The sequence below is a fragment of the Paraburkholderia sp. GAS448 genome (assembly GCF_050435685.1).
GTDB lineage: Bacteria > Pseudomonadota > Gammaproteobacteria > Burkholderiales > Burkholderiaceae > Paraburkholderia.
This window is the reverse complement of sequence record NZ_JBNDKT010000005.1, coordinates 169822-227492: the sequence shown is the minus strand read 5'-3', so window position 1 is coordinate 227492 and position 57671 is coordinate 169822. Positions and strand designations below refer to the sequence as shown.

The window sequence follows — 57671 nt, the reverse complement described above, 5'->3', positions numbered from 1 at the left end:
CATCTGGGTGTGCTGACCGGGATCGACTACGCCGACATCTGAGTCGGATCCCCCAGGACTGCCCGGGACGCAACCGGGCAGTCCTGTCATGTCGACGCCGATTGTCATGCTAGCGCCCATTAAACGCGTTCCTGAAAACCACGCCTGCGAGCGTCTCTGGGGACATTCCCCGGTCGTCGAATCACTCCGCCGCCGGAATCCAACCCGCCGTCGTAGCATCGCTCTCCCGGAAAGCCGGGAATTTCGCGCCGAGTTCAGCGATGGTCCTGATGTTGTTCTTCACGAGATCGCCGCGCGTGATCAGGGCAGGCTTCACGACGATCCTGCGCCCAGGATCCTGCCCGGCCACCAGCAAAGCGGCGGATCGCACGGACACCGCGCCGACGACGGCAGGGTTGGTCGCCGCCGTCGCCACCCACGCACTGTTGGGCGCGCGGATCGCTTCGATGTCGGCCGTCGAGATATCTGCACTATAGATCCGGATCTTCGATGACAGCTTTGCCTCGTCCGCTGCGAGCTTCGCGCCGCGTGCGAACTCGTCGTATGGGGCAAATACCACGCGAATGTCGGGGTGCGCGCGATACGCCGCCGTCGGGTTGATACACACCGCTCAGAATCTTCACGAACGTCGATTTGCCTGCGCCGTTGGCCCCCATCAGCGCATTCAGGAGCGTGGCCGGCCATGGTAGCGTCGCGGTCCGGACCTGCCAACGAAGCGATGTTCATATCGTTAGTTCAGCGCAGATCAAGACCGGCGCGGGCCGCTCCGCCCCCTCGCGGCCGTTCGCTTTTTTTCGCATATCGATCGAAGAAAAATCGCGACGAGCGATGCCCATGAAACGTCACTCCCGTCCTGGGACGCTATAGACGCCATCCGCTCCTCTTCCAACATCACACGCAAAGCAACGTCGCTGCTGCGTCATTTGCAATGCAGGAATGATTCGAACGATCGGGCTGATGGACTGCTTATAGTGATCGCCTAACCATATCCAACAAGGACCAGGGGTCTCCGATGCAATCATTTTTCTCTTCGTTGCGAATGACCGCTGCCGGCATCGCCATCTTCACCATGGTGGCCGGTGTTGCACACGCTGAGTCACGCGAGGTCGTGATCGGCTATCAGGACATGGTGGTGCCGTGGCGATACGCGCAGGTAAGCGGTGCCGTCGAAAAGGCGACCGGCTACAAGGTGACCTACCGCAAGCTTGGGAGCGGTGCCGACGTGGTCCGAGCACTTGCATCGGGCTCGATCCAGCTTGGAGAGGCAGGTTCCAGTCCAATCGCGGCGGGACTGTCGCAAGGCGTAGACATCTCACTGTTCTGGATACTGGACAACATCAACGATGCGGAAGCGCTGGTGGCACGAGACGGCTCGGGCGTAACGAAGCTAACTGACCTCAAGGGTCGGAAGATCGGCCTGCCATTTGTATCGACCTCGCACTTCCACGCGCTCGTCGCGCTGCAGGATGCCGGCGTGGATCCTTCGACAGTGAAGATCCTCAATCTGCGCCCGCCGGAAGTGGCGGCGGCGTGGGAGCGCGGCGACATCGACGCGACATACATCTGGGATCCGGTCCTCGCGAAAGTGAAGAAGAACGGCAAGGTGCTGATCACGTCGGGAGAAGTGGCCAGGGAATCGGGCAAGGCGACCTTCGACGGTTTCGCGGTGAACCGGAAGTTCGCGCAGGACAATGACGCGTTCCTCGTCGGTCTCGTCAAGGTGCTGGCCGACACTGACGCGCAATATCGCGATCACAAATCCGCCTGGACGGCCGGGTCGAAGGAAGTCGAGGGAGTAGCGAAGGAATCGGGTGCGAATGCCGCCGACGTACCCGCAAGCCTCGCACTCTACGCGTTCCCGACGCTTGCGGACCAGGCGTCGCCCACCTGGCTCGGCGGTGGAGCGCAGGGCGGGGCCGCGAAGTCGCTGGCGGCGACGGCGGCATTCCTCAAGTCGCAGGGCACGATTCAGAACGTGCTGCCTGACTACTCGGCGGGTGTCGATCCCCGCTTCGTGCAGCAAGCGGCGAAATGAGCACGCTCGAGATCCGTGGCCTCGGCGTGACCTATGAGGGTGCCTCTATGGCCGCACTTGAAGGCGTCGATCTGCAGATAGAGAGCGGCGAGTTCGTCGTCGCACTTGGCGCTTCGGGATGCGGCAAAACAACACTGCTGAATTGTCTCGCAGGGTTCATCGATCCGACGACGGGTGTCGCACGACTGAATGGCGAGCCGATCACAGGCCCCGGGGCGGAACGCGGTGTCGTCTTCCAGAAGTACGCGCTGATGCCGTGGCTCGACGTGATCGACAACGTCGCGCTCGGACTGCGGTTCCAGGGCGTCGGACGCACTCGCCGACGCGAGATCGCACGCGACATGCTGGCGCTCGTAGGCCTCGACAAACACGCCGATGCACGCGCGTACGCGCTTTCCGGCGGCATGCAGCAGCGTGTGGGCATCGCTCGTGCGCTTGCCAGCGATCCCCAGGTCCTGTTGATGGACGAGCCCATGGGCGCACTCGACGCACTCACCCGCGAATCGATGCAAGAACTCGTGCTCGATGTCTGGGGCCGTACCCGCAAGACCATTTTCTTCATCACTCATAGCGTTGAAGAAGCGTTGTTTCTCGCCACGCGACTGGTCCTCATGACGCCTGGGCCGGGTCGAATCGCCGAGAGTCATGAATTGCCCTTCGCGCGGCAGTTTCTTGCAACACCTGATGCCCGCGCGGTGAAGTCGTCACCCGAATTCATCCAATGGCGCGAGCGCCTCGTGCGACGGCTGCACGGCGAACCGCACGCAGTGCGCGAAGTGGCACTGTCATGAGCTCGATTGATTCGTTGGCGTCTTCCCCCGCCGTGAGGCGTGCGACCCAGCATCGCAAGCCTCGGCGTGGTTTGCCGGGAGAAGGTCCGACATTCGCATTGAGTATCGCGTCTGTCGCCGCCATTGCAACGTTATGGTGGGTCGCCACATTCTTTCGCTGGGTTTCCCCGCTGTTTTTGCCTTCGCCGCAGGCGGTGTGGTCCGCATTTGTCGACGCATGGAACGGACGCATCCAGGGCGGTCTGCCGCTCTCCCAGCACCTGATGTGGAGCGCCATCCGCGTGTTCGGCGCATTTGCGCTCGCGAGCCTGACAGCGGTGACCGTCGGCATCCTGATGGGGGTCAGCCGAATTGCACGGGGCCTGCTTGATCCGCCGCTCGAGTTCTATCGCCCCTTGCCGCCGCTCGCCTACTTGCCGCTGGTCGTCATCTGGTTCGGCATAGATGAAACCGCGAAGCTGATCGTGATCTACCTCGCCTGCTTCGCACCCATCGCGATGGCCTCGCGCGCCGGCGCCCGCAGCGCCACGGCGGAGCAGGTCAACGCCGCGTATTCGCTCGGCGCCAGCTTCGCTCAGGTCGTCCGGCATGTGGTGCTCCCAGCGGCGTTGCCCGAAATTCTGACAGGCTTGCGGATCGCCATCGGCTTCGGCTGGACCACGCTGGTCGCCGCCGAAATGGTGGCGGCGACGGCCGGGCTCGGTCAGATGGTGCTGAACGCATCCAGCTTTCTGCGCACTGATGTCGTCGTGATGGGAATCGTGCTGATCGGACTGATCGCGTGGACCTTCGACCTCGGGATGCGTGCGTTCGAACGACGTCTGGTGCCGTGGCGCGGGAAAGCATGAAGCGCATATCGCTCCGTATGCGGCATAGCTTCGATAGTGCGCTGAGTGCTTACGTTGTGAGCTTTTATTGGTTCACCTGTACCTCTGCGCTGGTTACATTGGCCGGTCATAACCGGACAGTTTCAAGGACCATTCCATGTCATTCTTCCGGGGCATAGCACCGAGTTCATTCGTGAAAAAACCAGGCCGTCTGCCGGTTACGCTGTTCAGCTTATTCGCGACGACAGCGGCGGCTATCGTCGGCCTCGCGTCGGGCGCCGCGCAAGCCGCCCCGCCCGCGGAACTGAAAATCGACTACGCGTACTATTCACCGGAAAGTCTGGTCATCAAGCGCAACGGCTGGCTTGAACAGGAGCTCGCGTCGGACCATACCCAGGTCAAATGGGTGCTGAGTCTCGGCAGCAACCGGGCGCTCGAATATCTGAACAGCGGTGCAATCGATATCGGCTCGACAGCAGGTCTTGCTGCAGTACTGGGTAAGGCGAACGGCAATCCGATTCGCGCTGTCTATATTTTCTCGCGGCCTGAATGGACCGCGCTGGTCGTGCGAAAGGATTCTTCCATCAAATCCCTCGCCGATCTGAAGGGTAAGAAGATTGCCGCCACCAAGGGCACCGATCCGTTTCTCTTTACATTGCGTGCACTGCACACCGCCGGGCTGTCGCGTGACGACGTCGAGATCGTGAACCTGCAGCATCCGGACGGCCGCGTCGCGCTCGCGAACGGTCAGGTCGACGCCTGGGCGGGGCTCGATCCACACATGGCCGCCGCGCAGATCGACGACGGCGCTCGCCTGCTCTACCGCAATGTCGACTTCAACACGTGGGGATTTCTGGACGCACGCGAAGACTTCATCAGCGGACATCCCGACACGCTGGCACACGTCCTGAAAGTGTACGAAAAGGCACGGCTGTGGATCGCTGCACATCCCGACGAAACAGCAAAAATCGTCGCCGAAGAATCAAAGCTCTCTCTTCCAGTCGCCAAACTGCAGCTGAGCCGCAACGATTTCAGTCAACCGCAACCGGGCGCGAGGCAGGTCGCCGCACTTAAGGCCGCAGCGCCACTTCTCACACAAGAGCAGCTGGTCAAACCGGGCACCGATCTGAATCAGGTGATCGACGCGTTGATCGATTCGAATGCCGCACAGGCGGTCATCGCGGCCAACGCTGCCAGATAAGCCGCGCAGTCGATCGATCGCCATGGCTACCGACGATTCCCTCACATTTGGCAACGCTGCATCGGCCGGGCCGGCGGGTCGCACTACGCGAGGACGGCGTGATCCGCTAATGCGCTGGCGTATTGCCGGCCTCGCGCTGCCGCTCGTCTTGCTTGCGCTTGTCGAAGTGCTGGTTCGGCTGTCGGTCTTGCCGGCCCATCTGGTGCCGGAGCCCAGCACAATCGCGCAGACGCTGTGGGAGATGGGTGGGTCACGGCTCGGCCGACATATCGGTGCAAGTTGCATGCGCGTTATCGCCGGTTTCGGTCTGGGTTCTGCGCTCGCGCTGTTGTCAGGCGCCGCAATGGGACTGAGCTGGCGGCTCGATGCGCTACTCGACCCGACCTTTCAGGCGTTACGCGCGATTCCGTCGCTTGCATGGGTACCGATTCTGCTGCTCTGGCTGGGTATCGATGAAGCCCCGAAAATCACGTTGATCGCCATCGGCGCGTTTTTTCCCGTGCAGTTGAGCGTGGTGGCCGGCATTCGCGACGTCGATAGAAAGCTGATCGAACTCGGCGAGATCAACGGACTAAGCCGGCGCGCACTTTTCAGTCGCATCCTGCTGCCCGCATCGCTGCCGCAAATCTTTACCGGATTGCGCACGGGCTTGAGCCTCGCATGGATGTTCATGGTCGCAGCGGAACTGATCGCAGCCACCCGCGGACTTGGCTATCTGCTCAGCGACGGCCGCGAAACCGGGCGCCCGGATCTCGTATTCGGCGCAATCCTGCTGCTCGCGCTGCTCGGAAAAGTCAGCGACAGCATCCTCAAAGCGATCGAAATACGGACGCTTTCGTGGCGCGATGCGGGCGCCACTCAACAGGCTTCGCAAAGCGTATGGTGATCCCATTTGTGCGCCCCGCGTGTTCCTTGCTGGAGGTTCGTGAAGTAGGCAAACGCTACGACGGCCGTACGGTACTCGACGGCGTGACGTTCGCGCTCCAACGCGGCGAAATCGTCAGCCTCGTCGGGCCGAGCGGATGCGGCAAGAGCACGCTGTTGCGCGCGATCGCAGGCCTCGACGGCGACTTCAGCGGCGAGATTTGGCTGGATGGTGTGCCGCAGCGCGGTTCCTCGGCGCGAATTGGTGTGATTTTCCAGGAACCCCGTCTGCTGCCCTGGCTCACCGTCGCCGACAATGTCGCGTTCTCTGCCGGTCCACGGCGCGGCAGTGATCCACGCGTGGACGAACTGCTCGGCGAGGTGGGTCTTGCCGACGCGCGACAGGCCCTGCCAAAACAACTATCCGGCGGCATGGCACAGCGCGTCGCGCTCGCACGCGGGCTATTCCCGAAACCCGATCTGCTTCTGCTTGACGAACCGTTCAGCGCCGTCGATGCGATGACCCGCACTCGTCTTCAGGATCTCCTGCTGTCGCTGACGCTTGCGCACGGCACCGCGGCGCTCCTCGTCACACACGATCTGGACGAAGCGCTCTATCTGTCGGATCGCGTACTATTGCTCGCGCCATCCGGCAGAGCCGGCGCGGGACGTCTTGTGCGGGACATCGCAATCGCCACACCCCGGCCGCGCAGCCGGCGCGACGAATCGTTGGCCGGCCTGCACACCGAATTGTTTGATGGCCTGAACGGAATCGGCGCGCTGCAATCGTAAGCGTTGCATGAGGGCCCTGGTTGGCACGCAATTCCAGTGCGGACATGGGCGCAATGTCGCGGCCTTCGAGAATGACTTGTCCCGACGTTGGCTCAATCAGTCGATTGAGCAGACGGACAAGCGTCGACTTGCCGGAACCGGAGAGACCCATGACAACGAAAATCTCGCCCGCCTTGACGCTGAGACTGACGTCGTTGACTGCCACCATGTTTCCCGTCTGCTCGAAATTTCGTTTCGTCCGAGACCTTGCCTTATCAGCTCGGCAGCGCGCTCGGGCTTCGGCCCGAAGATTTTCGACAGGTTCCTGACCGTAAGAATATCGGTCCCGGAGACGGCGATGGGCTTTGCTACCGCGGAAACATCTTCCGCGCTGATTGCGCCCGGCTGGACTACGCCTTCTGGGGCGAATGTCAGGTTTGGGGTCATTCTGTCATCCCAAAAGGCAAGTACAAAAAATCGAAGTGCTCGACTCGTTATCCTTCACAGCCCCTGCACTCGAAGGCCTCGTTCGCCCTGGCCGCACACCTCAGCCAGTTTCATGACGGAGCTGTCGGCACAAAGTCGGGGGCAAACGTCATGAGACAGCTAAGGCGAACAAGTCACCGTTTATTGCGCGATATGCCGAATATTCGTGCACCGATTTCCGGTACTCGTCGGCGCTTTATGCATGGATTGCAGAGTAGCAAGCCAAATTGAGCCATCCAGCTACATTTTCTGGGCGCTTTCCCATACCTTTGCTAATGCATGGCGCTAGTGCAGTGTTTGCAGAAAAGAGGCTTGAAAAATGGGATGCTCGCGACACCAGCATTGGCGGGGGGTTGCGGTGGAGGGCAACCGCCAGAAGTGGGTTTTGGGGATTTTTAGTTCCACGTCCCTTTACTTCCCGCTTCGCGCGGTACAGCGCTGCATCGGCACGACCGTATGTCACTGATACTCGCCGTCCACCTAACGTCGGACCGCTTACGACCGCCGCGCATATGAGATGGCCGGCGCCGCCAGGAGGGTGGCAGACTTGGGACCTTCCCTATAAGGCAGGCGCGGACTCGCTAACTGCGGCCTGACATGAGTGAGGGTCGCCCTTCCAGTCTGCAGGAAGGGCACCTCCGCGACTGCCGATGTCGGGGTTTCACTGCCAGCGTGGGCAAATTTACGACCGGTTGCTGTCGATCAGTTTGCTTCTGCGAACGTCATCACCGCGCAGTCGATCAGCAGACCTTCGCCAACCGACTGTGAAGGACCTTTCCTGTCCGTGTGCGATCGACTGGCGAATCGATCATAGGCAGACGTCCCGAACGGGGTAACGCAATTGAACTCCCATCAGAGCGTCCGTTGCCGCTTGACGGCTTGCGGCGATTGGGGTTGCCGTTGAACCTGGGTGTTTTCTATAGTGCTATGAGCGGCGGTTACTCCTGGATCACGTGCCCACAATGCACCAGTACCGGACCCGTCCTTGGTGCCCCAGAGGAGGGAGAGAAATGACGGAACGCCCGATGTACATCTACACAAGCGGCTCACCGCTGCAGCATACGCCCATGCACCTCAACGCATCGGAAATGTATGGCTTTTTCATCAAAGGCGACTTGACAAAGTTGCAGGCAACCATCGACGGGACACTGAATCGGGTCGCTGCCAATCAGATGATTTTTCAGGCACTCTCTCCTTACGTAATGCTGACATTCACGCGCGTGAACCATGCCCAATCGAGCTTCCCCGCCGATTACAACAAGGGTTGGGGCAAGGAAACCGACATTGTCACCTGGATCCTGGTTGGGCAAATCAAGGAGAATAACGGCGTCAAAAAATTGCATCGCGTCTTTCTCTACCCGTTTTACATTTGGGTCGACGTGCCAATGGCCGTTTCCATAGGCCGTGAAATCTTTGGCTATCCAAAAAGCATCTGCAAATTCGGCATGCCAGAACCAGGAGAAGATCCGCTGGCATTTAATATTTCCTCCGAAGGCTGGGAACCCTACAGCCCGGAAACACAGCTAAACATCCATCCTCTGATAGAGATCACTGCGACCAATACGGAGAAAGCGCATCGGCCAATGCGTGGTTTTCTCGATGTTATAAGTGAAGGTTTGAAAATTCTGCGCGCGGAGCCGGAACTATTTGCACTTGACGAAGCAGGATTCAAAGATCTGGAATTAATGCTTTTACAATCGCACGTCGATCAAATATTTCTCAAGCAGTTCCCAGACGCCAGTGGTGTCAAGGCGGTGTACCAGGCACTTGTCGTTGCCCCTGCTACAGTCGACGAGGTGCACAGCGCCGAGTTGCTTGGTTATACATATGCGTGCACGTTGCATAAATTTGACACTTTCCGGCTGGATGAGACTCTGGGATTCCAGCTCGGAACGCAGCCTGTATTACTACCTTTCCATATCAATATGGACTTCACCGTCGCAGCCGGCGAAGAATTGCTCCAGGCCACTGCAGCCGGCCCGCAGAAAATCGCAATTCTCGGCGGCGGTCCGGCCGCGATGACTGCCGCGTTTTTTCTTACCGAGCAGCCAGATTGGCGAGACCGTTACGACATAACCGTTTACCAAATGGGGTGGCGCCTGGGTGGGAAATGTGCGAGCGGACGCAACGCTAAATTGGGGCAGCGCATCGAAGAGCACGGCCTGCACATGTGGTTCGGCTTTTATGACAACGGCTTTTCCCTCATGCAAAAGGCCTACGGCGCCCTTAATCGCCCCGCCTCTGCGCCGCTTGCGACCTGGCAGGATGCCTTTAAGCCACAGAATTTCATTGTGCTCACTGAGAGCATCGGGGACAGTTATAAGTTCTGGCCGATCGCAATACCGGAGAAACCGGGCGTCCCCGGGGAACATAACGAGGAAATAACATTTCCGAATATATTGGCAACCCTGACAGCGTGGATTCGGCAATGGTTGGAAGACCTCAGGCAACATTTGCACAACGCCGCCGAAGCGGAACCTGAAGAGGGCGTCAGGGGCTTCGCAGGTATTGGGGAAGGCGTCCTGGCATTCGCGGAGCACCTGTTCGAAGCGTTCCATCTCCGAAGAGAACCGGTTCACGAGCTTCTACTCACCAGGTTGCAGGCAATTCAGGCTTCTCTATTCCAGCATGTCACCCATCGTCTGGACACTGACGACACAGCGCGGCGCCTCTTCATTTCCATTGATCTCGCCGCGGCGAGCCTTATTGGCATGTACGTCGACGGCGTCTTCCTCAATGGCTTCGACGTTATCAACGACATCGAATATCGCGACTGGTTGCGCAAACACGGCGCCAACGAAGCCTACACGATTAATTCTGCGCCGGTCCGGGGTCTCTATGACCTGGTGTTTGCTTATATCGATGGAGACACAAAACGCCCGAACATCGAAGCCGGAACGATGCTGCGAGGCATCTTACGAATCGCCATCGGTTATCACGGCGGCTTCATCTGGAAAATGCAGGCTGGCATGGGTGACACAGTGTTCACGCCTCTGTATCAAGTCTTGAAGCAGCGTGGCGTGAATTTCCAGTTCTTCCACAAAGTCGAGGAGCTGATTCCTGATGCCGATGGCGTGGGTGAAATCTTGATAACCCAACAGGTGTCCCTCGCGAAGGGCGAAACGGAATACGACCCTCTGGTCAATATCGCCGATCTGGAATGTTGGCCGAGCTCCCCGAACTATGAGCAGATCGACGCGGATCAGGCGCGCTTGCTGCAGGACAATGACGTAAACCTGGAATCCCACTGGAGCGATTGGGCGCAAATTTATAATGCGCACTTTGACCAGCCGCTGCCGGTTAAGCAGCTAAAGCGCGGAGTGGATTTCGATAAGGTTATCTTCGGACTGTCGGTCGGCTCCCTGCCGCATGTCTGCCCGAAGCTCCTGGAGAAAAGCGCCGCCCTCAAAGCGGCCAGCGATAACGTCAGGACGGCTGCGACGCGGGCCTATCAAATATGGCTGAACAAGAGTATCCGAGAACTCGGCTGGGCTGTTTTCGGCTCCGGCGGAGAGGAACCGATATTGAGCTCGTTCAGCGAGCCCTTCGACACCTCGACGCCGATGAATCAATTGCTGGCGCGGGAAGCTTGGCCCGCTGATCACGTGCCACAAAACGTTTCTTACTTTTGCAGTCCAATCCCTACTCCTGATTTTCCGCCCCCTACCGATACCGATTTCCTCGCGCGTTGCACGGGAGAAGTAAAACTGAGCGCGCGTGGCCAACTGCAGCAGCAGGCGTTTAACTTATGGCCCGCCGTGGCGACACAGAACTCGTTCGATTGGCATGTGTTGATCGACCCGAGTAACAATAGTGGAGAAGCGCGTTTCGACGCACAGTATTGGCGCGCGAATGTCAGCCCTTCCGAGCTTTACGTGCTGTCGGTAGTGGGTAGCACACGGCACCGACTAACGAGTGAGGAATCCGGCTTCAGCAATCTTTTTCTCGCAGGCGATTGGCTCAAGACGGGCTTGAATGCCGGTTGCGTGGAGGCGGCAGTCATGGGCGGCATGCAGGCTTCGCGTGCGATTTGTGGATATCCGCTCGTAATCAAGGGCGAGAATGACCGCTGAGGCATATCGATTTTTCGATCCCGGATCTTCGGCGGTGTTCTCATGTGTGCGAAAGCGGCGCTCCAATGCGTTCTTGTTGAACACGCGCCTGCTCTAAAAATTCGGTTCGCTCGGAGCTACCGAGCGGACTGTGGTTGCCGAGTTCATACAGTAGCAACGCCTCGTCATAGCCCGCGCCGAGCGCGCGTGCGGCGACGAGGCCCCTATGCCAGCATAGGAGTGCGCAACGTCTATCATGTCGCGCTGCCGCCATTCGGCCCGCAAGCAACGCAGCGCGCGGCGCTGCCACCTTCGTAGCGCGCGCGTATTGCGCAAGAATACGACACGCATGCTGCGCGTCACGCCGGCTAGCCAATCCGCACGCCGACGCATCGATTAGAGTTTGCGCAATACCGGCAATTCCCTCGGTGATGTACCAGGCCACAGGCACGCCCGCCGACAAGTTGTCGAGACCCGCTTGAGCCGACTCGATAGCGCGCGCGCGATCGCCTAGTCGCCAATAGGAGGCCGCGATCAATCCCTGGCAAAATATTCGATCAAACTGCGCTAATTCGCGCGCGCCAATCACCTTGCCCAGACGGGTCACAAGCTCCTGCAATCGCCCTCCTTGCGCCAGGGCGAGGCAGGTATCAAAGCCATGCAGGTAAGCCGCTATTTGTGCCGGCATGTCATGGCGAGCAGGACGCAATTTGTCCAACCATTCCTTTGCATTCGCCAATTGCCCCCGCGCCAGAGCAACGGCGCACAGCCCCCCGATCGATTGTTGCCAGCGCTCGATTGAGCCGAGGCGCGCATAGAGTGATGCCGAGTAAGTCAAACACTCCACGGCCTGGTCCCAGTGGCCGTCGGCCGCCCAGTAGACGCCACTCACTATGTTGGCGTATGCGATGTCTTCGATACCACCCTGTTCCTCGGCCAACGCCAGTGAACGCCGGTTGTAGACCTGTGATAGCCAGCGTTGGTCCGAACTGGCGAAGCCGATCGCCATGGCGGCGAATCCTTTCACCGCCTCACGCACGCTTCCGGAGCGTTCGGCAAGATTGAGGGAAGTCAGCGTCGCATGCAGAAGAGACAGCTTTCCGCTGTTGAAATAAGCGATTTCACTGAGTTTCTCATGAATCTGTGAGATCCAGGGCAGCAGCGGATCTGCGCTCCGGCCGCGCATAAAGCCCGCACGCGCGCTTAATTGTTGGGCTAATTGCAAGGCAACGTCCAGGATCATCAAAATGGCGAAACGCGGCACCGGTCTGCCGGCGCACACCAGGGCGCAATTGAAGTGATGCCTGGCCGCACCATACTGAAACAATTCGTTATGAGCTGTCCCGAGAATCGCCTCGCAGCGCATCTCGCGCCCTCGATCTGGCGGCAGCTTATGCTCTTTCGCGAGCCTGAGCGCTCGGTCCGCCTGCCTGATGGCGTCACGGTTCGCATAGTGTTTCAATGAAAGGTCTGCAGACTTCTCGAGGTACGTGACGGCAGTGGCGATTTTCAGCGCGCGTTCCCAATGAACCGCCAGTGCTGCGAAGTGCGACTCAAGATCATGGGATTCGTTGCGTTCGATCCAGTCCGCGATATCGCGATGCAGTTCCTGGCGAAGCGCATACGGCAGCATTTCGTACACCGTGTCCTGCAGCAGTACGTGCTTAAAGCGGTAGCGGTCACTCTGGTCACCTACGGGGTAAACTACGTCTTCACGCTCAAGCACCCGCGCCAATGCTACGAGATCTGCCGCACCTCGGGCGCCAGGAAAAAGATCGCGTAGCATGTCGAGCGAAAACTCTTGCCCAACTACTGCCGCGATCTTCAGCATGAGCTGTTCAGCGGCCCCAAGCGTATCGAGCCGGCTGACGATGACGCCGCGCAATCCCTCAGGCAACATGACATCGGCTTCGCTAGCAGCCTCGGCGGTGAACGCTGCAACACCGTCTGTCACTTCGATATAACCTGAAACTTGAAGCGCCGAAACAACCTCTTCGGCATATAACGGATTTCCCCCACTGCGCCCCACTACGAAATCTACAAGCTCGTGCGTCGCCTCCGCAGCACCTAGACGTTCAGCTATCAACACTCCCAACGCCACTCGCGTTAGACCAGGTAGGTGAATGCAGCGCGACTCGCGCACCACTCCATGCACCTCAACAGCGGAGGAGTCGTCGAGAGGTCGTGTGGCGGCCAGCAGTAAAAGGCCCTGCGGTCGCGCGATCGCGAGTTCCAAAAGCAACGCCGCAGACGCGCTGTCGACCCAGTGCAAATCATCGGCGATCAGCAATACAGGCGTGTTGCGTGACGAGCGCGAAGCAAGTGCTGTAACGAGCATTCGTAAGCCATCGGCACGCGCGTGGCCGACCATCTCCTGCGTGACTTCGGTATCGGTAAATTGGAACGGTATGATGTCGTTAAGGAGTGGCAGCCAGGAAGTAAGGCATTCGTCGTCCGCAACAAGATTTGCAGCGACACGGCGCGCCAGTGCCGGGTCGAACTTGCCCGAGCCGCAAAGTAGCTGTGCGAGGATGTGCCGCCAAACGTAGTAAACCGACATCGATTCCAACGCAAAACCAGCACTCCAGATCACCAAAATTCCCCGCTCGCGCGCATGTGCAGCCATATCTGCGATGAGTCGTGTCTTGCCAAGGCCCGCCTCACCACATAAAGAGATAGCATCGCCGTGACCGGCGACCACCCCATCGAGCGCGAAGGCCAATTGCGTGGCCTCCATCTCGCGGCCGACAGATACGCCCTCGAATGAACGTCCCTCACTTGCCACGCCTGCCCGCGGTTGCCACACGGCGACAACGTCAGCGAACCCCTTTGCCGAAACAGGGTCACGCACCTCGAATTGAAACTCGCGCGCAGCTGCATCGCGGGTTGACTTATCGCACAATATGCCGCCCTGTGCAGCGGTCATGAGCCGCGCGGCGCGGTTCATCACCCCTCCCGTCAGTCCCGCATGGCGGCGCTCGTTGCCGCCGCGGTCGGCGTAAAGAGCCAGTCCCGAGGTGATGCCCATGCTGACCGCAATTCCGCGCTCGCGCATTGCGCCGGCAAGGGCTCGCCCTGCGGCCACCGCGCGAACCGCGTCATCTTCGTGCGCCATCAGTGGTAAGCCGAATACCGAGAGTAGCGTGATCCCCTTGTCATCCTCAGAAAGCTCGGTGAGTGCACCGCCAAAACGTTCATGTATTCTTTGCGTGCACTCTACCGCAGCTTGCAGATCGTTCAGCGCATTGTCGCGGGAGCAATCGACGCCGGACAGGCCGATGAACAGCGCGGTGATGTTTCTAAACTCTCCGAACCAGCGGCCGCCCCCCATGCGCATGCGTTCGAGAAAGTGTTGACCGAGAAAACCTTCCAGCATGCCAGGTGGTGGACTGAGCTCCCAGGAGGGCGCTAAAGGCACCGACACGGGGTCGCGTACTTCCGTAATTGAAGCACCGCCGCAAAGCAGCGGTCGAGCGTCAAAATGTCCCCTTACCTTGCCCCACAAGGATTCACATACCACTACGTCGTCTGCACCACCTTTATGATTGGCTTTGGCCGCCTCGGCCACTGGACCGCCTGCAGTAAGGCTATACCACTTCCCACCGATACCGCCGACAGTTAGATGCGCAAGTTTGCCCTCTGCGAGCGAGACCCGTTGACGCATTTGCGCACCCGTTTCCACCATGATTTCAGGTAGCGCACGTTGTAGTTTCAAGCCACACTGCACGGCGAGCAGCGCCGCCTCATTCGATGTCGTATCGTATTGCCATATCACCCGAATGGCGTCACCGGCGAAGTCCAAAACATCACCACCGTGCGCGATCGCGATTCCGGTCATTCTTCCGAAGTAGCGGTCAAGAATCGCTGACAGGCGTTCGGCTCCCGCTACACCTTCGCGGGCGAATTTTTCTGTGAGTTCGGTAAAGCCCGCGATGTCCACTATCATCGCAACACCTTCGAAATCGCGCGCACTCGGGTTCTCGCACTTTCCCGCCGTCAACAGATGCCGCGGTACGTAGCGCGAAAGCCCTGTCGGAGTGAATACGCCTGTCTCGTCCACCTTTCTCCTCCCCGCAGACAACACAATGCCTCCATTCACTTTACTTGCATCGGTGGCATTTCGCCGGAAATCTGCGCTCGCCTGGTGGCGCGCGTCGTCTCCAGGCGTTATTTCAGCGGCAGCTTTTGCCCAGTCAACCTGCCTTTGTTCCAAGGTACTCGGGCAGAGGCTCCTTCGTGCGGCGCATTCCCGACAATCTCCTTTCAGGTGAAGGGCCGATCGAAAGCCACGCTGCCAGCAGCTTTGGCCAGTCGCCTGCGACGCTGCCGCGCGGAGACTTCACCACGACGGCGAGCGGCCTTGTCGAGGATTGGGCGACCGCATAATTCCACTGCTCGCTTTTCACGTTGCCGCCTCGCTTCCACGCGTCGAGCATTTCGTCCGGGTCGGCTCCGCTCGAGACCGCGAGCAGCGTTCCCGTTGTGATCTGGACCACCGCGATGGGGTGTCTGGCCGGATCGATGAGATCCACGTAGGAGCCGGGGTCGATGGAAACGTAGTGGCCATTGCGGCCGATCAGGATGTCGTTGCGTACGTCGCTTATTGGACTCTTCTGCCGGAACCACGCGAGATACCCGTCATTGCTGCGGTAGTCCGGCGGCGGCAGCGTGAGTGATTGTGGGTTCATGACAGAAGTGCGCGGCGACAATTGTTTTGTCCGCCGGCCACCGTCGTTGACGCCGTACACAGAAGGGACCCCTTCGGACGTTCGGCCTGAACTCTTCGTCGATTGCGGGTACCTGCATCATGGCCGACCGCTCCGATCAACTCGCCGTAGCACCCGCCTTTAAAAAAACGGCTCTCGTGTCGTTCTCTCCTGTAGCGAAATATGAGAGTGGCGAGGTTGGTTTGTCATGCAGTACTGGATACATAATCGCGCAAGCCGGAACATGCGATGCGTGGACATTCGCCTGGCAGCTCTCCTGTGAATAACGATCGTCGAGTACGGGACGTGTACTTACGATAATGGCGAGGCTTCGTCCTCAGGTAGGAGAGCGTCATGGCGCGTATATCTGGCATCCTGTATGTGACGAGCGGCAGTCTGTTCGCGGACAACGTCGACTTTGGCACTATCCGGGCAAGCGCTATCGACCTCGGTCTTGTCGCCTCACCCGTCCCGGTGGGAGATCTGGACGAACCGTATCACCGGGTCTATACCGGTGCGTCCGATGGCACCATCTACAGGTTCGGCCCGCCCCTTGACTCGGGGGGAGCGCCTGTGAGTCCTCTCCCGGATCCTGTGATATTCAGTGTTGGCGAGGAAATGACCGGTTCGCTAGCGCACGCAGATGGAGTGTTGTTCGTCGGCACGGGGACCGACTGGACACCAGCGGGACAGGGATCGATGTTCGCGCTAGACGACGCCACAGGCGACGTGAGGTGGGTGAGGCCCATGGGCGGGAGCGTGCAATTTCCAGCATCGATCGCTTTCCAGAACGATCAACCGTATCGCTTGATTGTCGGAACAATGATCGCCCCCTCGATACAGGCCTTGAACCCGACAACAGGTGAGCAGATCTGGAGTCAGGAGGATTATCCTCTTACCGGACACACGGTCCACGGCGATATCGTTTACTACGCCGACTTGAATACCACGAGTTTAAGAGCGAGGTCAGTGGTTGACGGTTCGCTAGTCTGGGAGAACGTCAACATCGATAACTTCAACTTCAATCGGCCTGTCGTCGCGCGCAATGTTGTTTATGCGACAAGCCTGGAAAGCAAGATCTACGCTTTCGACGCTATCGGGGGGAATATCCTGTGGGAGGCTTCCTCTCCGTCCCCCGGCGTCCCGGTCATTTGCCACGATTACGATAACAAACGCGATCTCGTTATTTTCGCTGCTGGAGAATACAGCGTCGGAAACGTTTTCATGGTGGCGCTCGATGGGAGTTCGGGCGCTCCTGTCTGGACGTCGAATTCCCTCAACACTGGACCAGGGGCGCGAGTTACAGATCCGATTCTGTGTGGCTGGGATAGCGTGGCAGTCGGGACCGAGGACGGCCGACTGATCTTTCTGGATCGGATGACGGGCGAGGTCGGACAGATCCAGTTGTCTTCAGCTGCGATATTGTCGAGTCCAAAGTTCGTCTGGTTATGACGGACAATCGGTGGCGGCTTCATTGACGCGAAATTTGCAGACACGATCGTGGGTTCACGACATCGCCTGCCTTGATGCGACCCTTAGCAGAGCCCGCGGAACTACAGGACCCGGCCTCGGCCTTTCTGCAACAGGCTGCAGTCGACCCCAAAAGGGGCGCCGATGGCCTCGTCTCGACTGCTTCTCAGGGGAAGATCGGTGTCGTGGGCTCCGCGCCTTCGAGATCGGCATTCGGAAAATGCTGCGCGACCATCTGCTCGATCTCATGTTCTCGCGATCCAGGCACGTCGGCCATGATCAAGAGCTGGCCGTCACGTATGGCGCCACGAAAGCGCTCGAGTCGTGCATTCGGTTCGTCGACGCCGATCATCGAGGCGGTCCAGGCCCCGAAGCCGGCACCCGCCAACGTCAATGCGACGACGGCTCCGCCCGCAATGGCGAGCTCCGCGGGAGGATACACCAGCGCCACGAGGCCGAGAAGCGCGCCGGTCGCACCGCCGAGCGCCACGCCGCGTTCGAGCGAGTGCACGACGTCGCTGCTTTGCAGCAAGGATGCCTCGGGTAACTGTTCGAGTGCGACACTGTGATTCGCGAGGACATGGATATGTCGCCATGTGATCCGCGCCCGCAGCAAGTCGTCTACGATCGCCTTCGCGGTCGTCGTGTCAGGTACGAGGAAATAAAGACGTCTCATGTCGGCTCTCCATCAATCAAGCATTCCCCCAACGGGTCCATGCTGTTTATCGTACGCCTGCCGCAGGCAACCAGAGGGCGTAGGCCCACACGAGCAGAGGTGTCTGCGCAGATTGCGCGCGGAACGGCCGTCCAGATGTCCGCCTGCTGGCACGAGCGAAAGGTGCTTCCTGGCCGAACCCGGTCTCATGACGAACCTCGGATGCCACCCGAAGCAGTCATTTAGTCCTTAATCATCGTTCGATCGCCGCAGGGGAAGCCAGCGCGGAAGCATCGAGACAAGAACGCCGTCCTTCAGGACAATGTGGTGGTAGAGCCCGGCGAGCGCATGAAATCCCGCGAGCCACAGGATCGCATCGCCTAGCCAGGTGTGGATCGTTGCGAGGGTCGCGCCTACGTTGCGCGATATTCCGAGGAATGATGGAATCTCCGGTCCCGCGAGGAGCGTCAGGGGATGCCCTTCGAGCCACGCGCCGGTGATAGCGGTGAGCGGAAGCGCAAAGAGAAACACGTACAGCGTCCATTGCACGGCCTTCGCTGCGACGCTCATCCAAAACGAAACTTGGGGAGGATCCGGTTGCGTGTCGACTATCCGCCACAGTACGCGCATTACGACGAGCGCGAATACGCACAACCCCAAAGTCTCATGAAGCTGCCGGTCGAAGTCGCGGGCGTGTGCGTATACTCGCTGCTCGGATCCTCCGGGGCCAAATGTGAAGGCGGCCAGAACAAAGACTGCCGTGGTCCAGTGGAAGAATTGGGCCACGGCCCCGTAACGCGCGCGGTGCACCATTCTGTTTCCCCTTCAAAAACCAGGTGTGGGATAGCGGACGCTCCGCCGTTGGGTTGGACTCTCACAAAGAGTAATCGAAGTTTATTGGACTGTTTGGCAAGCCGTGCGCATCTCAGGGATCGAGGCATTCTCTATTCTTTCCCGCCCCCACCATCTTTTCCAGCCCACGACCTCATACGGTGATTCGGTGTCACTGATGAGCCGACCAGCATGATCGCGTGCGAAGTCCGAGTCAAAGCACGAGCCACTGGCCGTAAAAACGAGGGTGGTCGGGGCGCGAAGGTCCGTTGTCTGAGCGGGGCCGACGTTCGAACATCTGTGCAAAAGCGTCGGCCAACTTCCGCAGATGGCCGACTGCTGTCCGATGCGGTCGGCCGAACCCGACCCGGAGCCGACGATCAAACCATCACTTCCGATGTTGTTCCGCGACGGGCAGGAGACGTTCACAAACGTTTCGCAGATTCAGTGCCTCGATGACATCCTGTGCGTCGTTCGCCAGATCGGCAATTGTGTAGCCGTGGTTGGGCGCGTCCGAATCGCCCCATCCACGATGATCGGTGGCGATGGTCCGGTACTGGCTCGATAGCTCGCCGACAACGCCATCCCATGTACGGGACGATCCGCCCCAGTAGTGAAGAAACAGGAGAGCCAGGTTGCCGTCCCCCTGTTCCCTGACGTGAATCCTCGTGCCCCTTGTACGGATATCCATTGCGATGCTCCTTGATCTGGTGTGCCAATGGCACGGTAGTGGATCGATTCGGGCTGAACCCGAACCACGGAGGCATCTTAGATTCCGTCGCATTGCTTGATAATCGCCGGTCTGCTATCGGCAGTCGATCATAGGGAGATCGAATTGCGTCGAAACTCAGTGCGCATTAGAGGAACGGCGCAATGTTCGCCATCGCGCGCGTCACGTAGGCCTCCTTCTCCCCCACTGGCGCCACATAGTGAATCGCGCTACGTGCAGCCTCGACGCCTTCCAGACGTGCGATGAACCAGGCCGCCAGATACTGCGACGACAGGCACCCGCCGGCGGTCGCGACGTTTCCCCTGGCCACGAACGGCTGATTGAGCACAGCCAAACCTGCCTCCTCGACCCACGGCCTGGTGGTCAGGTCCGTGCAGGCCGGTACGTCGTCCAGCAGGCCCAGCCTGGCAAGTATGAGCGTTCCCGAGCACTGCGCGCCCAGCAACTGGCGCGTCGGGTCGAGCCTCAGTTGCGACATCAACGCTGGATCGGCGACGACGTCCCGGGTCCGTATCCCACTACCCACCAACACAGCGTCCGCGCCGCAAGCGTCCTTTAGCGACGCTTGCGCCTCCATCACCAGACCGTTCATCGAACGCACCTTGTCCGCCGGACTGGCGATCGAAACTCGCCAGCCGGGCTGCTTGACCCGGTTGAGGATGCCGAGCGCGAGCAGCGAGTCGAGTTCGTTGAAACCTTCGAAGGTCAGGATGGCGATATGCATGGCGTCCTCGTGCGGGTGGAGAGGTTGTGTTGAGCCATGGTAGAGCCGATAATCAATACAATCAAATAATTGTCATGGATACATTGAGGCATGCCTCAGCCCCGCTACAAACAAGTGGTCGACAGCCTCGCGGCCGACATCCGTGCAGGCCGCCTGCGTCCCGGGACGCGACTGCCAACGCACCGCGATCTCGCCGCTCGCGAAGGACTGGCGCTGGTCACGGCCACGCGCGTCTACGCGGAGCTGCAAGCGATGGGTCTGGTGAGCGGAGAAACGGGTCGCGGCACGTTCGTCAAGGAGGCGCTCCCTCGCGGTCAAGGCATTGATCTGCATGCCTGGAGCGCTGACACGGTGGACCTGAGCTTCAACTATCCCTCGTTGCCGGATCAGGCAGACCTTCTCCGGGCAGCACTTCGCCAGCTCGCAGCCGCAGGCGACCTGGAAGCCCTGCTTCGATACCAGCCCCACGGCGGGCGCGAGCACGAGCGGGCGACCGTGGCGCGCCACCTGACCAGCCGGGGACTGGCGGCATCGGCTGAAACCGTATTGCTCGTGAGCGGTGCGCAGCACGGGCTGGCGACGACCGCCATGGCCTTGCTCGAGCCCGGCGACGTGGTGGCCGTGGATGCCCTGACGTACCCGGGATTCAAGCTCGCCGCCGAGGCCAACCGGCTGGAACTCGCCCCAATTCCCGCCGCTGGGCACGGCCCGGATCTGGACGCATTGGCGGCGCTGTGCAGGCGACGGCGAGTACGCGCCGTGTACGCGATGCCGACGCTCCATAACCCGCTCGGCTGGGTGATGAGCGCAAGGCGACGTCGGGAGCTGGTCGCCATCGCCCGGCATCATGGACTGATGCTCATCGAGGACGCGGCCTACGCGTTCCTGGCGGAAGGCGCCCCACCTCCTTTGGCATCGCTTGCTCCAGAGACGACGGTCTATGTGTCGAGCTTGTCGAAGAGTGTCGCGACCGGGCTGCGCGTCGGCTTCGTCTGTGCCCCGCGCGAATGGATTCCCAGGCTCGAACGGGCCATCCGGGCAACGACCTGGAACACCCCGGCGACCATGACGGCTATCGCCTGCGGCTGGATCGAGGACGGCACCGTGGCCAGGCTTGAAGCCGACAAACGGCGGGATGCCACGCTGCGCCAGGGCCTCGCCACTGAAGTCCTGGGCGGGTTGAAACGGATCAGCCATCCCGCGTCGTACTTCGTCTGGCTTCCTCTGCCACAGGAGGTTCGGGCAGACGCGATCGCGATGGCGTTGATGCACGAGCACATTTCCGTGTCGACGGCCCATCCGTTCGCGACGTCAGCGCATGTGCCTCATGCCATCCGGCTGGCACTCGGCTCCGTCAGCCTGTCCACGCTCAAGCGGTCCCTGGAAACGGTGGCCCGTGTTGTTGCCGATCAGACCTACTGACCCACGGATGCGGCGGCGCAATCCGACAGACAGGATTCGCTGGACAAATCTTTTCCGGAGGCTGCCTGGCGGGATGCGAATCACACCGCAGGTCGAAGCTGACGCCGCGTTTTTTTCTGGTGGGGCCCGATAGGCGCCTGGCCCAGCGGCGGCTGGTGGTTTGTATGGTCAATTTCTTACAAGCGCGTTCAGAAGCGAAGGATCAAAGTATTGGTAGCGTTGCACTGAGAAGCTCGGATGGGACACGTCCGTTTGCGAGCGCTCTTCACGAAACCAGCTCGGAGATTGAAAGATATGAAGGCCGCGCACTATTCATCAAAAGGCCCCGCTCGAGACGTTCTCGTCGTTGGCGAGCAGCCTGATCCGGCCCCTCAAGTGGGCGAAGTCCTGGTGCGCATCGCACACTCCGGCGTGAATCCTTCAGACGTCAAGTCGCGGTCGGGCGTCACAAGCTCCGCAATGGAGTTTCCGCGCGTTATTCCTCATAGCGATGGCGCTGGCGTCGTCGAGGCAGTTGGGGAAGGCGTTTCGAAACAGTGGATCGGACAGCGAGTCTGGACGATCAACGGTCAGTGGCAGCGGCCGTTCGGTACAGCAGCCGAACTGATCGCCTTGCCCGAAAGCCAGGTTGCGCCGCTCCCTGACAGTGTGTCGACTGAGACGGGCGCCTCACTTGGGATTCCGCTTTTGACGGCCTGGTACGCGGTGCATGCTTGCGGAGGACTTCTCGGCAAGACAGTCCTTGTCTACGGTGCCACCGGCGCGGTAGGCGGCTACGTGACGCAATTGGCGACGCTCTCGGGTGCAAGAGTCATTGGCGTGGCGGGCAGCCGGGAGAGGTGCCAACTCGCTTCCCGCCTTGGTGCCGAGTGGGTCATCAATCGCAACGAGCAGGATGTGGCTGCTTCGGTACGTGAAATCACAGTCGGCAAAGGTGTGGACGCCATCATTGAAGTCGACGCAGCAGCACATGCCGGCAAATATGGAGAACTGCTGAAGTTCGGCGGCGACGTGATGATCTATGGTTCGGGGGCTGGATTGATCGAGGTCCCCTTCAGATCGATGATCGTTACTTTCGCGAATCTGCGATTCTTTATCGTCTACAACTTGCCCATCGCGGTGAGGAAGGCAGCCATCGATGTGCTCACCCCTCTGTTGGAACGGGGGGTGCTGCAACATCCTCAGGTAGAAACTTTTCCTCTGTCGGAAATCGCGAAGGCCCACGAGCGCGTCGAGTCTGGTGCGAACGCAAAGATCATCGTCGACACGCGCAGATAGCGCATCATTGCGCTCGCCCATGGCGGGTGCGGAGCCCGAAACTACGTGCTTTCTATAACAGGCACAAATATTGTGGATGGTTTGGAGAACGCAGAGCGACAACGGATCAGTATTGCGCAAAGGCGACCAACGCCTTTCACAGATGAACTCCTGCTATGACACTGCATATCGAAACACCGCTAATCAAGTCCCGAACTCTCTCACTTAAAACGGGCAGAACAGTTCTCCTGAAGCTTGAAGGGTTGCAACCGAGTGGCTCATTCAAGCTGCGAGGCGTTGGCTTCGCCTGCGAAGAACATAAGCGTCGGGGCGCGCGGCGCTTCGTCACAGCGTCAGGAGGTAACTTTCGATTCTTGGGGATGGTGACGCGATTCCGGCCGCCTCCCTGATCCAGCCCAAGGCTGAGGGAGAAATTGACTTCGTGCTCAAGCACGATCTGCAGGGACCCGGCGTGACCGCCGCGGATGTCCTCTTCGACCGATAGTCTCGATAGCGATCCATACAGCGTTGCGGCACCGCTACAGTGCTAGCCCGCAACCATCGTGAAAGATGATGAAAGCATAGGATCACCCGTTGAAGACGGTCCACGGCTGGCTTGGCCTGCTCTTCAAATATCCCTGTTGCCAGTTCCATTGGGGATGGATCCGCAGAAACGCTTGCGCATCGAAAGGTGCTCCATCGGCTCGGCCAAATATTCCGCTCAGAGACATATCCCGCGCCATCGCGGACGTGGTTACCTTGCCATCTACGGATCCCCCGGGAAAGTATGGAACATTCCATACCGCATTCGGGTCGCTTGCATATTCCATCGGGTCCGTATCGTAGTGCGCGCAGATGGTGCGGGATGACGGGTTGATCCGCATTAAATAGACATCGAAGGTGTCGCCCAGCATCGCCTGGCCATTTGCCAGGTTGATCGCACTGTCATACTGACTCAGCAATTGAGGCCAGCGCGTGCGGCGCGCACCGGTTTGCTGGCGTACATCGCTGTAGCCCGTGTCGGTACACTCGAGATTGCGAATGCGCGGATCGTCGGGAACATTGTCGCCAAAGTACCAGCCGTCTTTTTTCTTCGCGATGCTCTGATACTTCAGGCCCTGCTCATATTTTGCAATCTCTTTCGTTTCGATATCGCCAACAAGCCACATGTTGGCGTATCCCCCATTGTTGCCCGCATCCAGCAGCGAAATCCACTCGTCGATGCTCGCCGCTCGCTGGCATGCTTTGCGTGCACGAATGTACTCCGGGATCTTCTGGGTGTCGTAACCCGCAAACCCGACGATCGTGGTCTCGGCGACGACGAGGCCAGCCCCCGTCACCCAGAAGTCGGTCATGCTTGCTATCCAGCCTGGGGAGGTCTGCATGACCATCCGGTATCCGTCGTCTGGTTCGATATCGAGGATCAGGTTCATGAACTGACCATTCCAGAACTCCGTGAAGCTCTGATGACCCAACACGATACCGCCATCGACCGTCGACGATCCTGTGGCAATGAAAGCACTGCAGTGGCTCTTTGCTAACGTACCGGCACTGACGGGTGTGGATGCGAAACTTTGTGCAACGGTGGGCCACCAGTAACCGGTCATCTCCTCGTAGGCGTTCCAGCCCAGGATTTCGTCGAGGGTTGTCGGGACGCCTGCTTTGGACAGGCCAGCGGCAATGCCGCGCATTTCTTCAAGAAGATCAGGAGCGACGCGCTCGATGATGGGCCGATGATATTTCGCAGCCTCGTCGGTGAAGAACGAATACTCCATCCCCAACGTCTGGAATGTGAGCGCTTTGTAAACCCTAAGCGCCTCCGCATACTCTGCAGCGATCAGATACCCGTGTTGAAAGCCACGCTGGAAGGGCGCGCCCCGAATCTTGAGATGAACCCATCCATTGATGTCGGTGCGGCTAGAGTTTGTTATCCAGGCCCGCTCCTGCTCGCTCAATGCTTCGGGTTTGATTTCACCGGCTTCCGGGGCGGTCATCTGAGACTCCATTTATGGTGGATCTGCTCGACTATCTGCCACCGTCAAGGCGCGGTGTTCCAGGCAATGTTGGGAAACCAGGTTTCCATCGTCAGAACATAGGCGAAAAAAGAGGTTTATTCAAACGCCGAGGCTAGCTCGACAGCTGCTGTTGCGTAGCCTTCTCGACTGATCGCCGAAGGTCGAAGGATCAACTGCATCGCATGGCCGCACCTGAAGGCTCGTTGACTGTATGCGCTATTGAGCGGAGGCCAGCGTCCGCTTTCGCGATTTGTGAACGAGTCGACCCTGATTGGACCCTCCAGGACTTGAAAGATCGAGGTAGGCGCCGCCGTAAGGAGCTTCGCCGCGCGCTCCTCCTTTGGCGCCATCCGGTCACGATCGCCAACGACGATTGATACGGGTACCGCTGCCACCGCGACCAGAGTCGGGGTCGAAACCAACGACGGCGGCAATCACGCTTCGGGATCCATGTTGTCCATTTCTGTGTTGCCGCCGCGGTATCGGTCGATTCGCTTTGAGCGTGGCGCTAACGATGGCGACGGAGAGGACCGCTGCGATCGTGAGCAAGTCGGCCAATAGCGCCGCAGCAACCGCCTGCGTGCGTGTATGAAAGGCAGGCGCGGCGACCTGCAGCGCGGTGTCGGCAACGATCGAAATGAGCGTTCCCCAGACAAAACAGGTCAGTCCCTGGCGACCGACCGTGACCACTGGCGGTAGCGCCGCGGCCAGCCGGTCGATCCACCCGAGCCGGCTCAGCTGGGCGACCAGCCAGGCGATCGAAACGAAGCTGACGACTCTCAGGGAAGTCAGGTGCTGTTTCAAATAGCCCGGTTCCGGCTGGTTCTCAATCAGCAACTTGTAAGCGGCGAAAGCGAGCGCCACGGCGAGCGCGATCCAGGTCAGCCGTAGTCCGGCCCGCGAAGCCTGGAACTCGGCGGACACCGGATGCAGCCGGCACAGCATGCCAAACATAAACATCAACTGCCACGCGAACGGATCGAATGACCAGCCGATAGGGTCGGCGCTTGGCAGCAGATGCGCAAGCGAGGGTGCGCACAGCCACAACGCCAGGCTCGCCAGCAGGGCGGTGGCCGGCCGCCGGCGAACCACCGGCGCCATCAGCGGCACGCACAGCGCGAACCCGATATACATCGGCAGCACCGCAGACAGATCAGGCTGGCGCCTTAGCGTGGCGATATCGAGCAGCGTCTGGAATGGCCTGACCAAAAACAGCGGCGCATCGGTGTAGGTCAGTACGACGGTGTGGATGTGCAGCGCGAGCATCGCCAGGCCGCAAAGCAGCATCAGAGCGGCCGTCAGGAGATACCCACGATAAATTTCCCAGCTGCGTTTTAGAAAGCGGCGATGCGCCTGCGCTGCGCCACCGGTCGCTGTCAACTCGCAATATGCAGCGGCGCTCGCATAGCCGCCGAGAAAGACGAAGACCTCTGCCGCGTCGCAAAATGCATAGGTATGCAGTGTCAAATGCGAGAGCGCGCTCTGCGAGGCGTGGTCGAGTGCAATCACGATCAGCGCCAGGCCGCGCAGGAAATCAACGCTCGTTGAACGAGCGGAATCTCGCCTCATGATGACCCTCCTGCGAAAAATACGGGTCTGCGCGCAAACGCGAGAGCCGCTGTCGCGTGTCAATCGCGACAGCACAGCAGTAGTCTAGAGGTACGAACTCGACAGGATGCTGACGTGTAGATGACAAACGCGTCAGTTATTTTCGGTACGCCGGCCAGATCGTTCGACCACCTTTGCCAGCGAGCAAGCTTCCTGCGCTACCCGGCGAAGTGCCTTCCCTACCCGAGGGCATCCGGCCCCGGGGCGCCCCTGCGTAAGCAGCGCCATGTGCCGGACTCCATTACAACGCTGCGACTGGAGCTTGCTGCCGCGCGGAATATTCAACCCTCCGAGCACGACACAATTGCGGCACCGCGCCGGGACAACCTGTATCGTTCCCGGTAGGTGGTCCAGCCGACTTTCAGTGTGCACCCGCGGCCGCGTCACTCGAACCGCCAGCCTTGCCAGGTCTCGTGATCCAGATGAGCGGGATAATTACGATCATGATGATCGCTGCGCCATAGAACACGTCATTCAGCCCTAACATGGCGGCCTGCGTCTGCACTGTATGATCGAACAGCGCATACGATGCCTGCTGGCCCAGGCCAAGCACCGAGTGGTAGGTGTTCATCTGCGCGTTGAACATCGGGTTGGTCGGACTCGACTGCTGCGTCAGGATTTCATGGTGCATGATCGTCCGGTTGTTCCACACGACGCCCGCCAGCGACGTGCCGATGCCGCCGAAGAACATGCGTCCGAAGGTGGACAGGCCGGCAGCGGCTGGCACCTTTTCGGGCGGTTGCCCCGACAGGATGATTACGGTCAGCGGTGCGAAGAACAGCGCCATCGGCATACCCTGCAGCAGGGTCGGCAGGATAATGTACCCTTCGCTGAGATCTGTGTAGAAATACGAGCGCATGTAGTAGACGATCGCGAATCCGATGAACGCACACGTGCCGATGATGCGCGCATCGGAACGAGGCAGGATCTTACCCATGATCGGTGCGCCGATCACCGCGAAAATGCCCAGCGGCGCCGTCGCGAGCCCCGCATCGACGGCCCGGTAGCCCAGGTACTCCTGCATCCATTGCGGCAGCAACACCAGCGTTCCGAAAAAGATGCCATACGCGACAGCAATCGAAACCGTGCCTCCCAGAAAGTTGCGCTGCTTGAAGAGGGTAAGGTCGACGATAGGGTTTTTCTCCGTTAGCTCCCAGATAATGAAGAGCGCGAGGCCCACTGCGGCAACGATAGTCAGAACGATGATCGTGTTCGACGAGAACCAGTCGAGATCCTTGCCCTTGTCGAGCATCACCTGAAGCGACGCGACCCAGACGATCAGCAGCAGCAGCCCGACAACGTCGATTGGCAGCTTTTTAGCCGGTGTATCGCGCTTGCGATAGAGAATCCAGACCATCGCGGCAGCGAATAGCCCGACCGGGATGTTGATATAGAAGATCCATGACCAGCTGTAGCTGTCCGTCACCCAACCGCCGAGCGCCGGCCCCACAATCGGCCCGGTCACCACAATCATTGAGAATAGCGATAGTGCCAGCGAGGATTTCGCCTTTGGCCACGAACTGAGCAGCAGTGCCTGGGACATCGGAATCAGCGGTCCTGCCACAGCGCCCTGCAGCACACGTGCAAGAAGCAGGATCGGCAGTGTGGGCGCAATGCCGCACAACCACGACGCAAATACGAACAGCAGGATCGAGCCGACGAACAGGCGAACCTGACCCAGTCGCTGGGTCAACCAGCCGGTCAACGGGATCGCGATCGCATTTGCAGCGGCAAATACAGTGATTACCCACGTGCCCTCATCAACCGATACGCCCAGGTTTCCCGAGATGGTCGGAATAGCGACGTTGGCGATCGATGAGTCAAGCACTGTCATGAAGCCCGCGAGGCCCACGCTTAGCGAGCCCAAGGCAAGTGTCGTCCCCGTAAGCGGGGGATGATTCGGATGATTGGTGGTCATGGTGAAGATCCGGCGATTGTGTATCTGGCGAACGGGGCACGGCGGGGGCACGGCGGCTTTCACATGCCCCTGACCAGTGGGGGACGATCATTCGTTTTCGGCAATGATGTGTGCGATAGCAGCATCCGCGTCGTCGCCATACTTTGCGAATACGTCGGTCTTGTAGGTCGACGGAGTGTCTGTCCCGAGCTGCGCGCCGTTGGGGTCCTTGACGTCGACATCCACGTTCATTGAAAGACCCACACGCAGCGGATGCTTTTCCAGTTCCGCGGGTGGAATCTCGATGCGCACCGGCAGCCGCTGCACCACCTTGATCCAGTTACCGGTCGCGTTTTGCGCCGGCAACAGCGCCAGTGCCGATCCGGTGCCCGGCGTAAAGCCCACCACCTTGCCGTGATAGACGACGGAGGTACCATAGACGTCGGCTGTCAGCTCAACAGGTTGTCCAACCCGGATGTGACGAAGCTGCCACTCCTTGAAGTTCGCATCGACCCAAACCTGTTCGAGTGGCACCACGGACATCAGCGGCGTGCCGGGAGACACACGCTGCCCGACCTGAACCGTACGCTGCGCGATATACCCGGTCACCGGCGCCGGCAACGTGGTGCGCGCATAAGCCAGGTAGGCGTCGCGAACGTGGGCGGCGCTTGCCAGTACATCCGGATGGTTCTGGACCGACGTGTTGGCCGTCAACGCGCGATTGGCGCCAAGCTGCTGCCGCGCGGCGTCGAGCGCAGCCTGAGCCGACTTGACGGCGTCGCGTGCATGCGAGATTTCTTCGTTCGACACTGCCCCCGTCATGCCGGTGGAAAGCCGGCGCTGCAGATCGTCCTGTGCCTTCGATAGATCCGACTGGCGTTGCGCGATATCCGCACGATATTTGTCATCGTCGACATACAGACCATGTGTCTGGCGCACGGTCTGCCCGAGATTGGCCTCCGCCTGTTGCAGCGCGATCTTTGCATCGGCCGGATCGATCTGGACAACCGGTTCGCCCTTCTTCACGACCTGCGTGTTGTCCGCATTGACTGCGATCACGGTGCCTGTGACCTGAGGCGTGATTTGAACGACGTTGCCGTTGACGTACGCGTCGTCGGTATCCACGTGGTAACGGGCGTCAAGGAAATAGTAGGCGCCATAGGCAGCGCCTGCGATTGCAAGGGAAGCAACAAGCAGTGCAAGCAGCGCTTTGCGTTTTCCGGATTTCTTCGCCGGCTCGTTGACCGACGGTGACTGAGGTGTATTCATCGATAGCTCCAACAAGGTTTGAGGTATGCCGTCCCGCGGCTACGCCTGACGGCCGAATGGGTCATTCAGTGAGTTGTCGTGCCGTTGGACGACGCAGGAATCGGTGTCTCTGCTGTCGCCGCCAGGTCAGCGTGCGAAGCATCGAATCCACCGCCTAGTGCCTTGATCAGCCCGATCTGCATGCTGCGGCGGTCCATCTCGATGTTGACGACGGCCGTTTCGGCCGCGAGCCGGTTATCGTCCGAGTTCAGCACCTGCAGTTGCTGGTTCAAGCCCGCCTTGTATCGAACGATGGCGAGTTGATACGCGTTGGTCTGCGCATCCAGTGCCTGCTGCGCATCGACCAGTTGACGGTCGGCTGAGTGGATCTGCGTGACCTGTGTGGCAACGTCGGATAAGGCGTTGATCAACGTCTGGTTGTACGTTGCGACGTCGTAGTCGAAGTCCGCATAGCGACCCTTCAGTTGGGAGCGCAAAGCACCGGCATCGAAGATAGGAAGATGAATCGCTGGTGCCGCCTGAATCTGACGGCTTGCGGCCGTAAACAGGCGCCCCCAGCCAAACGCGTCAAATCCGGCCGCAGCGGAGAGATTGACGTCCGGAAAAAACTCAGCCTTCGCTTCCTTCACATCGTGGGTGGCTGCATCCACCTGCCAGAAGGCCGCAACGATGTCCGGGCGACGCGAAAGCAGGTCGGCGGGCAGGTTGTCGGGGAGCGCGACACTGGCACCTTCTCCAAGCGACGGATTGGCGATCTTCAGGCCGCGGTCCGGCCCCTCGCCAAGCAGCGCGCCAAGCTGGTAGCGTACGGTTGTGATCTGTCCATCGAGGTCGCTGACGCTGGAGCGGCTCGTTGCGGTTTCGCCATATGCGGTTTGCCGTTCCACGTTGGTGTCGAGTCCCGCGCCAACGCGCCCATCCGTGATTCGCCCGATATCCTCGCGATTCTTCACTTCGCGAACCTCGATATCACGCAACGCGTAGAGCTGCGCAAGATGGTTGTACGCGCTTGCCACCGAGGCGGCCAGGGAGATGCGCACCTCTTCGGCTTCGGCGTCGGCTACCTTTTCCTGCGAGATGGCCTGACGCAGCCGTTCCCGATTCTTGCCCCACAGGTCGAGGTCCCACGAAGCACTGGCGAGCACGTTGTTCTCGCTCTGCCACGTGCCGCCGTACGGCGGCGGAACGATGCCATTGCCCGTATAGAGCTGACGCGTCCAGGTATAGCTGCCCGTCACATTCGGATAGAGGGTCGACCTGGCACTGCCGACATACGAAGATGCCTTCTCGATGCGAGCGCGTGCCTGATCGATCGTCGGACTACCTTGTAACGCCTCGTCGATCAGTGTGGGCAACTGTGGATCGCCGAATTGTTTAGCCCAATCCATTGCTGGCCACTGTCCGCCCTCGGCGGGCAAACTCTGCTTTGTCTCGAACTTCGCGGGAGGCGCAATCTCCTTGTCGCTCTTGATGCCGGCGTAGTTGACGCATCCGGCCAGGCCGAGCGCCGCTACCGCCGCGACTATCGAGGCCGTCCATGCGCCCGTTCGCACCTGGGGTCCAGGGTGATTCTTCATGGTTTCGATTTTCCTTTGGCTGATCTGGGGAATAGGTCTTCGCACGGTTAAAAGTGCATATGCACACGATAGTGTTCAGGTGTTCAAGTAGCAATGCACGCAAGTGAATCAGTTTGTTGCTTTGGGGTTACCTTTCGGACAGGTCGGTCGTCATGCGGAAAAGTTCACTACGCAGATGAGCTGCCTGCGGCTGCCCAAAGCTCTGCTCGAAGCTGGCCTGCGCAGCTGCCCAGTGAGCAGCCGCTTCGTCGAGCTTCGCAGACCCTCTCCCGGTGAGTACGACGCGCAGTCGCCGCTTGCTTTGCCCTTCGGCAGGAGCAACCACCAGTCCACGCCGGAGCAAGGGTTTAAGTGCCCGAACGAGGGTCGTTCTGTCCATCACCATCGCCTTGGCCAGTTCAGCCATAGTCAAATTCGGACAACGACCCAACGCCCTGAGAATGCTGAACTGCGTGGGCGTGATGCCGACCTCGGACAAATGACGCTCGTAGAGCTTCGAAATGTGTCGAGAGGCCTGGCGAAGGGCGAAACAGTCGTCACCATGAAGATCATCTGAGTGCATACGCACACATTAATGCAACGGCCATCGGGAAGCGATACGGGCCGGGTTATCAGCTTGTTGTCGTTTCTCGCAACAATTGCGCGAGGAACATCGGGAATTCCGCCTGGAACTTCGGCTTGGCGCGGACGTGGTCCGGCCCCAATCGGCCTCGCCAGCGAAAGTGGCGAGGCCCTTTTTACTTCCGCCGCGTTTCGCAGGTCGTTTTCACCGGACTAGCGTGACGTCTCCAGCGCCGTGAAAAAGGCGGCCGCATAGTCGATAAACGCGCGCACCTTGGCAGGCAGCAGTGTCCGGTTGCTGTAAGCGAGCTGGATTTCGACGCTGTCGTGGACAAGCTGCAAATCGGTGAGCAGGCGGACGAGTTTTCCCGAGGCCAATTCGTTCTCTACAAGCGCTACGGGCACGACACCGATCCCAAAACCTTGCAGCACCATTTCCAGGTTGAACGCGGGGCTGTTCGATGAAACATCGAAACGAAGCGGAACGCTCAGCTCGTTCCCGTCAATCCGGAAGCCGATACTGGGGCGGCGAATGGACGGCGAAATCGGTACAAAAAGATGATTGGCCAGTTCCGATGGATGTCCCGGCGTTGACGACGCCTGCAGATACTGTGGCGTCGCGACGAGGACAACCGGCATTCGTTCGAGCAGACGCACGACCGTCGTTTCACTCGTCAGCATATATGGGACGACGATGCCAAGGTCGTACCCGTCGGCGACCAGGTCGACGGGCCGCTCCGTCAGCGTCACGTCGAGCGTGACCTTCGGATGGGCTCGCTTGAATCCGGCGATCAAGGGAACCAGCCGGCTTACCGTCGTCGTCGTATGGGCGACAAGGCGCAAGACGCCGCCCGCTTCCCGCGTCTGGTTTGCTACGTCCGCTTCGAGTGCATCCAGATCATCCAGGATGCGCACGCAGCCTTCGTAGAATCGTTCCGCGGCTTCGGTGAGTGAGACCTGTCGAGTGGTGCGGTTTAACAGCCGGCATCCGATCCGCTCTTCCAGCCCCGCTATCGCCCGCGACACCGCCGGCCGGGCCAGTCCATGAATATCCGCCGCTCGGGTGAAACTCTTCAATTCGACCACCGACCGGAAAACGCGCAGACTTTCGACATATTCCATGGTGAGATCTCTAGCGTCCGTTGTTGTCGGGTAAAGCGCCGTTCACGAGGAAATGGCTTCTATCATCGATGTGTTGCCCGGCCGGAATCCAGGAGAATGCTTCCGGCAGCCATTTTCTCGACCATCCAGGCTTTCAGCGATTTCACACCTGGTTGAAGTTCGTCCGCATCGGGGTGTACGAGATAGTATCCGTTCGGCAGCGGCAGCGCTTTGCCGAACGGTTCGACAAGCGACCCTTCAGCAAGCTCGGACTCCACGAGGATGGGACTTGTCAGGACCACCCCTTGCGCGCGCACGGCTGCTTCGATTGCCATCAAGGACTGATCGAATTGAATGCCGGCGATCGCTTCGATCTGCGCTTCGCCAAGATTGCTGAAGCGCGTCAACCAGGCCGACCAGTGCGGATGCAATGTGTTGTGGAGCAGCGTCGCCGATCGAAGGTCTTCGGGTCGCTTCAGTTTCCACTTCTTCGCGTAAGCTGGGCTGCAGTAGACGCGCCCCTCATCGGGGCAAAGCAGTTGAACTGAAAGTTGCGGATCGGCGCCGTTGAAATACCGGATCGCGAGATCGACGGCATCGAGTTCGAAATCGACGAGCGTGGTGGACGTCGAAAGGCTCAGCGCGATTCCCGGGTGCGCCTGCAGCAAGTCCGCCATGCGCGGAGCAAACCACTTTGCGGCAAAGCTCGGCGGCATCGAAAGCCGCAGGCCTTTGTTCTGACGTTCCCGCAAGCGGCGGCTTGCATGGATGATCTCCGCGAGCGCCGGCTGGATCCGCGCGAAATACGCGCGGCCTTCGGCAGTCGGCGTCACCTGCCTTATCTGCCGCACAAACAGGGCGACGCCGAGCCACCCTTCGAGCTTCTGGATTTGCTGGCCGACCGCGCCGGGCGTCACGCTCAGCTCTTCGGCAGCTAGAGTAAAACTGCCGAGCCGCATTGCAGCCTCCAGAGCTACCAAGGCCTTCATGGGCGGGATGGGTCTCATGGCGTAGTTTTCCTATTGCATTGGAAAAATTTAATCATTTGTACCGCATCGGCGGCGTAACCACAATGAAGACGGGAAACATTCTTCGAGTTCGTCGCCATGAACCCCGCCTACCTCGCCTTTGCAGCGCTCGGCCTCATCTGGGGCACCAACTTCATGTTCATGAAATGGGCGAGCCTCGACATATCGGCGTCCCAGATCGTCTTTCTCCGGACGTTGTTTGGCTTCCTGCCTATCCTGGCGATGGCGCTGCTCAGGGGCGAGCTGAAATGGCGCCATCTGCGCCACGCACCTCATTTCCTCGTCATGTCGCTGCTTGCCACGGTGGTCTACTACTACGCGTTCGCGAAGGGGGCGGCGCTGCTGCTATCCAGCGTGGCGGGCATGCTAAGCGGAGCGATCCCGCTGTTTTCCTTCCTCGCCGCATGGGCGCTATTGCGCCTGGAACGCCCAACTGCGCGGATGATTTTTGGCATCGTAAGCGGCTTCGTGGGCGTGTTGATGATTGCACGGCCATGGAATGCCCAGGCAAGCGGCGTGGATTTGCTCGGTGTCTTTTATATGGTCGCCGGTTCACTCAGCGTCGGATGCTCGTTCGTGTACGCGCGGCGCTTTCTCTCCGGCCTCGACCTCTCGCCACTGGCGCTTTCGACATGGCAGATCGGCTTCGCGCTTGTCGTGCTGAGTTGCGTCACAGACTTCCACGGCATGGCCCGTGTAACAGGCGACACGCGAGCAGCGCTTGGGCTCGTCCTGGGTCTCGGGATGACAGGAACGGGGCTTGCCTACATCCTGTATTACTTCATTGTCGGGCGGCTCGGCGCGGTCGCGGCTTCCAGCGTGACGTATATCCCGCCTGTCATTGCCTTGCTGCTGGGATTGTCGATCGGCCACGAACCGATGCGCCCGCTCGATCTGATCGCGATGGCGGCCATTCTCACGGGCGTCTACCTGCTCCAGAACCGGGCGCGCGAGAAGCCGGCTGGCGTGCCGCAGACTCGATCAGCGATGGGTTGGATGCGGTCGCGTTGATCGGAACTTTCTCCGGCGTACTGCCTCGCCTTCTTCCTGGCGTTCGAGGCGTGTTCTCGCCCAAAGACGTTCACGATGCGCTGGCTAGTCCACATCGCTTCCTCCCAGGTACGATACAGGCCCCCGTCAAGCTGCTATGCCTGGAGAACACCCACAGCGTCGACGGGGGAAAAATCTGGCCCATGACTGCGAATGTCGCCGTCGTCGCAAACGGAGTCGGCGACGCGCTGGGCTCGCAGCTTCGCTCAGTTCGCAGCCTTCGGCGTTAGCGGTTCGAGCCCGGTCCTCGCAATCGCGGGGGCCGCGTCCGGCGATGACAGAAAACGGATCAGCGCCTCTGCGCCGGCTGGATTTTTCGCATTGGTGGCGATCCCCCCGGAGAACACCGTGTAGCTTTGTACCTCCGCGGGCAGACTGCCGACCACCGTCACCCCCTTCACCGACAACAGTTCGACTGTCTGCTGAAATCCGATCTCCGCTTCGCCGTTCGCGACGACTCTGGCGACCTGCTCGGCCGGGATCATGCGGCTCTTGCTCTCCACTTGCCCCTCGATACCGAGACGCCAGAACAGTTCGCTGCCGATATAGACTCCACTTGCGCTGTCCGGATAGACGATCGACTTCGCAGCGAGCAGCGAGCAGCGTGCGCCGCAACGCGTCGACCGAGCTGATATCCGGCTTCGGCGCCCCCTCGCGAACCGCCATGCCGATTGCCGAGCGTGCGAAGTCCACGTTGCTGCCAGACACGACCTCGCCAGCGTTGATCTGATCGTCGAGCGCATAGTCGACCACGATCAGCACGTCGGCCCACTCGCCGTGCGCAAGTCGCACCGGGATGGCATTCACGGCCGTGCCCACCGCAGGCCCCCAGACGGTGACCAGCTTATCGCCGGTCGCCTCCTCGAATTGCGGGCCCAGTTCGCGATAAGCTGACGCAAAATCGCCCGAAATCATAACCTTGACTTTATCTGCCGATGCCGCGCCGCTGCCCAGCAATGCGCCCGCAACGCAGAATACGAGTGCGTGAACTCTCAGCTTGCGACCAGTCACGGCCCCGCCCCATGTCGATCGGATGCGCCAGCCCGGACATGCATCGAGTCCGGACGCCACTCATGATGTTATTCCTTTCCACCTTTTTGCATTCGAAGGTGCCGTCGAACTGTCAGGGATGCACAATATCGGGCGACGTGGCGAGAGCGGACTTCGAACGAACGCGCAAGCCACTATCGGAGAGGGAGCGCGCGATGGGCGTCACTGCAAATTCAACGAACCTGCTCGCGAAACTCGGCATCGCGGCATTCGGATTCAGGTCTCGCAACGTCACGGCCCGGCTTCGGCCGTATTCACCATCGATGCACCAGCCCAGGCAGACACCAGACGGTTAGAACGAGGCACCGCAGGCTCGATGCTTGATGACAGCCGAAATGCCTTTCGCTCACTCATTCCAAACGTAGGGATTGTCGCACCCGCGAAACCACCCATCGGCGCGACGCTTATGGGTGAGTTGAATATATCGGGAGACCTGAACTTTCACGAAGCGGCAGGCGTCGTTCCCAGCTCTCAAGACAACCGTACATACGCAACAAATAAAAGCACAATCGGAATCGCGAGTGCGACGTCGACTGTTCCGATCAAAAAATTGCCGTCTGAAAAATCTGCCAGAATACGTGCACAAAGAAACGCGAGCAACAATAGACCCAGCATGCCGACATACGTTCCGGACACTAGCCGCCCAAAAGTCGCCCTGTGCTGGCCGTAGAAGACACTCTCACGAGTAAAGGCGACCGAGTCGGGCGGCAGTTCGAGTCCGGCTCTTAGTTCCGGTTCCATCGCCGCAAGGTAGGCGTAGCAGCGGCGAATAAATGCCGTACGGTGATACAGAACCGCCGTCAGATAGAGGATGACCATGAGCAGAATGCTCTGGATCAAGCCATAAGGAAAGCTTCGTCGGAGATCTTGTCGCGCCCCTTCGTCGGACATGCCGACCAGTTTCGCAATCAGATCGACGAGCAGTGGCTGCGCCTGCGGCACGTTGAACGTCACGAGCGCAGCCACCCCGACTACGGCCAGTAACTGCAGCAACGTGGTGTTACGTTGCTCCCACATCTGCAGCGTCAGCTCGTAGGTCTTTTGATAGTGGTCGGCAACGATTTCCGCACTTTCTTGCATGACGTGCTCCTTGTCGTGCATGCCATGGGCAAACCTGGCGCAAGAGCGCCCTTACGGCGCCAGCATGTTGATCACTGTCTTCAGGCGATCGCGTCTCGCCTTGTCGTCGATCTGCGCGACGCTTGTATTCAGGTCGGCGAGCACTGCGGCAACCTTCCAGCGGGGAGCCCCCTCAGCGACGACCTGGGCCGCGAGTTTCTCAGCCAGGTCCGCATTTCCTTCGTCGAACGCCGCGCAGAGCAATGTCGGACGCAGCCATTCATCCGTAATGCCGCGCTTTCTGGCGCGCTCGCACGCCGCGATCACCAGATTCAGCACTGACCGCGCGCGCTCCTCGTCGCCCTTCTGCCTTCGTTGCAGATAGAGGCGAGGCAGATTAGACGAGCAATAGTATTCGTTAAGATCCAGTTCCATGCCACGCTCGTAACACTCGATTGCGCGCTCGAGATAGGACAGGCGATCTTCCGCCGCAGTCGCTTCCTTGAAGAGCTGCTTGTATCGTCCCCCCAACAGTCCAAGGCGTTCCGACGTGGGACCACAGGTCTCAACCAGTGCTTCGAGTTCCGCTATCGCCTCGAAGCCGGCTCCCATTTTCGACAGTGCGAGCGAGCGCTGTTCGCGCACCCCTTCCTGTTGGCGAAATTCTTCTGGCAGCGAATCGATGAAGGCAAGCAGTTTTCCCCAGTCGTCGGCGACTTCGACCGAATCGCGCAACAGCAACAATAACGCCAGGACCACAGCCCCAATCAACGGTGGAACACCGTGCTTCTTGACGAGTTCCTGCGCCTTGTCCATCCGCTGTGCGCGCGGAAGCAGGCGAACCGTGCGCACGGAGGACTGGAACGCGGCAAGCTCGGCCATGCGCTGCTTCATCGTGGAAGCCGCATGCGGGTCCACGTTGGACGGAAATCCGTTGATTGCGTCATGCATCGGCGAGGTGCTTTGCGCGAGCCGCGCAATCGGCCCTTCGATAGCCTGCCGGATGCTCTGCGCTGTGGGTAAGGTAACGTCGCCGTCAGTGAGCGGATAGCGGACCGTTCTCAGTTGCGCAAGATCGAAGAGTTGACGCGACCAGTCGGCCGCGAGCAGCACGCAGCCCTTCAACTGCGACGCGTGACGAATCCCGACTTCGTAGTACACGTTGCCGTTGGGGATCGTCATGTCAGCCAGCACGAGATCGGCGAAATAGATCCGTTCGAGCATCTGGGTGACGATCATCGAACCGGTATCCTGATCCGCGCGCACCGCTTCATAGCCAAGCGACTCGATGACCGGCACGTATGCGCGATCCCACAGCCCGTTAAAATCGATCTCCGCAGGCCCCTGTCCCGCTTCGAGCTGGGTTCGCCTGCGTCCGTACGGCATGATGACGAAACATAGTGGTTTTGGCATGATATGCCCTCACGTTTCAGTCTGAAGCACAGTGATGACGTGCCACCGCCCACCGATCCGGCGGACTTCCTCGATCAGATGCTGTGTACCGCCGGGCCCATCGGCCCGACGTCCGTCCCATAGCGCAATAAACTCCACCTTCTGCGCACCGAATCGTGTCGCCGATTCGAGCATCCACTGGTTGTTGCGTGCATAGGTTGCGCCATCTTCATCGGCGAGCCGATTCTCCTCGGGCATGACATGAAGCACTGCCCGTGACTTGACGGCCTCAAAGCGGGCACGCCATTGCGCACCGGCGAAGTCGACCGATCGTGCGAGGAACACCGGCTCATCGAACGGAAGATAGACTTCGATGTGCACCCCGCGCGAAAGCGCCGCCTCGGCAAAGATCAGATCGCCGCCGCACGCGCCGCCACAGATCGCGAGATCGGCCGGTCCGGCATCCAGGCGGCTCAGCAGCTCTGCCGTAGCGCGTGTCACGAGTGGCTCCTTGTGCGGCGAAAAACGCGGAATCTTTCGCCCGGGGGCATCGATCATATGTCCGCTAAACAGGAAGACGCGGCGCGGCCCGTTGCCAGCCGCATCGCCCGATGGCGTAAAGTGCAACGCAAGAATGGCACGCCCTGAGAAATCGATGTTCACCTGCCCTCCCGATCATTCGCCAGTCACGTGTGGTCCATGGTACGACAGGCATCAGAACGAACACGTCGCACGATACGGACGTCCAGGCAGATACGTCCGCCCCTCGTCGGCCGTCAAGTTCCGTCCGGCCCCTTTGCGTGCAAGGCTGATTAGTTCGTCCACTTGCATGCGCCAAAGCCGCACCGGTGTTTCAGAGCCACCGCTCACGAGCCACTGCCCGGGGCTGAAGGTAATCGTGCCAACGCTCGCGCCTGTACGATGATCAACGTTGGCTCGTCAAAAGGAATATAGATTTCCAGATGCCTCCGCGTGCGAGCGCCTCCTCCGCGAAGACGGGATCTCCGCCGCATGCTCCTCCACAAATCACGAGGTCCGCCGGGCGCGTTCAGTTCGTCCAGCAGGCTCGCAATGGCGCGGGGCACTACCGCCTCCTTCTACGCCGGTAAACGAGGTTCCGTCCGCGCGGGGCACCCCCCATGAGCCGTATCGGCCCTGCGCCTTTAGACGGTTCGACTCGACAGGATTTGAAGGCCAGGCGAGCTACACGGTCGGCGTAGCGCGGATCGACCAACCCGGAAGTTCACCCGACTGACGAAAATCAGGCGAATCCTCGCGAAGACTCTAAAATAAAAATAGCTGATTCGTTTTAAAGTGGAAAGCCAAACGCCGTTCGTCGCCGACCGCCGGTGCTATGAATAAGCGAGGGTTGCAAAATGGCATTCGCCTCCGGGTACGAACACGATATCTTCGTAAGCTACGCGCACCTTGACAACGAGGGTGAGCCCGCCTGGGTCGACACGTTGCTGCGGCAATTGCACACCGATCTGAAGCAGCGCCTCGGCACCGAAGACCTCAAAATCTGGATCGACCATGCCGTAGAAGGCAACCGGCCGCTCACGCCGGGGATCATGCAAGCGCTCAAGGGTTCTGCAATCCTCCTCGTCGTCATGTCCATGGGATACCTGGCATCGGAATGGTGCACGAGGGAGAGGAGCGCGTTTCTCGGTTTCGTCAAGGATTGCGTCGCGGACGGACGGATCTTCATCGTCGATTGCCGGGAAACCGATTTGCGCGCCCGGCCGCCCGAATTTGGCGACCTGACAGGGTTCAAGTTCTGGACCCGGGATCCCGACGCTGACGGCGCAACTCGTACGCTGGGACCGCCGGACATGAAGGAACACGCTTACACCACCATGGTTATCAACCTGAGCGACCGGATCGCCAGGACGCTCAAGCAGCTGCGCATAGAGCGCGGCGTGCGTAATCAGGCTGGCACGGCGGCGGTGACGGAACGCATCTTCGTCGCACGCTCGACCGACGATCTCGAAGGCCGGGAAGAAGAACTCAACGGCTATGGGAGACAGGCCGGGCTTGAGGTCCTCCCCGACACCTGGTATCCGGAAAGCAGCGAAGCGGATTTTCGCGCCGCCATGGAAGCCGACCTGAAGCGGTGCGTACTCTACGTTCAATTGCTGAGCACTTCACGAGGCCGAAAAGCGCGCTTCGCCGGCGACAAACGCTTTCCCGCCCTCCAGTATCAGATTGCCAGCCAGTGCCAAAAGCCGATGTTTCTCTGGCGTCACCCCAACGAAGACCTCTCCGCCATCGACGACGAGACGCATCACGCGCTGGTCGAGGGTGCGAGAGCCGAAGGATTCGAAGATTTCAAGGCCGCCGTCGTCGCAGCCGCGCGCAGCAAACCGCCAGCCGAAAAGATCCGTTCGCCTCGTGTATCGGTGTTTGTGAATGCCGACAGGGACGATCTCGACGTGGCGCGCCAACTGGGAGAGGTGCTCGCTGCACGCGGTGTGGAATGCTACTGGCCGCTCCTCGAAGGAAGCCCGGAACGCGTGCGGCGGGATCTCGAGGACAATCTCAACGAATGCGACGGACTGGTGCTGATCTATGGCGCGTCGGAGCCGGCGTGGATCCGGGACCAGTTGCGACAAGGCCGAAAAATACTGAGCCAGCGCGAGCGGGCGCTAGCCGCGCTGGCGATCTATCTGGGTCCTCCGCCCGAGCAGAAGAAAGAATTGGCCGTGGCACTGCCCGGCCTCCTCGTGCTCGACGGCCGTGCAGGCGTCAACCCCACGGCGCTGCTTCCGTTCGTGCAAAGACTGACGCCGGGATAAGGATGAATCGTGGAGCTGATCGTTGGGTTCAGCAGTCACCCCTATCCCGGCTTGCGGCCTTTCCGCTTTGACGAGTCGGACATCTTCTTTGGCCGCGAAACGCAGATCGACCAGTTGCTCGCCCGGATCGCCGCGAACCGCTTCCTGACAGTCATCGGCCCTTCCGGTTGCGGGAAGTCCTCGCTTGTCAGGGCTGGCATGCTGCCGGCCCTGACGGCCGGGTTCATCGCGCAAGTGGGCGCGCGTTGGCGAATTGCCGAATTGCGCCCGGGTGACAGTCCGCTGCGGCATCTCGCCGAGGCGCTCGCGATACCCACCGTGCTCGGCCCCGGGCGCGACACTGAGGAGTCCATCGCCTTCATCGAAGCAACGCTGCGCCGGGGGCCGCTCGGACTGATCGAAATCGTCAAGGGCGCCCAGACGATGCAGGGCGCAGCCTTGCTGGTGCTCGTCGACCAGTTCGAGGAAATTTTTCGCTACCGCGAGCAACTCTCCTCCGACGAGGCGGACGCGTTCGTCGCGCAACTGCTCGCCAGTTGCGCCCAGACCGAGACACCGATCTACATCGTCATTACGATGCGCTCCGACTATCTCGGCGAGTGCGCGGTATTTCGCGGTTTGCCCGAAGCGGTCAGCGACAGTCAATACCTCGCCCCTCGCATGACCCGCGATGAGCTGCAACTGGCAATTTGCGGCCCTGCCCGTGTATTCGGCGCGCAAGTCGATCCCCGGCTGCAAAACCGGCTGCTCAACGACTTCGGCACCGACACCGACCAGTTGCCACTGCTTCAGCATGCGCTCGCCTGCTTGTGGAGCCGCCGCGACGAGGCAATGGCAGCGCCAGTCCTTACCGTCGAAGCTTACGATGCCTTGGGTGGGCTTGCGTCTGCGCTATCCAATCACGCCGACGAAGTGCTTGCCGAACTGACACCCGAGCGGCAACGCATTGCGCAACTCATGTTCAGGCGGTTAAGCGGTTCGGCGGACGGACGGCGCGACGTCCGCGCACCCGCACGGGTCGACGAACTGAGCGGCGTCTCAGGCGCAAGCATCGATGAGGTGATCGCCGTCGCGGACGCGTTCCGGCGGCCCGATCGCTGCATGCTGAGTCCAACCGAAGCACCGCTGCACCCGGACACGGTGCTCGACCTGAGCCATGAAAGTCTGGTCCGCCAGTGGCACAAGCTTGCAGCGTGGTCAGCGGAGGAAGCAGAATCGGCGGATCTGTACCGGCGGCTCTCCGACTGGGCCTTGCGTTGGGAACAGGGCAAGGCCGACCTCTGGCGAGGTCCCGATCTCGCGAGCGCAACCGCGTGGCGTCTGAAAGAAAAACCCACTGCCCAGTGGGCTGCGCGCTACGGCGACGCGCGATGCTATACGCGCGCGATGAAATTTCTCGACGCGAGCGAGGAAGCGCATCAGCGCGAAGAAGCGGAGCGGGCGGACCGGAAACGGGCACGAACCCGCCGCAGCCGGTGGTTTGCGTTTGGCCTCGGCTTCGCGGCATCCGCTGCTGCCGGATACCTTTGCTATCTCGTTGCATATGTCTTCGACTACAAGGCGTACTTCAAGGAAACGCTAGACGTTCGTGGCGTGCCTAAGGGCGTCGATGAACTGAGTAGCGAAGAGGTCGCGCAGCGCAACGCGTCGTATCTTGTGACAAGGAGAGGACGGCTCGGCCCCGTACTGAGCGTTCAGCTGGTCAACGCATCGAAGGAACCCATGGACAAACAAGGCTCGATCCAGGCCGTGGGCGATACCGACATCGAAAGGCGTACCAGTCGAACCGAATACGTGTATGACAGCAAAAACCAGTCAGTCGTCTACGAAAATTATGTCGACCGCAATGGACATCGCATCCGGACCGTGGTCTATTCCCCCGCGGACCCCCATCACCCGAATGAGCGTAACGAGTACCCGGTCTCCGCGAACGGAGCCGTTGCGGCGGGAAACGGAAGCTGCGAAGCCTACGAGGCCGTGGACTATTCGCAAGACGGCTATCGTCAGCGCGTGCGCTACCTCGATCAGGCAGGAAGACCCACGCCGGATGCCAATGGCGTATTCATGCGGCAATATCAGCGCGATGCAAAGGGCCACGTGATCCGGATGACATCGTTGTGGCTGGACGGTCGCCCGATGCTCGCAAACGACGGAACCGCGACTAGCCTGCTGACGCGTGACGAACGCGGCAACCTCGTTGCCGCGGAGTTCCTCGACGCAGCGGGCAGGCCCGCCAACGTTAAATACGGGTTCAGCAAGTTCACATGCACCTATGACGACAAAGGCAACTGCGTCGCCCCTGCGCTTTGGCACGCAGACGGGCGGCGGCTTCGGCAGAATCCGACCTTCAAGCTTTTCTGCTACGCATCGAAGCTCGAATACGACCAGCACGGCAACGCAATCGAACAAATGTGCCTGACAAAAGACGGCAATCTGGGAAATGGATTGGCCTATGCAAAAACGGACTATGACCGCGACGGCAAGCCAACCGCGGACCACTATTTCGACCGCAACGGCCGTCCGACGTCCGGACCAGGGGGCGGTGCGGGGATGCGGCTGTCGCACGACAGCGACGGGAATCTGACTGAAGTGACCTTTTTCGATGCCAACGGGACGCCGACCCCAGGAAACGGCGGCTACCACAGGCGGGTCAGCCAGTTCGATCACGATCACCACGAGGTTCGCACCGAGTATCAAAACGGCAACGGAGAACTGGAAGCAATCGACGGGGGATACGCGGCGATCAGTCGACTCTTCGATTCGCAGGGCAACGAGGTACAAACGGAGTATTGGGGACCCGACGGCAAACCATGGCAGAGCCAGACAGCCGGTTACGCGCTCAGGAAAGCAGGTTTCGACACATGCGGGCGTGAAACCGATACGTGGTTTTTCGACGGGAACGCGAAGCCGACGCGTTCTTCAAACGGATACGCGCATGTCTTCAAGCAGTACGACGAGGCCAACAATGTCAGTGACGAACGCTATTTCGACGAGCGTGGTCAGCCGGTTCGCTCGAAAGACGGGTATGCGCGCGTGGCCCGCAGGTATGACCGAAATCGCAACGTCGTGGATGAGCGCTATTTCGACGAACGTGACGCGCCGCTTGCATTACTGAACCTCTATGCCGAGCACAGGAGTCTCTACAACGAAAGCGGTGCGCTCGTGGAAGATGAATTTCTGTCCGTGAGCGGCGAGCCTGTTGTGGGCGCGGACGGGTGGGCGAAACAGACGCGTCGCTACGATGCGGGGAACCGCCTCGTCGAAAAGACGTATCTCGGCGTTCATGGAGAACCCGTCGCAAACTCAGACGGAATCGCCCGCGTCGTCTACACGAACAATCAACACGGCCAGGAGACCGGTGAGGCTTACTACGGCGTCGACGGCAAACCCGTGCAAATAAAAGAGGGATACGCCCGGCAGGAGACCCGCTACGATGCCAGTGGTGACATAGTCGGAGAAGCCTACTTTGGAACAGATGGGGCGCGCACCTTGAGGAGCGACGGGATCTCTCGCATCACATCCGTGAATAACGAGCTTGGTCAAACCGTCGCGGCGGCGCTTTATGGCGTGCACGACGAGCCGGTCATCGGAAAGGGAAATTTTTCTTATCATCGGGCGACCTGGGTTCGGGATCAACGCGACAATGTGCTCGAATTCGCGACATTCGATACCGATGGCAAGCCTCTCAAGGGGCCGGAAGGCTATGCAAAGCAAGTGAATCGATACGACGCGGCTGGCGGGCTGGTCGAGACATCCTACTTTGGCGTCGATGGCAAACCCGTGCTGGACATTAACGGCGTTGCGCGCACCGTGTACGTGAAGAACAGGCTCGAACAGGACGTAGGCGTGACTTTTTTTGGCGCCGATGCGAAACCCGTTCGCGGCAGCCACGGATACGCGACCGTTTTCAATCACTATGACATCCACGGCAACCTCATCGAGCAGACGTACGCGGATGAGAAGGGTCAGCCCGCCCTGCTTGACCAGAAGTTCGCACGGGTCACCTTTGTCAACGACAAGCTGGGTCGCCAGGTCGAATGGGCATATTTCGGCGTCGACGGCGCGCCGGCGAATGGACCGGTCAAGTACCCGTTCCACCGCGCCCGGCGCGTCCTGGACGAGCGCAACAACGAACTCGAACTGGCTGCTTTCGGAATCGACGACAAGCCGATACCGCTGCTGGACGCGGGCAACGGCCAGCGCTGCGCGACAGTACGGCGGCAATACGATGCAGCAGACAAGGTCAATGGGACCGAATGTGTGGGCGACACCGCAAAAACGGGCGCGAATCAGAATGCGCCCGCGAGGGGATCACGCCCCCCGCGTCCCGCCGTGGTCAAAACGGGTTTGAACTAGAGGCTGCCTGCAATCGCCCATCCACGACAGCGCCGAACGGCCTGCGCGAATGCCCGCTTCTACAGCAAGGACGGACGACCCGGTCATTCTCTGGATATCGCTCCCCCTTCCTGCCATCAGGTCCGCCATTGCTGGCATTCATCTGATGAAAGCAGCGATCGGTCGTTTATCATGGTTAGCTCACGTCGTTTGAACGAGCCGTCGGTAAATATGTTGAATACCCGAAAGATTTTGATGATTATTGGAGGGCTCCTGCTCGGTGCAGCAGGGACCACGTACCTGATGCTCCTTCAGGCGGACCGCCGCGAAATGGCAGAAGTCACGGCCGCCATGGATGAATCCGCACACCCTCCTGCCGTCGATTCGCGCGTCGGCGGTCACGTGGCGGAAGGCAGCATCGGCGAGTCGAAGCCATCCGGTGCAATCACCCAAAGCACTGCCATCGCGCAGCAGCCGGTGGTTCCCACTCCGGCTCCCGCTCTGGCAGTAGCACCTGCACCCATGGCGGCCGCGCCCGCATCCAGTCCGGCCGCCGCACAAGTCACCGGGCAACCGAAATCGCAGGTACAACCGAAGCAGGCTCCATCGGCGGCAGTCGCGTCGGTGAACGTGCAGGACTCGGGTGCGCCGAAGGTGGTTTCAGAGCAGCGCGCCCAGCGTGGACGAGACGGTCTGGACCATCGCGCGATAACGACTCAAGGCGCGACACCGGAAACGGACGAACTGGTCAGGGAATCGGCGAAGCTCGATCCTTCGTTGCCGCCTCCCACGTCCTTGCCGCCCGCCAGCCTCGGTGATCGCGCGAGCACGGACCAGCGCGGCACGTATCAATCCGGGGCCGCGATGACGGACCAACTGGTGCGGGATTCGGCCAAGCTCGATCCTTCGTTGCCTCCGCCGGATATGTCCGCCGCTCGCGCCGGCATGGCCCAACGTAGCTCGAAGCCAGGCACGGGCTCGAACCCGGTCGCGGCCGCGATGACGGATCGGCTCGTCAGGGATTCGGCCAAGCTCGATCCTTCGCTGCCGCCACCCAGGTAACCGCCTTCTCCGGCAGCACATGCGGCTGCACGAACGCTCCAGGCACGCGCCGCAGCACCTTTACAGTCATGTCGACCTCGGCAGCCGTCGAACAACCCTCAACGACTTGCGCCTGCCGGCCTGCCCGTAAACGGCCATTCAGCAGCCGAGGACGCCAGTGATGTGTGAACAGAAGTAGCGACGGGAAGTGTGGCTGTCACGAGCAACAGTTTAGAGGCCTGCGCACCATGAAGACTCACAATACGTGTTTCGTCCCGGCGCTGGCTGCACTTTGCGTGGCTTCGCTCGCAACGCTCGTCGCGTGCGGCGGAAGCGTCTGCGTCGGCGTCGACGGCTGTGGCGGCGGAAACGGGCAGGCAAGCGTCGCCCTATCCGGCACGGCCGCCACCGGCAACGCGCTGGCCGGCGCGACGGTCGGTTTCAGTTGTGCGCAGGGTTCGGACTCCAGCTTGTCAGACGGCGGTGGACACTACAGCATCACGTTCAACGCCACGCTTCCCTGCATCCTCACCGTGACCTCCGGAGGCACGACGCTGCATTCGCTGGCATTCGCCGGCGGCACCTTCAATACGACGCCCGAGACCGAACTGACGCTCGTCTACCTTGCTTCGCAACTCGGGACGACCGAGACAAGTCTGATTGCGGGTTTCCCGAGCAATTCACAGCTCCAGCAGGTGCTTTCAAACCCGGCCGATGTGCTGGCTGCGCAATCGGCAGTCGTCACGAATCTGCAGCAGCACTATGCGGTCACGCTGACGGCACCGGCGTTTCTGACGACACCGTTTATTGTCGGGCAAGCAGGCGTCGACAGCGATCTCGGCGCGCTGGCGACAGCAGGCGCCATTGACGCCAATGGCATGCCCGATCCGGGCGCCGTCTCCCTGCTGTCAGCGGCAGGTCTCGCCCATCCGCTCACGACGACGTCCACACCTTCATCCGGCACTGGCGGCACGGGCAGCGCCACCGGCGGCATGATGTGACGTGTGGCGAGCCGCAGGCACCACGCAGTTTGAGCAGACCATTCGTGACAAAGTAAACAGGACCTAGGCATGAACCCGGATAAATTCATCCGGTGCCGCGCGCTCTGTCACCAGCGCGTTTACCGGCGCGTCAGGATCTGCATATCCTATTGCCATTCCGCAAAACAACATCTCCTCCTCAGGAACAACGAGGAACCTGCTAACTGTCTTTGGAAAGAGACTCCAGCTTTCTTGAGGGCAGCTATCCAGCCCATTGGCTTTCAGCAGAAGCATTACAGTCTGGAGATACATTCCCAGGTCGACCCATTGTGGGCGTCCCATGTTACGGTCGATAAAACAAAATAGCGCGGCCGGCGCTCCAAAAAACTGAAAGTTGTCGCGAAAGCGCTGCCCCCGTGCCGCCTTTTGCTCGGCCCCAATGCCGAGCAGGCGATACATGTCCTCCCCTGCCCTGAATCGCCGGGTGCGGTACGGCTCGCCGAGCGACTTTGGATAAACATCGTAATCAAGGGTATCCTCGCGAAACGAATCCAGTGTCCGCGCTGCCATCACCTGCTTCAGATCGACGAGTCGCTGGCCGACCACCAGATGAATCCTCCATGGCTGGAGATTGCCGCCCGATGGCGCCCGCGCGGCCTGAACCAGAATATCTCGCAGAAGATCCTTATCTACCGATTGCGCCAGGAACGCACGAATCGATCTGCGTTGCGCAACTGCCTCTGAAACACTGTATGTGGATGCGGCGCCTGCGTTTACTGCCTCTTTCATTACCAACTCCTCCCGACTAGTTGATGTCGTGCGGCATGGATACGACTTGAAAGGGCAGAACGAAGGGAGTCGAAAACTTCCGTTCTAGGCCTGCCCCGGGCTTGGGGCGCCAGACAGCTCCAAACCACGAAAAAGTACAGTGACCAACGTATCGGCCATTGACGCAACTGAGGCAGGGTCGTCTACTGCCGAGCCATAGACCGCCTGCAAAAGAGCGCCAATACTGAACGTAAGTGCACAGGCGCCCACAATGATGTTGGTTACCTCATGCACCGGAAGTCGGCGGACCAATCCTGCTTGCATCGCCTCCTCGATCGCATCATTGAAGACTTGATACCCTTGCGACATATAGATCTTTGCGAGCCATTTCAGTCGAGGTGTGCTTTGCATGCCCTCATGTATCAAGATTCGATTGAGGTCTGGATCGGCCGCGTTACTCGAAACAAACGTCCGAATCATGATCTTCAGTCGGGTTAGGGGATCAACGTCCGCCAGATTCAAGAATTGCCCGATCGGGAAAACCGCACCCCGCTTCCTCATGATATGGTCGATCGCCGCCTCCCAGAGCTTTAGCTTGCTGCCAAAGTGATAGTGAACCATCGACTGAGTCAGGCCAGCCTTCGTCGCAACGTTTCCCGTGCTAACCGCGTCGTATCCATGCTGCGCAAACAGCGCGACGGCCGCAGCGATCAACCGGTCTCGTGGGGCCATCTCCTCAAGCGGCTCAACAGCCTTTTCCTTTGTCTTACCAACATTCCTTCCAGGCTTGCGAATCACGCCGAACCCCCTCTGTAAAGTATCTGGAACGGGCTGCAACTCGTCTGTTTGCAACACGAACGTAATACTCTACCTGAGGCTGACCCGGGCACAACAGGAACCGGACGCAGGCGCACGACCTCCTGTCGCCCCGCAACTCTGGGCACTCCACTCATCAGGCAACGCCGCGCTTCCGTGATCCGGCTGCAGTCTCGTCCGCCAAAGCGCCGTCAATCTCAACGCTCTGGATTCGCGCGAAATCGCGTTACAACCCGTGGTCAGGAGACAAACCCTTCGAAAGATGCAATGCCAAGCGGTGCCAGATCTACAGGTCGAACCGGTAACTCGCCAGTCGAAAACTGTGGTGTCGGAGCTGGCTGCACAATCCCTCCCTCCTCGACGAAAACCCGCCGCTCTACCAGATGCCGATGCCGCTGTGCTTCCGAAAGCGTAAGAACCGGTGCGTAGCAAACGTCAGTGCCTTCGAGTATCGCGGTCCACTCATCTCTCGTCTTCCGCCGAAAGAGCTCTTCCATGTCTGCATGTAGTGCCGCCCAGTTCTCCCGGCGCTCCCGCTCACTGGCAGCCACCGACGACTTCAAACCGGTTAGTTCACACAGCTTCTGAAAGAATGCAGGTTCAAGAGGGCCGATAGACACGTGGCGACCGTCCGCACACTCGTAGGTCCGGTAGTACGGCGCGCCGCCGTCGAACACGTTTGCTTCCCGCTCTTCGCGCCACTCGCCCTCTGAGGTCTTTTCCATGATCGCCGTCATCAACGACACTGATCCGTCGCACATCGCGGCATCAATCACGTCACCAAGGCCAGTGCGTTGAGCAGCAATAATTGCGGCCAACATGCCCATGATCAGATAGAGCGCCCCGCCCGCAAAGTCGCCCCAAACGTTAAGTGGGGGTATCGGCCGCTCCTTCGAGCCGATCGCAGCCAGCGCGCCGGTGATCGCGATGTAATTGATATCATGCGCCGCAGAGTCCGCCAGCGGTCCTCTTTGCCCCCAACCGGTGAGTCTTCCATACACAAGCTTCGGGTTGCGCGCGAGCAGTTCCGCTGGACCCAGTCCAACGCGCTCCATGACGCCTGGTCGGTACGCCTCGATCAACCCGTCCGCTTGATCAGTCAACTCCATGACTCGGGCAACGTCGACCGGAGACTTGAGGTTCGCTCGAACTCGGCGCCGACCGCGCACCGCAATTGGACTTTCCGGCTCATCTGTAGAGTCTGGACGTTCGATGCGAACGATCTCCGCGCCCAAATCGGCAAGCAGCATCGACGCAAATGGTGCTGCTCCCATACCGGCAAACTCAATCAGGCGAATACCTTTGAGCGGCCCCACCAAAGGTGGATTCCGGTCTGCAAATGAATTCATTTTCATCTCCTGCATTGGCGTCAAGGCAGCCGCCAACCGACCCTGTCGCTCACACAATCTCAGGGCCGCGTTCTACTGAATACAATCGTCCCACTCGTGTAGAACATGCCGCCTACTCCATGTGCAACGGATATTTCCACGCTGGGCACTTGTGCCGACGCGATACCCCTGACCTGCCGGATCGACTCCTGCAGTGCATACATTCCATACATACCCGAGTGCATGTAACTCAATCCGCCTCCATTGGTATTGACAGGGAGTCGCCCGCCAGGGGCAGTGTTCCCCTCTCTGATGAAGCTTGCCGCCTCTCCAGGCTCGCAAAAACCGAGGTCTTCCAGTCCGTAGAGGGGAAGGTGCGCAAAGGCGTCGTAGAGCATCAGATGATCCACGTCGGCGTGACTGATGCCCGCCTCTGCGAACGCATCACGGCTTGCACGCCGGAACGCAGCCGATGTCGTGAAGTCCTCCATCTGGCTGATCATCGGTGTCTCGCAGCTCTCCCCGGTGCCAGCAATGTAGACCGGGCGCTCATGCAAGTCCGCAGCCCTGTCGGCGCCCGTCAATACAATAGCTCCGCCGCCGTCGCTGACGACACAGCACATCAGCAAACGGAAGGGGTAGACGATGATCCTGGACGCAAGAACGTCTTCAACCGTAATCGGATCTTTCTGGCTCGCGCGCGGATTGAGCGCGGCCCATTGTCGTTGGACCACTGCGACCGACGCCAGCGCGGACTCGTCTAAACCGTAACGCTTCAGGTAGCGCAGCACCGGAATCGAAAACATGGTCGGCGGAATGGTAGTGCCGTAAGGTGTCTCGAACTGCTGCAGCAGGCTACCCGGGACAGGTACCGGGAAGCCCGTGGGCGCAACGCGCGAACGTCCGCTTTCACCATGTGTCACAAGCACAGTACGGCACAGACCCGATTCAATTGCTGCCATCGCGTGACGAAGATGGAGCATGAATGAGCAGCCGCCGACACCGGTTCCATCGATCCACCGTGGCGTGATTCCAAGGTAGTGTGCGACCGTCTCGGGCGGCTCGCCGGCAGTTGCAATCCCGTCGATATCGGAGGGACGCAGGCCAGCATCCGCAAGCGCATTCAATGCGGCGTCAGCATGCAGCTGAATCTGCGACATCTCGGGTACTTTTCCCATTCGGGAACTTTCCGCCGCCCCTACGACAGCTACAGAACGTCGAGCCATCTTATGCCTCCACGAGCGTGAACAGAGGTAGCGTAATGTCCTCGTTCTGCTTCACGAAGACTACTTGCACCGGGGCATCCAGTTGAAGTGTATCGGGCTCCTGCGGACACCCGACGATATTCGTCATGAGCCGAGGCCCTTCCTCGAGCTCGACGACAGCGATCGAATATGGCGGAGTGAAACCGGGAGCAGGGAGATGCGAAATTGCATAGCTGTACAAGGTACCGCGACCACTTGCACGCCTTACCGAAACCGAACGACTGGCACAACGCGGACAAAACGGTCGTGGCGGAAAATAGGTATGTGCACAATCATCGCAAACTTGAATCCTCAACTCGCCGAGTCGCGTACCTTCCCAGAAGTGCGCAGTCTCCGGCGTGGGTACTGGCAATGGACGTGAAGTTTCCGTTTTCATCTGTTTCCTATCCAGTTCTGTAGCTTGATTACAGGCCACGGAGTTGGTCGTTTGCTGCCAGTTCTCTCAACTCGACCTTCCGAACTTTCCCGCTTGCAGTCAGCGGAAAACGCTCCACGCGGAAATATCTGACTGGAACCTTGTAACTCGACAGCCTTTCGCGGCAATGCCGATCCAGCTCAGCCACAGAGAGTCCGTCCTCTCCCACAATCGCAGCCGCTACGATCTCGCCGTAATACGCATCCTTGATTCCAAAGACCGCGACCTGCTCTACTCCACGAAATGCTGTGAGTACACGCTCAATTTCCGCTGGATAGATGTTCTCGCCGCCACGGATAATCATGTCCTTGAGGCGACCGCCACTTACGACGAGCATCGTGTCCTCTCTCAGGAAGCCAATATCCCCCGTCTTGACCCAGCCGTCATCCGAGAACGTTGCCTTCGTCTCTTCGGGCATGTCGAAGTACCCGCGCATCGCATAGGGCGTGCTAATCTGGATTTCACCAGAGACGCCGGGTAATACCTCAAGTCCCGTGTTTGGATCAACGATGCGAATACGATATCCGTTCAGGCTTTTCCCGCAGTTATCGAATCGGTCGGGGTCGCTGGGATCGCCACACGCGGCGACCGCGCTGACTTCGGACAATCCATAGATCTGGACGATCCCCGGGATCAAATCCTCTGCGCAGCGGCGTAGAATCCCCGTGTCAACATCCATGCCTCCGCAGGTTCCGACCCGCAGGGATGAAAGGTCATACGAGGCTCGATCCGGATGGTCAAGCAGCGCGCTCAGGGTAGTCGGCACGGCAATGTGCACGGTCGCCCTCTCGGACTCAATGATTTCAAGCATGCTGACCGCGTTGAATGCACCCTGGCCGATATACGTGGCCCCGCTGGACAGACATCCAGGCACTGCCGTGCAATAAGACGCACTGTGAAACATCGGCACGACGCATGTGATCCTGTCGTCGCTCCGAATTCCGAGGCGCTCAAAGCTCAATGTACCCTGTGCCATCACCGCCTCGTGCGTGAGCACCGCGCCCTTGGGGTAGCCGGTTGTGCCCGACGTATAGATGATGACCGCCGCGGAGCTGGGCGCGACGTCTGGGAGCGTCCTGTCGCTGGCGATTCCGATCTGGCGCAATGCGTCAAGACTTAAGCAGCCGGATTCGTCACCATCAAGAACGACCGTAAGGCCTACGTCGGGAAGCTTCTGCCGGGCGTGCGAGAACACGGCAAGATATGACTTCGAGCGGAACGATTTAGACAACGCAATCGCCTTTGCGCCCGATTGCCGGAGCGCATAGACGAGCTCTTCTTCACCAAAATACGTATTGACCGGAACGAGGATCAATCCTGCACGAGCCGCCGCAAGGCAGGTGATCAGCCAGGCCGTCGAATTCTGCGACCACAACGCCAACCGGTCACCGGGCTCGAGCCCACTCTCGAGCAGGCCCTTTCCAACCTGCGTTGCGTAAGTATCCCAATCCTCGAAGGTCAGTCGTTCACCTTCGAGCGGAAACGACACGGCAAGCGAATGCCCTGCGTCCCGAGCGCGCCTCGCAAGCGCGTCGCTGACCGTGCCAAATGTCTCCAGTCCGCTCATTCTCACGTCTCCGTTCGATCAGGCCGGCCGACCGGCCATCAGCAACGCCTGGTCATAGGTCAGAACAACCTCATCACGCTGGTTGACGACTTTGACCTCCATCGCGACGACACCCCGGTCACCCTTGCTCGAGGCCCGAGCATCAGTGACTTTGACCGAGGTAAAGATCGTGTCGCCGAAGCGCACGGGATTGGAAAAGCGGACCTTGTCCAATCCCAGAAAACCGATCGTCGTGCCAACGAAAAGCGCAGTCTGATTGATCTGGCCCGAGGTGACAGCCAAGGTAAGCAGCCCGTGCGCGATTCGCTCACCAAAGATGCCCTTTTCCGCCGCCACAGCATTGACGTGCACCGGATTGAAGTCTCCCGAGAGCCCGGCAAACAGGCCCACGTCACCACTCTCAATCGTACGTGGCGCGGTGTCGATCACCTCACCTACCTCAAAGTCTTGCCAGTATCTGGCAAATCGTCCTGCAGCCATCTATCCATCTCCTTTCTCACCATAACCGCGCGTTCGCGGCAAACGACCACCTGCTGGGTCAGCTTTGCGACGCACGCTGCGTCGACAAGACACAGCATAGTCGGAACGAGAAAAAACAAATAGGTCTATTTGTTAAGTAGATACACCTATTTATCACCTCCGCGATCGATGCGAATGTGCGCGTCGGGGCTCGTTCGCTGGCGGCTACAGTCGCATCGCGCCTGGACCAGGCGAAAAGCGCGCCGGGGCAGTCGGCGGATGTTAAGCCGTTGCTGACTATTGAATGCGGCGGCCCTTTACTTTCAGCTCCGGCTTTCGTCGATGTCACGTCAAGCCGCCCGATACAAGCAGTTGCAGTTGCAGATGGAGATGGAGATGACCTATGTATAAGGCAGACGCGACGGTGGATGGATCAACGCTGGAGGATCACTCTCGAAGCGATCCCGTAAGCATCATCCGCACCAGCCCCATGGGGAAATTTCAGGTCGCGTTGATGGTCGTGCTGTTTTGCTTGTACGCCCTGGACGGATACGATCTCCTTGCCGTAGCGTTCGCGCTGCCGGGGATTCGCAGTGACCTCAAGCTCCCGCCAGACATCCTCGGCGTCCTCGCCTCTGTCGGTCTCATTGGTAGCGGCGCAGGGGCCTTCCTGATTGCGCCGCTAAGCGATCGCCTCGGCAGGCGGCCGATCATGCTTGCCAGCCTTGTCCTTGCCGGCAGCGGGATGGTTATATGCACGATGGCCCACGGTTACGTCGCGCTTATCCTCGGGCGATCTGTCACGGGTCTGGGTGTCGGCGCCTTGTTGCCCGGCATCACTGCGTTGGCTGCGGAGTACTCAAATGATCGGGTACGGAACAGCGTAACAGTCCTTATCACCGTTGGCTTTTCAGTCGGGGGACTGGTGGGTGGTAACTTCGCAGCTGCGCTTTTGTCTCATTGGACGTGGCGCTCGGTGTTCCTGAGTGGCTCAATCGGCACTTTCTTCGCGGTCGGCATCGCAGCGATGATTGTGCCCGAATCAATTGAATTCATCGCCGCCACTCGTCCAGTCAACGCACTCGCACGAATAAACTCAGTTCTCGGCAGAATGGGAAAGCAACCCATTCCACAGATCGAATCAAGGCAGATCACCGCTTCAAAAGCTACGATCGTTCCACTCTTCAAGGCGGATCTGTTGGTGACCACCGCTGCTGTAACACTGACGTATGCGTTGCATGGCGCCACCTTTTACTACTGTCTAAACTGGTTGTCCAAGATCGCAACGGACATTGGATATTCGGCCGCGGGGGCAGCACATGCTCTGGCGTGGAACAGCGGCGGCGGACTCATCGGTGCCTTGCTCGCCGCGCTACTCGCTACCCGCATCCGGATCCAGTCGCTTATAGTCGTCGCGCTGGTTGCCAGCACCGTCGCGCTGCTCTCACTCGCTACCATTCATCGTATGTCAGATGAGTTTCTGTTTGCGAGCGGGCTACTGGGTGTAGCGCTGTATTGCGGCCAATCGAGCCTGTACGCATACATGATGCGAGCATTTCCCACGAGAGTTCGCGCCTCCGGTGCCGGCTTCGTCACCGGCGTCGGACGATTCGGAGGGATCGCCTCGCCGACTATCTCTGGATTCCTGTTTGCATCGGGTCTGAGTAACGCTCAGGTAAGCACGATGATGGCGCTGGGTTCATCCTGCGGGGCAGCGATTCTTGTGTGCTACCACACCTTCTGGCACAAGCGCCGGTAACGAAATCATATTCCCGGACGGTGAGAGCACCCATTTTTCTCCGGAGCGCCGGCTCGGAGCCGACCTTTCTCAATGTGCCGGTGCTTTCTGACGCAGACTGACATCAGGCGTGGCGGGCGCATTAGACGTCCTATGCCCGCCAGGAATGGATGTTATGTGCCTGGAAGGTCTTCTGCCAGCGCGACGCCGCGCGCATCATTTGCATACCACGAATTTCCCGTTTGGGAGAAGATCATGAGCACTTTCCCGTCGTACACGATCGAAACCGCACCGGCCGCTTCGAAACCCGCGTTGGAAGACGCAAAGAAGACCTTTGGTTTTGTGCCGAATCTCCAGTCTCACATGGCAGAATCGCCCGAGCTTCTTGCCGGCTACTCCGCCCTCTGGGACCTCTTTGCGAGGAGCACGCTTACCCCGCATGAGCAGCAGGTCGTCTACCTGACCTCGAACTTCGAAAACAATTGCCATTACTGCATGGCCGGCCATTCGGCACTTGCCCGGATGATCAAGATGGATCCCGCTGTCATCGCTGCGCTGCGCGCAGGAGCGCCTCTGCCTGATCCGAAGCTTGAAGCCCTGCATCGCTTTACGACGATTGTCGTGCGCGAACGCGGCTTTGCCTCTGACGCAGATGTCGAGGCATTTCTCGCCGCCGGCTTCACGCGCCAGAACGTGCTCGAAGTGATACTTGGAGTTGCCACGAAGGTCATGAGCAACTATACGAATCACATCGTACATACCCAGTACGACCCGTTCATGAAGGGCAACGAGTGGACGACGCCGGTAAAGTCCGCCGCCTGACCTGTGTCCTCGGTGCATCGATATCTTTTGGAGGTCGCGTAACATGACCAGCACAACTGCAAGAAAGCCTGATGAGCTTGCTATCCCTTATCAGTTGCCTCAACCCCCTGACATGTCACCCGACATCGTGCATTTGGGCATTCTCGACAAATGGCTGGAGGACGATAACCTCTGGGTGCCGATGACGCCGACTGTTTCGTTCAAGCCGCTGCTTCTCAGCGCCAGCCAGGGCTACTACGTCAATCTGCTTAGAGTGCGCCAGTCCGGTGTGCTCTCGCGCCACCGCCATACCGGGCCTGTGCACGCGATCGTTCTGAGAGGCCGATGGTATTACCTCGAGCACGACTGGGTTGCGGAGCAGGGTGGCTACGCACACGAGCCTGCAGGCGAGACGCACACCTTGTACGTGCCCGAAGACGTAAAAGAGATGATCACATGGTTCCACGTCACGGGCGGGTACACCTATGTCGATCCCCAAGGCACAGCAGTGGGATACGAAGATGTGTTCACGAAAATCGAAGCGGCTCGCAGGCATTACGAAGCGATCGGCCTCGGCGCCGACTACGTAAAGCAGTTCATTCGCTAAGCGTATTCGTTACGTCCGAATTTTCGGATGCCACGAAAGCACGAAGAAGGATGTGCCCTGTGCGCGGCGGCGGCCGCGCACCTCGATCGCCCGGCACCACGGGCCGCAACGGAGGATTTTCATCATGGAACGACGAACTGTTGACGTGGCCGGCGTACCGGCCAGCTACCTGAACGCCGGTGACCCGGCAGGCCCCGTCTTGTTGTTGCTGCACGGCACCTATTGGAGCCGGGTATGGCAGCCGGTGCTCGACGACCTGGCCGCCGCCGGATTACGCCCCATCGCGGTAGATTTCCCTGGCTCCGGCCGCTCGGGTGGAGAGCTGAC

General features: G+C 59.9%; 45 protein-coding genes and 5 pseudogenes (2 of these 50 only partly in view). 22 read left to right on the top strand and 28 right to left on the bottom strand.

The window, feature by feature from the left end; translation table 11 throughout:
- Positions 1–42, top strand: the end of a protein-coding gene (locus tag P3T23_RS12360) for a hypothetical protein (protein WP_429316443.1). The gene continues 891 nt to the left of window position 1, outside the view; 42 of the gene's 933 nt are visible here — the last part of the coding sequence; its start codon lies beyond the left edge, outside the window; it ends in the stop codon at positions 40–42.
- Positions 43–181: 139 nt separating this feature from the next.
- On the opposite strand, the pseudogene P3T23_RS12355 reads toward P3T23_RS12360, so the two are convergent.
- Positions 182–589: pseudogene (locus P3T23_RS12355) on the bottom strand (sugar ABC transporter substrate-binding protein); the annotation flags it as partial.
- A gap of 423 nt (positions 590–1012) precedes the next feature.
- On the opposite strand from P3T23_RS12355, the gene tauA reads away from it, so the two are divergent.
- The 6 genes from tauA (at position 1013) to P3T23_RS12325 (ending at position 6510) form a co-directional block, all read left to right on the top strand.
- The gene (gene tauA, locus P3T23_RS12350; protein WP_429316442.1) at positions 1013–2035 is read left to right on the top strand and encodes a taurine ABC transporter substrate-binding protein; all 1023 of its coding nucleotides are present in this window, start codon (positions 1013–1015) and stop codon (positions 2033–2035) included.
- Positions 2032–2826, top strand: a complete 795-nt coding sequence (locus P3T23_RS12345; RefSeq protein WP_429316441.1) for a taurine ABC transporter ATP-binding protein — start codon at positions 2032–2034, stop codon at positions 2824–2826. The genes tauA and P3T23_RS12345 overlap by 4 nt, the downstream gene beginning before the upstream one ends.
- A complete protein-coding gene (locus P3T23_RS12340; protein ID WP_429316440.1) occupies positions 2823–3674 on the top strand; it encodes an ABC transporter permease subunit in 852 nt (283 codons plus the stop codon). The genes P3T23_RS12345 and P3T23_RS12340 overlap by 4 nt, the downstream gene beginning before the upstream one ends.
- A gap of 136 nt (positions 3675–3810) precedes the next feature.
- Positions 3811–4854, top strand: a complete 1044-nt coding sequence (locus P3T23_RS12335) for an aliphatic sulfonate ABC transporter substrate-binding protein (protein ID WP_429316439.1) — start codon at positions 3811–3813, stop codon at positions 4852–4854.
- 22 nt (positions 4855–4876) lie between these two features.
- On the top strand, positions 4877–5740 hold the full coding sequence (locus tag P3T23_RS12330; RefSeq protein WP_429316438.1) for an ABC transporter permease: 864 nt from the start codon (positions 4877–4879) through the stop codon (positions 5738–5740).
- A complete protein-coding gene (locus tag P3T23_RS12325) occupies positions 5734–6510 on the top strand; it encodes an ABC transporter ATP-binding protein (RefSeq protein ID WP_429316437.1) in 777 nt (258 codons plus the stop codon). Before P3T23_RS12330 ends, P3T23_RS12325 begins: the two co-directional genes overlap by 7 nt.
- 25 nt (positions 6511–6535) lie before the next feature.
- Here P3T23_RS12325 and P3T23_RS12320 read toward each other — a convergent pair.
- A pseudogene (locus tag P3T23_RS12320) lies at positions 6536–6936 on the bottom strand (ATP-binding cassette domain-containing protein); the annotation flags it as partial.
- 1049 nt (positions 6937–7985) lie between these two features.
- Between P3T23_RS12320 and P3T23_RS12315 the strand changes: the two are divergent.
- Entirely contained in the window at positions 7986–11048 is a 3063-nt protein-coding gene (locus P3T23_RS12315; RefSeq protein WP_429316436.1) for an NAD(P)-binding protein, read from the top strand.
- Positions 11049–11088: 40 nt separating this feature from the next.
- On the opposite strand, the gene P3T23_RS12310 is transcribed toward P3T23_RS12315, so the two are convergent.
- Both P3T23_RS12310 and P3T23_RS12305 read right to left on the bottom strand, forming a co-directional pair.
- On the bottom strand, positions 11089–15087 hold the full coding sequence (locus P3T23_RS12310) for an AAA family ATPase (protein ID WP_429316435.1): 3999 nt from the start codon (positions 15085–15087) through the stop codon (positions 11089–11091).
- A 133-nt stretch (positions 15088–15220) separates the two neighbouring features.
- Positions 15221–15715, bottom strand: a complete 495-nt coding sequence (locus P3T23_RS12305) for a CSS-motif domain-containing protein (RefSeq protein ID WP_429316434.1) — start codon at positions 15713–15715, stop codon at positions 15221–15223.
- A 372-nt stretch (positions 15716–16087) separates the two neighbouring features.
- On the opposite strand from P3T23_RS12305, the gene P3T23_RS12300 reads away from it, so the two are divergent.
- Positions 16088–17185 (top strand): PQQ-binding-like beta-propeller repeat protein, encoded by a 1098-nt coding sequence (locus tag P3T23_RS12300; protein ID WP_429316433.1) that lies wholly within the window; start codon positions 16088–16090, stop codon positions 17183–17185.
- A 184-nt stretch (positions 17186–17369) separates the two neighbouring features.
- Here the strand turns inward: P3T23_RS12300 and P3T23_RS12295 are convergent, their stop codons facing one another.
- From P3T23_RS12295 to P3T23_RS12280, 4 genes are all read right to left on the bottom strand, one after another.
- A complete protein-coding gene (locus P3T23_RS12295) occupies positions 17370–17879 on the bottom strand; it encodes a DUF1269 domain-containing protein (RefSeq protein WP_429316432.1) in 510 nt (169 codons plus the stop codon).
- Positions 17880–18107: 228 nt separating this feature from the next.
- Positions 18108–18671 (bottom strand): cytochrome b, encoded by a 564-nt coding sequence (locus tag P3T23_RS12290; protein ID WP_429316431.1) that lies wholly within the window; start codon positions 18669–18671, stop codon positions 18108–18110.
- A gap of 406 nt (positions 18672–19077) precedes the next feature.
- Complete coding sequence (locus P3T23_RS12285; protein WP_429316430.1) at positions 19078–19380, bottom strand: alpha/beta fold hydrolase; 303 nt, start codon at positions 19378–19380, stop codon at positions 19078–19080.
- Between the two features lie 166 nt (positions 19381–19546).
- On the bottom strand, positions 19547–20143 hold the full coding sequence (locus P3T23_RS12280; protein ID WP_429316429.1) for a DJ-1/PfpI family protein: 597 nt from the start codon (positions 20141–20143) through the stop codon (positions 19547–19549).
- 90 nt (positions 20144–20233) lie between these two features.
- On the opposite strand from P3T23_RS12280, the gene P3T23_RS12275 reads away from it, so the two are divergent.
- The 4 genes and pseudogenes from P3T23_RS12275 to P3T23_RS12260 form a co-directional block, all read left to right on the top strand.
- The gene (locus tag P3T23_RS12275) at positions 20234–21565 is read left to right on the top strand and encodes a PLP-dependent aminotransferase family protein (RefSeq protein ID WP_429316428.1); all 1332 of its coding nucleotides are present in this window, start codon (positions 20234–20236) and stop codon (positions 21563–21565) included.
- A gap of 294 nt (positions 21566–21859) precedes the next feature.
- Positions 21860–22843 carry an NADPH:quinone reductase gene (locus P3T23_RS12270; RefSeq protein WP_429316427.1) on the top strand — a complete coding sequence of 328 codons (984 nt, stop codon included), beginning with the start codon at positions 21860–21862 and terminating at the stop codon, positions 22841–22843.
- 155 nt (positions 22844–22998) lie between these two features.
- Positions 22999–23232: a pyridoxal-phosphate dependent enzyme gene (locus tag P3T23_RS12265; RefSeq protein WP_429316426.1), complete on the top strand. Its 234-nt coding sequence runs from the start codon at positions 22999–23001 to the stop codon at positions 23230–23232.
- Positions 23223–23315 (top strand): annotated as a pseudogene (locus P3T23_RS12260) (2-oxopent-4-enoate hydratase); the annotation flags it as partial. The gene P3T23_RS12265 and the pseudogene P3T23_RS12260, both read left to right, overlap by 10 nt.
- Before the next feature lie 94 nt (positions 23316–23409).
- Here P3T23_RS12260 and P3T23_RS12255 read toward each other — a convergent pair.
- The 9 genes and pseudogenes from P3T23_RS12255 to P3T23_RS12215 all read right to left on the bottom strand — a co-directional run bounded on the left by P3T23_RS12255 (position 23410) and on the right by P3T23_RS12215 (position 33857).
- Complete coding sequence (locus tag P3T23_RS12255; protein ID WP_429316425.1) at positions 23410–24816, bottom strand: C45 family autoproteolytic acyltransferase/hydolase; 1407 nt, start codon at positions 24814–24816, stop codon at positions 23410–23412.
- 375 nt (positions 24817–25191) lie between these two features.
- Positions 25192–26469, bottom strand: a complete 1278-nt coding sequence (opgC, locus tag P3T23_RS12250; protein WP_429316424.1) for an OpgC domain-containing protein — start codon at positions 26467–26469, stop codon at positions 25192–25194.
- A 337-nt stretch (positions 26470–26806) separates the two neighbouring features.
- A complete protein-coding gene (locus P3T23_RS12245; RefSeq protein WP_429316423.1) occupies positions 26807–28363 on the bottom strand; it encodes a DHA2 family efflux MFS transporter permease subunit in 1557 nt (518 codons plus the stop codon).
- Positions 28364–28450: 87 nt separating this feature from the next.
- Complete coding sequence (locus P3T23_RS12240) at positions 28451–29611, bottom strand: HlyD family efflux transporter periplasmic adaptor subunit (protein ID WP_429316422.1); 1161 nt, start codon at positions 29609–29611, stop codon at positions 28451–28453.
- Positions 29612–29676: 65 nt separating this feature from the next.
- A complete protein-coding gene (locus P3T23_RS12235) occupies positions 29677–31188 on the bottom strand; it encodes an efflux transporter outer membrane subunit (RefSeq protein ID WP_429316421.1) in 1512 nt (503 codons plus the stop codon).
- Positions 31189–31315: 127 nt separating this feature from the next.
- Positions 31316–31594 (bottom strand): MarR family winged helix-turn-helix transcriptional regulator, encoded by a 279-nt coding sequence (locus tag P3T23_RS12230; RefSeq protein WP_429316669.1) that lies wholly within the window; start codon positions 31592–31594, stop codon positions 31316–31318.
- Between the two features lie 6 nt (positions 31595–31600).
- Positions 31601–31693 (bottom strand): annotated as a pseudogene (locus P3T23_RS12225) (MarR family winged helix-turn-helix transcriptional regulator); the annotation flags it as partial.
- A 269-nt stretch (positions 31694–31962) separates the two neighbouring features.
- Entirely contained in the window at positions 31963–32871 is a 909-nt protein-coding gene (locus P3T23_RS12220) for a LysR family transcriptional regulator (protein ID WP_429316420.1), read from the bottom strand.
- Between the two features lie 62 nt (positions 32872–32933).
- Positions 32934–33857 carry a LysR substrate-binding domain-containing protein gene (locus tag P3T23_RS12215; protein WP_429316419.1) on the bottom strand — a complete coding sequence of 308 codons (924 nt, stop codon included), beginning with the start codon at positions 33855–33857 and terminating at the stop codon, positions 32934–32936.
- A 99-nt stretch (positions 33858–33956) separates the two neighbouring features.
- Here P3T23_RS12215 and P3T23_RS12210 point away from each other — a divergent pair, with 99 nt between their 5' ends.
- Positions 33957–34889 carry a DMT family transporter gene (locus P3T23_RS12210; protein ID WP_429316418.1) on the top strand — a complete coding sequence of 311 codons (933 nt, stop codon included), beginning with the start codon at positions 33957–33959 and terminating at the stop codon, positions 34887–34889.
- A gap of 245 nt (positions 34890–35134) precedes the next feature.
- Here P3T23_RS12210 and P3T23_RS12205 read toward each other — a convergent pair.
- From P3T23_RS12205 to P3T23_RS12190, 4 genes and pseudogenes are all read right to left on the bottom strand, one after another.
- Positions 35135–35939: pseudogene (locus tag P3T23_RS12205) on the bottom strand (molybdate ABC transporter substrate-binding protein).
- 510 nt (positions 35940–36449) lie between these two features.
- Positions 36450–37058, bottom strand: coding sequence for a hypothetical protein (locus P3T23_RS12200; RefSeq protein ID WP_429316417.1), 609 nt, complete (start codon positions 37056–37058; stop codon positions 36450–36452).
- 51 nt (positions 37059–37109) lie between these two features.
- Positions 37110–38450 carry a TRAFs-binding domain-containing protein gene (locus P3T23_RS12195; RefSeq protein WP_429316416.1) on the bottom strand — a complete coding sequence of 447 codons (1341 nt, stop codon included), beginning with the start codon at positions 38448–38450 and terminating at the stop codon, positions 37110–37112.
- 9 nt (positions 38451–38459) lie between these two features.
- Positions 38460–39092 carry a hypothetical protein gene (locus P3T23_RS12190; RefSeq protein ID WP_429316415.1) on the bottom strand — a complete coding sequence of 211 codons (633 nt, stop codon included), beginning with the start codon at positions 39090–39092 and terminating at the stop codon, positions 38460–38462.
- A gap of 713 nt (positions 39093–39805) precedes the next feature.
- On the opposite strand from P3T23_RS12190, the gene P3T23_RS12185 reads away from it, so the two are divergent.
- The 4 genes from P3T23_RS12185 (at position 39806) to P3T23_RS12170 (ending at position 47601) form a co-directional block, all read left to right on the top strand.
- On the top strand, positions 39806–41224 hold the full coding sequence (locus P3T23_RS12185) for a toll/interleukin-1 receptor domain-containing protein (protein WP_429316414.1): 1419 nt from the start codon (positions 39806–39808) through the stop codon (positions 41222–41224).
- 9 nt (positions 41225–41233) lie between these two features.
- Positions 41234–45580, top strand: a complete 4347-nt coding sequence (locus tag P3T23_RS12180; protein ID WP_429316413.1) for an ATP-binding protein — start codon at positions 41234–41236, stop codon at positions 45578–45580.
- Positions 45581–45814: 234 nt separating this feature from the next.
- Positions 45815–46621 carry a hypothetical protein gene (locus P3T23_RS12175; protein WP_429316412.1) on the top strand — a complete coding sequence of 269 codons (807 nt, stop codon included), beginning with the start codon at positions 45815–45817 and terminating at the stop codon, positions 46619–46621.
- A 227-nt stretch (positions 46622–46848) separates the two neighbouring features.
- Positions 46849–47601: a hypothetical protein gene (locus tag P3T23_RS12170; protein WP_429316411.1), complete on the top strand. Its 753-nt coding sequence runs from the start codon at positions 46849–46851 to the stop codon at positions 47599–47601.
- Between the two features lie 63 nt (positions 47602–47664).
- On the opposite strand, the gene P3T23_RS12165 is transcribed toward P3T23_RS12170, so the two are convergent.
- The 7 genes from P3T23_RS12165 to P3T23_RS12135 form a co-directional block, all read right to left on the bottom strand.
- Positions 47665–48369 (bottom strand): nitroreductase, encoded by a 705-nt coding sequence (locus P3T23_RS12165; RefSeq protein WP_429316410.1) that lies wholly within the window; start codon positions 48367–48369, stop codon positions 47665–47667.
- Between the two features lie 84 nt (positions 48370–48453).
- Entirely contained in the window at positions 48454–49203 is a 750-nt protein-coding gene (locus tag P3T23_RS12160; protein WP_429316409.1) for a TetR/AcrR family transcriptional regulator, read from the bottom strand.
- 200 nt (positions 49204–49403) lie between these two features.
- A complete protein-coding gene (locus P3T23_RS12155; protein ID WP_429316408.1) occupies positions 49404–50513 on the bottom strand; it encodes a CaiB/BaiF CoA transferase family protein in 1110 nt (369 codons plus the stop codon).
- 59 nt (positions 50514–50572) lie between these two features.
- Positions 50573–51670 carry a thiolase C-terminal domain-containing protein gene (locus P3T23_RS12150; RefSeq protein WP_429316407.1) on the bottom strand — a complete coding sequence of 366 codons (1098 nt, stop codon included), beginning with the start codon at positions 51668–51670 and terminating at the stop codon, positions 50573–50575.
- A 49-nt stretch (positions 51671–51719) separates the two neighbouring features.
- Positions 51720–52133 (bottom strand): Zn-ribbon domain-containing OB-fold protein, encoded by a 414-nt coding sequence (locus tag P3T23_RS12145; RefSeq protein WP_429316406.1) that lies wholly within the window; start codon positions 52131–52133, stop codon positions 51720–51722.
- A gap of 28 nt (positions 52134–52161) precedes the next feature.
- Positions 52162–53739: a class I adenylate-forming enzyme family protein gene (locus P3T23_RS12140; protein WP_429316405.1), complete on the bottom strand. Its 1578-nt coding sequence runs from the start codon at positions 53737–53739 to the stop codon at positions 52162–52164.
- A gap of 18 nt (positions 53740–53757) precedes the next feature.
- The gene (locus P3T23_RS12135; RefSeq protein ID WP_429316404.1) at positions 53758–54219 is read right to left on the bottom strand and encodes a MaoC/PaaZ C-terminal domain-containing protein; all 462 of its coding nucleotides are present in this window, start codon (positions 54217–54219) and stop codon (positions 53758–53760) included.
- 382 nt (positions 54220–54601) lie between these two features.
- Between P3T23_RS12135 and P3T23_RS12130 the strand changes: the two genes are divergently transcribed.
- The 4 genes from P3T23_RS12130 to P3T23_RS12115 all read left to right on the top strand — a co-directional run.
- Positions 54602–55957: an MFS transporter gene (locus P3T23_RS12130; RefSeq protein WP_429316403.1), complete on the top strand. Its 1356-nt coding sequence runs from the start codon at positions 54602–54604 to the stop codon at positions 55955–55957.
- A 234-nt stretch (positions 55958–56191) separates the two neighbouring features.
- Entirely contained in the window at positions 56192–56758 is a 567-nt protein-coding gene (locus P3T23_RS12125; protein ID WP_429316402.1) for a carboxymuconolactone decarboxylase family protein, read from the top strand.
- Positions 56759–56801: 43 nt separating this feature from the next.
- Positions 56802–57344 carry a 2,4'-dihydroxyacetophenone dioxygenase family protein gene (locus P3T23_RS12120; protein ID WP_429316401.1) on the top strand — a complete coding sequence of 181 codons (543 nt, stop codon included), beginning with the start codon at positions 56802–56804 and terminating at the stop codon, positions 57342–57344.
- Positions 57345–57468: 124 nt separating this feature from the next.
- On the top strand, positions 57469–57671 hold the start of the coding sequence (locus tag P3T23_RS12115; protein ID WP_429316400.1) for an alpha/beta fold hydrolase. The gene runs 613 nt beyond the window's last position; 203 of the gene's 816 nt are visible here — the first part of the coding sequence; the start codon lies at positions 57469–57471; the stop codon falls past the right edge of the window.

What these genes read in the sequence shown, in the direction of transcription:
- tauA (WP_429316442.1), top strand. Translation starts at nt 1,013, where the DNA reads ATGCAATCATTTTTCTCTTCGTTGCGAATGACCGCTGCCGGCATCGCC.
- P3T23_RS12345 (WP_429316441.1), top strand. Translation starts at nt 2,032, where the DNA reads ATGAGCACGCTCGAGATCCGTGGCCTCGGCGTGACCTATGAGGGTGCC.
- P3T23_RS12340 (WP_429316440.1), top strand. Translation starts at nt 2,823, where the DNA reads ATGAGCTCGATTGATTCGTTGGCGTCTTCCCCCGCCGTGAGGCGTGCG.
- P3T23_RS12335 (WP_429316439.1), top strand. Translation starts at nt 3,811, where the DNA reads ATGTCATTCTTCCGGGGCATAGCACCGAGTTCATTCGTGAAAAAACCA.
- P3T23_RS12330 (WP_429316438.1), top strand. Translation starts at nt 4,877, where the DNA reads ATGGCTACCGACGATTCCCTCACATTTGGCAACGCTGCATCGGCCGGG.
- P3T23_RS12325 (WP_429316437.1), top strand. Translation starts at nt 5,734, where the DNA reads ATGGTGATCCCATTTGTGCGCCCCGCGTGTTCCTTGCTGGAGGTTCGT.
- P3T23_RS12315 (WP_429316436.1), top strand. Translation starts at nt 7,986, where the DNA reads ATGACGGAACGCCCGATGTACATCTACACAAGCGGCTCACCGCTGCAG.
- P3T23_RS12305 (WP_429316434.1), bottom strand. Translation starts at nt 15,715, where the DNA reads ATGAACCCACAATCACTCACGCTGCCGCCGCCGGACTACCGCAGCAAT.
- P3T23_RS12300 (WP_429316433.1), top strand. Translation starts at nt 16,088, where the DNA reads ATGGCGCGTATATCTGGCATCCTGTATGTGACGAGCGGCAGTCTGTTC.
- P3T23_RS12295 (WP_429316432.1), bottom strand. Translation starts at nt 17,879, where the DNA reads ATGAGACGTCTTTATTTCCTCGTACCTGACACGACGACCGCGAAGGCG.
- P3T23_RS12290 (WP_429316431.1), bottom strand. Translation starts at nt 18,671, where the DNA reads ATGGTGCACCGCGCGCGTTACGGGGCCGTGGCCCAATTCTTCCACTGG.
- P3T23_RS12285 (WP_429316430.1), bottom strand. Translation starts at nt 19,380, where the DNA reads ATGGATATCCGTACAAGGGGCACGAGGATTCACGTCAGGGAACAGGGG.
- P3T23_RS12280 (WP_429316429.1), bottom strand. Translation starts at nt 20,143, where the DNA reads ATGCATATCGCCATCCTGACCTTCGAAGGTTTCAACGAACTCGACTCG.
- P3T23_RS12275 (WP_429316428.1), top strand. Translation starts at nt 20,234, where the DNA reads ATGCCTCAGCCCCGCTACAAACAAGTGGTCGACAGCCTCGCGGCCGAC.
- P3T23_RS12270 (WP_429316427.1), top strand. Translation starts at nt 21,860, where the DNA reads ATGAAGGCCGCGCACTATTCATCAAAAGGCCCCGCTCGAGACGTTCTC.
- P3T23_RS12265 (WP_429316426.1), top strand. Translation starts at nt 22,999, where the DNA reads ATGACACTGCATATCGAAACACCGCTAATCAAGTCCCGAACTCTCTCA.
- P3T23_RS12255 (WP_429316425.1), bottom strand. Translation starts at nt 24,816, where the DNA reads ATGACCGCCCCGGAAGCCGGTGAAATCAAACCCGAAGCATTGAGCGAG.
- P3T23_RS12245 (WP_429316423.1), bottom strand. Translation starts at nt 28,363, where the DNA reads ATGACCACCAATCATCCGAATCATCCCCCGCTTACGGGGACGACACTT.
- P3T23_RS12240 (WP_429316422.1), bottom strand. Translation starts at nt 29,611, where the DNA reads ATGAATACACCTCAGTCACCGTCGGTCAACGAGCCGGCGAAGAAATCC.
- P3T23_RS12235 (WP_429316421.1), bottom strand. Translation starts at nt 31,188, where the DNA reads ATGAAGAATCACCCTGGACCCCAGGTGCGAACGGGCGCATGGACGGCC.
- P3T23_RS12230 (WP_429316669.1), bottom strand. Translation starts at nt 31,594, where the DNA reads ATGGCTGAACTGGCCAAGGCGATGGTGATGGACAGAACGACCCTCGTT.
- P3T23_RS12220 (WP_429316420.1), bottom strand. Translation starts at nt 32,871, where the DNA reads ATGGAATATGTCGAAAGTCTGCGCGTTTTCCGGTCGGTGGTCGAATTG.
- P3T23_RS12215 (WP_429316419.1), bottom strand. Translation starts at nt 33,857, where the DNA reads ATGAGACCCATCCCGCCCATGAAGGCCTTGGTAGCTCTGGAGGCTGCA.
- P3T23_RS12210 (WP_429316418.1), top strand. Translation starts at nt 33,957, where the DNA reads ATGAACCCCGCCTACCTCGCCTTTGCAGCGCTCGGCCTCATCTGGGGC.
- P3T23_RS12200 (WP_429316417.1), bottom strand. Translation starts at nt 37,058, where the DNA reads ATGCAAGAAAGTGCGGAAATCGTTGCCGACCACTATCAAAAGACCTAC.
- P3T23_RS12195 (WP_429316416.1), bottom strand. Translation starts at nt 38,450, where the DNA reads ATGCCAAAACCACTATGTTTCGTCATCATGCCGTACGGACGCAGGCGA.
- P3T23_RS12185 (WP_429316414.1), top strand. Translation starts at nt 39,806, where the DNA reads ATGGCATTCGCCTCCGGGTACGAACACGATATCTTCGTAAGCTACGCG.
- P3T23_RS12175 (WP_429316412.1), top strand. Translation starts at nt 45,815, where the DNA reads ATGATTATTGGAGGGCTCCTGCTCGGTGCAGCAGGGACCACGTACCTG.
- P3T23_RS12170 (WP_429316411.1), top strand. Translation starts at nt 46,849, where the DNA reads ATGAAGACTCACAATACGTGTTTCGTCCCGGCGCTGGCTGCACTTTGC.
- P3T23_RS12165 (WP_429316410.1), bottom strand. Translation starts at nt 48,369, where the DNA reads ATGAAAGAGGCAGTAAACGCAGGCGCCGCATCCACATACAGTGTTTCA.
- P3T23_RS12155 (WP_429316408.1), bottom strand. Translation starts at nt 50,513, where the DNA reads ATGAATTCATTTGCAGACCGGAATCCACCTTTGGTGGGGCCGCTCAAA.
- P3T23_RS12150 (WP_429316407.1), bottom strand. Translation starts at nt 51,670, where the DNA reads ATGGGAAAAGTACCCGAGATGTCGCAGATTCAGCTGCATGCTGACGCC.
- P3T23_RS12145 (WP_429316406.1), bottom strand. Translation starts at nt 52,133, where the DNA reads ATGAAAACGGAAACTTCACGTCCATTGCCAGTACCCACGCCGGAGACT.
- P3T23_RS12140 (WP_429316405.1), bottom strand. Translation starts at nt 53,739, where the DNA reads ATGAGCGGACTGGAGACATTTGGCACGGTCAGCGACGCGCTTGCGAGG.
- P3T23_RS12135 (WP_429316404.1), bottom strand. Translation starts at nt 54,219, where the DNA reads ATGGCTGCAGGACGATTTGCCAGATACTGGCAAGACTTTGAGGTAGGT.
- P3T23_RS12130 (WP_429316403.1), top strand. Translation starts at nt 54,602, where the DNA reads ATGTATAAGGCAGACGCGACGGTGGATGGATCAACGCTGGAGGATCAC.
- P3T23_RS12125 (WP_429316402.1), top strand. Translation starts at nt 56,192, where the DNA reads ATGAGCACTTTCCCGTCGTACACGATCGAAACCGCACCGGCCGCTTCG.
- P3T23_RS12120 (WP_429316401.1), top strand. Translation starts at nt 56,802, where the DNA reads ATGACCAGCACAACTGCAAGAAAGCCTGATGAGCTTGCTATCCCTTAT.